Below are 57,671 nucleotides of genomic sequence, written 5' to 3'. Positions count from 1 at the left end.
GCAGCGACATGGAGACAGGTTAACCGAGGAAAAACTGACCATCCCCCATGGTAAATTGCTGACCATGCTGGGCGGTATCTCAAGGCCCGATCTGGTTGCACGGTACTGTGACACCTTTGGTATTGCCGTTGATCAAAAACAGTTCTGCAGTGAATGGCCTGCCTGTGTCCAGGCTGTTGATACCCATGCTGCACTGAATCATGAACTGGATTTTTTCAAGTTACACAAAATCTTCATTGGCGATTATTACCTTCGCTCTGTCCCGACCGCAACCGTGGCGTATTCGGCTGGATACCCGGAACTGATGAAGGATAAGGATTTACGACAACGTTCTATTATTGCTGACAAGTGTCTATCAACCCCCCTGCTGCTGAAAAAAATTCTGGATACCAAAGAGGGGCGAATGACCGTAAATGAGCTGGTAAAAATATTGAGCAATCCTGAAATTATGGCCATCAGTACCGCACACCAGCTAATTGAATCCCTGAAAGGGTTTCCAGCTCGTTTTGATCTTTCTGAACAACACGGTTTGAGTTTGAGTTTGAGAAATCAGATTCACCATTATGCCTATGATCTTGGAACCATAGGAATGGATCCTGAATCCTTCGGTCGTGCACTTGGGTTACCGCTGCACATCATCCAGAAAATTCTCTATAGAATTTGTAAAAAAGAACAGGGCTATCACTATATAACAAAATTACTGCATGCAGCATTCCGTTGTCTGCCCCAACTCACTTCAGAACAGGTTGCGTATGCTTCGTCGGAAGCTGCCAGGTCTAGTAACTGTTGTGAGAAATTAGAGGCGTTGATCGCTGAAAAAAGAAAACGTTACCCTTGGTTTTGTGCCTCCAGTCCTGAAAAGCCTCCCATCGTCAAACCGCTCTTTTGGCAGGATTTGCAGAATGATGGCACAGAACCGGAGATGACCGGTTCGAAACCGCTGACGCTGGATTTTTTGAGGTGTTTGCCATTGAGCCACAACTGGTATTTGATTGGTCTTACCATGGGATTGTCAGGGGATGAACTAAGTCGTATTGGAAAAAAGACCAAAGTAGACTTCAGGGTATCGGCAAATGAACTCAGTCTTGCAGCGTCCAAGTTGTCCAGGATACTGGTTCAATCCGAGAGAGGGCTGGAAACGGGACATCTCTATCAGGCACTGCAATATTTGGATGATCAAGCGACACTGGATTACTTTCCTGAGCATCTGTCTGTCCATCCTGACAAACCATTACCAGAGCACATCGCTGAATCCGTTGAAAATGGAAGATCACTGGCCCATCTTTTGCGCACTTACAAGTCGGAGGAGCTGGAACTTTTTCTGAAGTTGTTCAAAAGTTATGAGGAAATGAAATACCAGCTGCCCGATAAGTACAAGGTATTCCATGGTTGGATAAAAGGTAAATATTACGAACCTTCTAAACCCTATGTGGCCTGGTCTTCAAGAGTAAACGCCAAATAAATCCACGCCCTTCAGAATCAAAAACCCGTTTGAAATGATTAGCCTCCCGATATAAGGAGGCCAATATGTCAAAGAAATTACCCGCAGACAGTGAATGGCTAGCAGCCTGTCGGACTTAAGACTGTCCTACTGCGGTTGCAATAAATTAGTCTAAAAATCTCTGTTTCTTCGTCAAATAGCTCGCTATTCTCCTCAGAAACAGAGATTTTTATCCTCAATTTCTTGCAATCCTCGCTACGGACGCTTAAGTCCGACAGGCTGCTAGAGCGTGTTCAGTCATGGCGGGATTCAGGTTTGACTCAGAGTGCGTGGTGCCAGCAGCATGGTATAAGGGTATCCAAATTCGGATACTGGATGCGTAAACTCGACACAACCCCCAGCGTAAAACCGACCCCGAACAACTCTGGCTTTGCTCAGGTAGCACCCCAACCGGAACCTGGTTCGGCTTCTCGGATAACACCACTCTCCATCACCCTACCCAGTGGTGTAACAGGTCGACATTTTCGATGAGGTGGAGCTGGAAGGCTGCACCGGAGAGCAAGATGAAGCTGAAGGTCAGCCAGAGCAAGAGCCTCCAAAACCACGCAAAAAGAAAACAGGGCGCAAGTCATTTTCAGAGTCTCTGCCCAGAGTGCAGGAACCCTCTGAACTCAGTGAAGAAAAAGCCGAAGCCATTGATTCTGGTCACAGCTGCCTGCATCAAGATAGCTCATATGACGTTGGGTAAATTGCTATTGAACAGAACCCAGAAATGGAAGCGCTCCTGAAGCACCCTTGAAATCCTCCAAATCCGGTCAGATTTCTGGCCGGTTATCCAACAACCTGCGGATTCCTGTTGTACAGAGAGTTAGACATGCGAAAAATTCATGTCTATAAATGACACGAACTCTTTGAAAAATTTAATTATGGAGTCTTGATGATCGTTAGACTTTTGTTGGTGCCTTTCTTGATTTTAATTTCAAACATATGTCCTGCCAGCGTTGAACAAGATCTTGAAGAAATCAAGAAAAACATGAAGATAGCTAATGAAAAAATAGAAGAAACTAAAAATAAATTAAAAACACCTGAGCTTTTAGTGTATGGCCCTTTAGTGGCTTCGGGAGGTGATGAATTCAGAGTGTGTCGTTACTCAAAAAAGAATCCAGAAGCAAATGCCGCATTATCTTCAGCAGTGTCCTATTTGACAGAAGTTTTACAACAAATGAAATTTTTAATAGAAAGCTATCCTGAGTTTGATCAGGCTGAAACGCTATTAAATCTTCACTCCACTTTACAACATCCACTAGAGTACGTTTCATCAGTAAGTCCTGTGCTATTGGCATTGCCACTCGCTGCTGAAATAGAGAGTCAGCTTCAGAAAGTTGAAGACGTTGCAAACAAAATCAACACTGCATTGAACAGAATTTAGAAAAATTTTCAGGGGACTGCGCGCTTGAAATTGGTGATATAATAGCCCTCTCAGCTCAAGACATCGAAGCAACACGTGCACAGACTCAACGACCGACAGGCCGAAGCCGTCAAATACATTGATACCCCTTTGCTGGTTCTGGCCGGTGCGGGCAGTGGCAAAACCAGTGTAATCACCACCAAAATTGCTTACCTGATTCAGGAATGTGGTATCAATGCCCGCAATATCATTGCCGTGACCTTCACCAACAAGGCCGCACGGGAAATGAAAGAGCGTGTCGGCAAACTGGTCAAGGGCAGGGCCTCCTATGGTTTGACGGTTTCAACCTTTCACAATCTCGGGCTCAACCTGATCCGCAAGGAATGCAAGACGCTGGGTTACAAGCCGGGCTTTTCCATTTTTGATGCCCAGGATGCCCACGCTCTGATAGGCGAATTGATGCAGCGGGAAATGGGATCAGACGAAGAGAGCGTTGATGCCGTCCAGCACATGATCTCCAACTGGAAGAATGACCTGATTCTGCCCCCACAGGCCATGGCCAATGCCCGTCAGCCCAACGAGCAACTCGCTGCCCGGGTTTATGAACACTATAACCGCACGTTAAAAGCCTTTAATGCGGTCGATTTTGATGATTTGATTCTGCAACCAGTCATGTTGTTCCGTGAGCATCCGGAAGTTCTGGAGCGCTGGCAGAACAAAACCCACTATGTGCTGGTCGACGAATATCAGGATACCAATGGTGCTCAGTATGAGTTGATCAGTCGACTGGTAGGAGACCGGGGCAAACTCACCGTGGTAGGTGACGATGATCAGTCCATTTACGCCTGGCGTGGTGCCCGTCCTGAAAACCTGGCACTGCTCAAGGACGATTATCCTTCGTTAAGAGTTATCAAGCTCGAGCAGAATTACCGCTCCACCAGCCGTATCCTGAAAGCGGCCAATACCCTGATTGCCAATAATCCCCACGTGTTTGAAAAAACGCTGTGGAGTGAACTGGGCATGGGGGAGACTATTCGGGTTATTCGATGCCGTAATGACGAGATGGAATGTGAACGCATTGCTACCGAAATACTGACCCAGAAACTAAAAAACGGTACCCACTGGAAAGATTACGCGGTGCTGTATCGAGGCAACTTCCAGTCTCGCTTGCTGGAAATGAAGCTTCAGCATCATCAAATTCCTTACCACATCAATGGCGGCACTTCATTCTTCGCCCGCGCTGAAGTCAAAGACATGATGGCTTATCTCCGACTGCTGGTGAATCAGGATGATGACAACGCCTTCCTGCGTGTTGTCAACATCCCCCGTCGGGAGATAGGCCCTGCTACGTTGGAAAAACTGGGCAATTACGCCGGTACTCACAACCTGAGTTTGTACGCTGCTTCGCAGGAAATGGGTCTTCAGGAAGACCTGTCGCCCAAGTATGTCGAGAAGCTACGCAACTTTACCCAGTGGCTGGATTCGGTATCCCGCCGCTGCCAAACCGATGAAGACCCCATTGCCGCCATCCGTGAAATGATTAACGACTGCGACTATGAAAACTGGCTGATGCAGACCACAGCAACGCCTGCAGGTGCAGAGAAACGCATGGGCAATGTCTGGTTCCTGATTGACTCACTGCAACAGACTCTCGAAAGAGGCGACGAAGATGCTACGGTTGAAGATGCCATCGCCCGATTGATTCTCAGAGATATGATGGAACGGCAGGAAGAGGAAGAAGATAACGACAAGGTACAACTGTTAACGCTTCATGCTTCCAAGGGGCTTGAGTACCCCTATGTATTCATGATGGGTATGGAAGAGGACCTTCTGCCCCACCGTACCAGCATTGAAGAAGACAATATTGAAGAAGAACGACGACTGACTTACGTTGGCATCACCCGGGCCAGAAAGACTTTGACCATGACGCTGGCAGGGCAGCGAAAGCAGTACGGTGAAATCATTGATACCACACCCAGTCGTTTCCTCGACGAACTGCCGCAGGAAGACCTGGAATATACAGGATTCGGCGAGAAAGCCAGTAAGGAACAGAATGCCCTGACCGGTAATGCGGCTCTGGCGATGTTACGCAGCCGGTTGAGCGACTGAATAGCAACAGCAGCCCACCTTAAAAACCATTCGGATTTTTCTTCTGCCAGCTTCAAGGCAACTCTGACCCAGTCAATGGGGTGTCTGGAATCTTTCTGCATGATGACGCCCCGTAGTCTATACGTACAGACTCAAGTGGTTGTTATCATTATTCTTATCGCAGTACCCATATGAATAGAAGCCTGACTGTCGGTGAAAGATCGTCTTTGCTATTAGTGTCGCTCGTCGTCTGTTTTCCGGACTGCAGCAGTTGGGCTGACACTGTAGAGCTGAACAATAATAATTTCAATCAATACCTGAATGCTGACCATCCGGTCAAAGGTGACTATCAGTTAACCAGTAATATTGACCTGAGCCAATTTCTCTGGAAACCCATCGGCAATGCGTCCGTTCCGTTTTCTCTCACTCTGAATGGCAACGGCCACGTTATTTCCGGACTCAAGGTTTCAACTTCAACCGATAACACGACCTCAGGCTTTTTCGGGTCACTGCAAAACAGCACCATCAGGCAGATCCTGCTTAAAGAGCCAAAAGTGACCAGTACCGGATTTACAAGCCCGGCAGGTGCCCTTGTGGGAGAGTTGAAAGGCAGCAGGATAGAAGAAGTAGTCAATTATGGCGGAGCCGTCAAAACCATTGGTTCTCTCAGTCATGCCGGAGGTGTAGCGGGCAGTGTTACTGATAGCATTATACACGACAGCGTAAACACCGGAACCGTTATCACAACCGCAGATGCCAGCGCAGGCGGTATCGCCGGATTGGCGGTTCAGGCATCGTCCCTGTCAAATAACCTGAATACCGGAAAAATAGCCTCCAGAAATTTATATGCCTCACCTGCCGGTGGCATTGTCGGAGCTCTGAGAAACAACAGCATTGCTAACAACAATGTCAATACCGGTGAAGTTAATGTTGACTTTAGTCAATATTCCGGGGGGGTTGCAGGAGAAGCACAAGCAGCCAAGGTATTACATAACCTCAACACTGGAAAAATATCTTCAGATTATTCGAGAGCCTACTCCAGATTAGTTGGAAGTGTAAGTGGAAGCAGTGGCGGAATAGTGGGGCATGCTTGCGGGCAAACCCTGGTCAGCAAAAATCTCAATACGGGTAGCATTTCTACAAAGCGTTGGCGTACCTATGGAGGTGGAATAGCAGGAGACGTGATCAACGCGCCTGTTGTTCAAAATGTCAATGTCGGAACTGTCAGGACTCAGGGCAATCAGGCATCTGCCGGAGGAATTACCGGGGAAGCGGTTGGTACAAGCGTTCAGGACAACCTGAATGCCGGAGCAGTCATAACGAAAGGCGTTAATGGCCACGTGGGTGGTATTACCGGGGCTGCGGCCCACTCAGCCTCAGTTTACAATAATGTCAATACGGGGCGAGTTGAGGCACAGGGATCCTGGTGCTATGTCAGTCCTGCAGCCGCAAGAGTGTACCGGGCAGGTCCTATTGAGCATAACCTGGATACTTTCACAAAGTACCAATGGACCAGTGAGACATTCAGTGGACGTAATAAAGGTGTCGTAAGACTATCGAAAAGTGCTCTCAAATCAAACCTGACCGGATTGAACAGCACGCTCTGGAATGCCGGTAATGAATCGCAGCTGCCGATGCTCAGAGGCATTAACATCCCCTACCGTGAACTGGCCCGAATAAGTGGTAAAAAATTCCCAACAGCTCTGAGTGAGTTTGCAGACCCCGGTGGTGTTTCAAATGCCACCTCTTTTAATCCTGATGCCTGGAACAGTCGGGATGGCTATTTACCGTTTCCAAAAGTTTTCTCCGAACCACAAACATCTTTGACCGGGGTTAATTGCACAGAAGGGGTATTTGACTGCAGCGAGGAAAAGCAGCAAAAGACAGCTCACTCGCCCGATCTTTCAGATCACTGCCTGCCACCAGAAGGTATACCTCTCTTTCAAGCCTATGATCCGGAAAAGCAGCAGGTATACGTTGTCATTCAACCTGAACCGTCTTCTGAATGGGCTTCTAAAGGAATTATTCTGGCACGCTATAAGGGCTCTGAGCTGGATAAACAATTTGGTCTGTGTGGCGTTGTGACTTATACAACCTCTACCAACCACGCCACTACACTGACTAGATATCAGTCTCTGTCAGGGCAGATTATCCACGAAACAACAGGCCCTCATCCCGGCTCTTCCCTCAATATTGTTGCAATGACAACGTCAGGAAAAGCGACTCTGTTCGAGTTCCCGTTGAGTGCTACCCAGAGATACCAGGCAGTGTTGGGCGTACGTAACGACTTATTCCCTGGAAATGTTCAGATTAATGATATCACTCACCATCAGGGGATCATGTATTTAACAGGAAAAATCGATAACAGCGTATTTGTTGGCCGTTACCACCAACGACGGCTCTTTTTTCCTGAAATGCATCCTGAAAAAAGTGGCCAGTATGATCAGGAGCAAGGACTTAACCTAAAGCTCTATGCAGATGGCGAACGCCTTTATGTCGCAGGCAAAAGTGATGAAGATGCCTCACATTCTTTGTTTATCAGACAGTACGACAGTAAACGACTAACCCCCACTGCTTCTTTTGCCAACAATGACATAGAGTTAATGGCTATCAATGCCGATGACATGGACAGGGTTAACAGCCAGCAGGACATCCTCGTGCAAAAAGACCAGGTCTATGTTGCAGTTCTCAGCCCTGAGAAAGAGAAACTTTTTATTCGCCGGTTCGCCGCTGACAATGGACAGATGGACAGTGCTTTTATTATTAACGACAGGACTGATTTTTCTTCACGCACACCGGGTTCGTTTGCAACTGTCAGGCTGATGGCAACGGAAGGTTATTTGCACGCCATTATTTACAACAGCGATGGACAAATGTCTGTGTTTACTTATGAAGATCAGGTCAACGTCCATCGTTTTGACACCAGACTTAAACCTGTGGCAGCAGATTCTATGCGCCCGGTATTTGTGGGTAATAAAGCCTATCTGGCCATCGAAAACTCTGATACTGAGGAGGGCGGTCGGCAGGTTCAGATGCAAGAAATCTCTCTGGGTCTTGAAAACTTCAATCGTCAAAAACCCTGTGTCGCATTACGGTCTGCAGAATCGTCTGCGGTGATTTCTGACTGGCGAACTGAGCTTATTGCAGCAGGCGCTGTAGTGGCTACTACGGCGGTTGCAGTCATCCTGATCATTAACAAGTTTAAAAGGTCAGGAATGCGAACACGTAAGTAGCGACCCTGAGAAAACGGGTAAATAACAAGGCCAGTCGGCATGATGATTCTGAATAGTCTACATTAACGTACTTATTATCATTATCTCTATGGTAGTTCTGCAGTCACTGAACCCCGCCCTAAAGGACGGGGCTTGTTAAAGCTCCCAATTTGGGGTTAGAAGTGACCAGACTCAGCAACCGCAAGGTTGCTACGTTAAAGACGAATGTATAGTTACCTTGGGATGCTTCACCAGTCCCAAGCTCTAAGGGTAGTGGTTAAACAGTGTATTGAGGGTTAATCACAGTGCTGCTATCAAGAAACCGTCCATTAACATTGTCTAGGCGACCCCGTCGAGGTGAACTTTACTGGCGCAAGCCTAGAATGGTACGTAAGCACCACATATAAGGACAACGACGTATGAACCGAGTGTTCGTATTGGACAAAGACAAAAAGCCTCTTATGCCTTGCCATCCGGCAAGGGCAAGAAAGCTTCTCGGGAAAGGCAAAGCGGCTGTCTTCAGACGCTACCCTTTCACGATCATACTGAAAGAGAGAGAAGGTGGTGTTGTACAACCGTTGGAACTCAAATTCGACGTTGGAAGCAAAACAACAGGCATCGCCGTTGTTGCTGACTCTGATCGTGGAAAGAAAGTTGTCTTTGCCGCTGAACTCCAGCATAGAGGACAAAGGGTTAAGGATTCTCTTGAGTCTCGACGTGCAACACGTCGAGCCAGAAGGAACCGGAAAACTCGCTACCGTCAAGCCAGATTTGACAACAGGGCTAGACCTAAAGGCTGGCTACCGCCTAGCCTTATGAGTCGAGTTTTCAATACCGAGACTTGGACTAAAAGGTTGTGCCTGAAAGCGCCAATCAGTGATGTGGCTGTTGAGCGTGTCAAGTTCGATATGCAGTTGATGGAGAACCCCGATATCTCGGGGGTCGAGTATCAACGAGGTACTTTGTTTGGTAATGAGTTGAGACAATACCTGTTGTACCGTGATGGGCACAAGTGTTCTTACTGCAAGGGAGTGAGTAACGATCCAATCCTCAACATCGAGCATTTCAAGCCTAAATCTTTAGGTGGTTCAAACCGGATTAGTAACTTGCACATTGCATGTCGTACATGCAATGAAGCAAAGGGTTCAACCCAACCTGAAGCATGGCTAAAAACAATTTCAAAGAAAAAGAACAAGCTAGATACAGCCAGAGTCAGAAATGTGACTAACATCCTGAAAGGAAAGAAGGTCAATTGTCTGAAAGATGCTGCTGCTGTCAGTGCAACAAGGAACGAAACCGCTAGACGTGTTCAGGCTATCGGCCTTCCTACCACCTTTGCTACTGGCGGTAGAACGAAGTTCAACCGCACACAGCAAGGATACAAGAAAGAGCACTGGATAGATGCAGCTTGTGTAGGAGAGTCGGGAACCAGTGTATACATACCAGAGAGCACAAAACCCTTGATCATTAAGGCTATGGGTAGAGGCTCAAGGCAGATGTGTAGAGTGGACAAGTACGGATTCCCTCGTACAAAAGCCAAAGGCTCAAAGCAAGTAAAAGGGTTTCAGACTGGAGATATCGTCAAGGCTATCGTTCCAGCCGGTAAACGGCAAGGAACGTATACAGGACGGGTTGCAGTCAGAACTACAGGCTCATTCAACATCAAAACTGAAACTGACACAATTCAGGGTATTTCATGGAGAAACTGTCAAACTGTTCAGTTAGTGGATGGGTACGGGTACAGCTTGCCCTGACGGGCAAGTCAACATTCCTCCCCGCACTAAAGAGGCTGTCGCAAAACTCTAACAACTCGTTCCCACGCTCTGCGTGGGAATGCATACCTCCCCTGAAAAGCGGACTCTGCAGCGCGAGATGGGTATGGGTTCCCACGCTGGAGCATGGGAACCAGAGTTTTGCGACACCCTCTAAAAGTACGGGGTATCCAGTTGAGGAAAATCGATGAATAAAAGCCTGATAAGAGATCAAAATCGGCAAAGCCTGACTATAAAAAAAAATCCTCTGCACTATTACTGTCACTTGTCGTCTGTTTCTCAAACGGAAACAATTGGGCCAGCTCTATTGAGCTGAACAATAATAATTTCAGAGAACATCTGAATGCCGACCACCCGGTCGAAGGTCGTTATCAGCTAGTGAGTGATATTGACTTGAGCCAATTCACTCCCTGGAAGCCCATCGGCAACACCTCCATTCCGTTTTCTCTCACACTGTATGGCAACGGCCACGTTATTTCCGGACTCAAGGTTTCAACGTCAGCCGATAACACAGCCTCAGGTTTGTTCGGGTCACTGCAGAACAGCACCATCAGGCAGATCCTGTTTAAAGAGCCAAAAGTGAGCACTATCGGATTTACAAGCCCGGCAGGTGCCCTTGTGGGAGAATTGAAAGGCAGCAGGATTGAAGAGGTGGTCAATTATGCCGGAATCGTCAGAGCGAGCGGTCCTGGTAGTCATAGCGGAGGTTTGGCGGGCAGTGTTTCTGATAGCGTTATACACGACAGTGTAAATACTGGCACCGTCCTGACGATCAGAGCTGCCAGCGCAGGTGGTATCGCTGGCTGGGCCGATCAGACATCTTCCATATCTAATAACCTGAATACCGGAAAAATAACCTCCAGAATTTTATATTCCTCCTCGCCTGCCGGTGGCATTGTCGGAACCCTGAAAAACAACAGTACTGCTAACAACAATATAAACACCGGTGAAATTAATGTTGGCTATACCGAATATTCCGGTGGGATAGCAGGACAAGCAGAAGCATCGGAGGTATTACATAACCTGAATACCGGAAAAGTTGCCTCGGATTATTTGCGAAGCTTCTGCTTCTGCTGCGGGGAAGGTGGTAGCAGTGGTGGAATAGTGGGACATGCCTCCGGGCAAACTCTGGTCAGCAAAAATCTCAATACGGGTAGCATTTCTACAAAGTATTGGCGTACCTATGCAGGTGGAATAGCGGGGGATGTGGTCAAGGCTCCTGTTGCTCAAAATGTCAATGCCGGAACTGTCACTACTCGTGGCCCTCAGGCATCTGCCGGGGGTATTACCGGAGAAGCCGAAGGCACAAGTGTAAAGGACAACCTGAATGTCGGAGCAATCACAACAAAAGGTGTTAATGGTCACATAGGTGCCATTTCCGGGGCAGCCACTCTTTCAGCCTCAGTTTGCAACAATGTCAATACAGGTTCGGTTATAGCCCAGCGAAAATTCTGCTACGTAAGCGGGGCCGCGGCAAGAGTTTGGAAGGCAGGTCGTATCGAGCATAATCTGGATACTTTCACAAAGTACCAATGGACCAGTGAGAGAGGCAGTGGACGTAATAAAGGTGTCGTAAGACTATCGAAAAGTGATCTCAAATCAAACCTGACCGGCTTGAATAGCACGCTCTGGAATGCCGGTAATGAATCGCAGCTGCCGATGCTCAGAGGCATTAACATCCCCTACCGTGAACTGGTCCGAATAAGTGGTAACAAATTGCCGACAGTTCTGAGTGAGTTTGCAGACCCCGGTGGTGTTTCAAATGCCACCTCTTTTAATCCTGATGTCTGGAACGCTCGGGATGGTTACTTACCCTTTCTAAACGTTTTCTCCAAATCACAAGCCTTATTAGTCGGGATTGACTGCACACAAGAAGGATTTGACTGCAGCACAGACAATGACATCTCGCCGACTCCAACATCCACACAGCCTTTGCCACCCCATTCGCCCGGCCTCTCAAGTCAATGCCCGCCACCAGAAGGCACACCACTCTTGCAAGCCTATGACCCGGAAAACCAGCATATATACGTTGTGATTAAAGCTGAACCGTCTTCTGAATCGGCTCCTGGAGGTATAATTCTGGCACGCTATAAGGGCCCTGAACTGGATCAACAATTTGGTTTGTGCGGCATTGTGACTTATACAACCTCTAGCCCCCACGCCAGAATACTGAGCTCATACCCGTCTCTGTCAGCAAAGGTTATTCACAAAATCACAGGCTCTTCCCTCAATATTATTGCAACAACAGAGTCAGGAAAAACGACTCTGTTCGAGTTTCCGTTTACGGCTAAGCAGAGATACCGAGCGCAATTCAACCTAAAACTAAATCCCGCTGCTGCTTCTGAAAACGATGATAGAAAGTTGATAACCGCCAGTAACATTGACACGGTCAACTGTCGGCTGGACATCCTGATACAAAAAGACCAGACCTACGTTGTCACATTCTGTCCCGGAGAAGAGAAACTTTCTATTCGTCGGTTTGCCGCTGACAGTGGAGAAATGGATAGTACTTTTATTATTGATGACTGGATTGATTTTTCTTCCCGCTCCCCGGATTCACCTACAACCGTCAGGCTGATGACAACGGAAGATTATCTGCACGCCATTATTTACAACAGCGATGGACAACTGTCTGTATTTACTTATGAAGATCAGGTCAACGTCCATCGTTTTGACACCAGATTTAAACCTGCGGCAGCAGAGTCTATGCGCCTGGTATTTGTAGGCAATAAAGCTTACCTGGCCATTGAAAACCCTGATACTGAGGAGGATGGTCGGCAGGTTCGGATGCAAGAAATCTCTCTGGGTCTTGAAAACTACAATCGTCAAAAACCCTCTGTCGCTTTATGGTCTGCAGAATCGTCTGCGGTGATTTCTGACTGGCGAACTGAGCTTATTGCAGGAAGCGCTGCAGTCGCTACAACGGCGGTTGCAGTCGTCCTGGCCATCAACAAGTTTAGAAGGTCAGGATTGAAAACCCGTAAGTAGCGACCCTGAGGAAACGGGCAAATAACAAGGTCAGTCGGCATGATGACTCTCAATAGTCTATGTAAACGTACTTATTTTCATTATCTCCATGGCAGTGGCGCAATGAATAATAGCTTGGTAAAAGATCAAAATCGGCAAAGCCTGACTATCAAAAAAAAAATCTTTTGTACTACTGCAGTCAATTGTCGTCTGTTTCTCTAACGGAAGCAATTTTGAAAAATACCACCAAAAAAAATCACCAGCCACTTTTTCATTTGGGGACCCGTCTGCGAGATCGTCTGTGGATAGGCTTAGTTTGGGAATTGGACTTATTGCAGCAAGCACTGTGGTGATTGCGACGGCTGTAGTTATCCTGGCCATTTACAGGTTCAAAAAACAACCGACGGTATCAGGAACGGATGCACTCTGAGCTTTTTGGAAAAACCCGGCTCAAAAACCATTCAGATTTTTCTTCTGCCAGCTCCAGGCATCCCTGGCCCTAACATTGAGACGATGCTCTGCCACCCAGCCCAGCTCTTTCCTTGCTTTGCTAACATCGGCATGAACCGTGACTGATGAGCTGAACAGGATTTTATTACGGATCGTCTGGATAACAAAATCTGCTTGCCATGCTTGCTCATGATGACCCCTTATAGTCTATAAATACAAATGAGAATACGAGTAGTTATCATCATTATTTTTATGGTAATGCTTCAATGAGTACCAACCTGATAAAACATCAGAATCGGCATAGCCTGCCTATCAACAAAAAGCCGTCTTTATTATTACTGTCACTTGTCGTCTGTTTTCCAGACTGGAACATTTGGGCCAGCACGATTGAGCTGAACAATAATAATTTCAATCAATATCTGAACGCCGACCACCCGGTCGAAGGTCGCTACAGGTTAATCAGTGATATTGACTTGCGACGATTCGGGCCCTGGGAACCCGTTGGCAATAAATCCATTCCTTTTTCTCTCATTCTGGATGGCAAGGGCCACGTGATTTCCGGCCTCGAAATTTCAACGTCGACAGATAACACCGCCACAGGCTTGTTCGGGTCACTGCAGAATAGCACCATCAGGCAGATCCTCCTTAAACAGCCAAAAGTGACCAGTACTGGAACCAACAGCCCGACAGGTGCACTTGTGGGTGAGTTGAAAAGCAGCAGGATTGAAGAGGTGGTTAATTCTGCTGGAACCATCGGAACGGACGGTTCTCACAGTCATGGCGGAGGTCTGGCGGGCAGTGTTTTTGATAGCACCATACATAATTGCCTGAACAACGGCACTGTCACAACCAGAGGCGCCAGCGCAGGCGGCATTGCCGGATTGGCCGATCAATCATCTTCTGTTTCAAATGACCTGAATACCGGAAGAATCACCTCCAGGTATATAAGCTCCTCGCCTGCCGGTGGCATTGTCGGAACACTAAGAAGTAAAAGCATCGCTAACAATAATATGAATACCGGTGAAGTGCGTGTCAGCCATACCCAACATTCCGGGGGAATTGCAGGAGAAGCAGAATCAGCCAAGGTATTGAATAACCTGAATACGGGTAAAATTGCCTCGGATCTACGGCCCCCCAATAGCGAAGGCGGCAGCAGTGGTGGAATAGTGGGAAAAAGCTCCGGTCACACCGAGATCAAACAGAACCTCAATACAGGTAGCATTTCCTCAGCGTATTCCAAGACACATGCGGGTGGAATAGCAGGTCAAACATCTCGCGTTACTGTTGTTGGCAATGTAAATGTCGGAACTGTCACTACTAATGGTGGATATGCATATGCTGGTGGCATTGCAGGGGTGACTCACGGCGGCAGAATTCATGACAACCTGAATGCTGGAGCAATCAAAGAGAATGGCAATATAGGAGCTGTCGGTGGTATTTCCGGGACTGCCTTCGATTCGGCCTCGGTTTACGACAACGTCAATACGGGTTCAACTGAGGCGCACAAAAGCAGCTATAAAGGCGCTGCAGTCGGAAGACCTTTCAATACAGATCGTTTTAAGAATAACCTGAATACTTTCACGAAGTATAGCTCTCATGAATACAATAAAGGTGCCAAAGAACTATCGAAAATTACTCTCAAATCAGGCTTAAACGGATTGAACAGCACACTCTGGAATGCCGGTGATGTAACGCAGCTGCCAATGCTCAGAGGCGTTAACACCCCCTACCGTGAACTTGTCCGAATACGTACCACTAAACAGACAAACAACCGGTTCCCCAGAGCTTTGAATGAGTTTGCAGACCCTGGTGGTGCCGCCAATGCTACCTCTTTCAATCGCACTGTCTGGAACGGTCAGGATGGCTATTTACCGTTTCTAAAAGCTTTTGCTGAACTACAAATACTCCTGGCCGGAGTTGATTGTACGCAAGGGGGGTTTGACTGCAACAAAAAAACATATCCTCAATTGTTTCATGAAATTGATATAGATCCGAACAGTTTGCCGGAAACAGCGGCTCCAACACCCACGGGCAGAGCTCTGACAAGATATTGTCCGATTCATAGGGTTTTTAGCACTGCATGGACTCTCAACAGTCATCATTTGGCCGTGGGAATAGGTTCCGGCAAAGACAAGCTCGGGTGCCCCTTTTCAGGAGCCATACAAATCTTTGAAATAAATGACTCGGGGGAATCCCTACTCCTGCACACTCTGTCCGATCCGAAAGACTGGGTTGTAAGCGTTGACTACAACCACGACGGTACCGAGCTGGCAATCGGAACTCATGATGATGAGGTCAGGATTTATGACGTGATGAACGGGTACACTCTCAAGAAGATCCTGCCTCATACGACAGGCGTAGGGACCGTTAAATACAACCACGACGGTACTCTTCTGGTAGCCGGAGGAAGTGATGACAAGGTCAGGGTTTACAATGTGACAAATGATTATACCCTCCAGCACGTCCTGTCTGATGCGACAGACGATATACTGAGCATTGCCTTCAATCACGATGGCAGCCTGCTGGTTGCTACTGCGAAAGATGGACAGATCAGGATTTATGTCGTGATGAACTCGTATACCCTCCAGCAAACCCTGCCCTATAGGACAGGCGGGGCACTGAGCATTACCTTCAATCACGACAGCACCCTGCTGGTAGCCGGGGGGAATGGGATCAGGGTTTATCGCGGAATGAGCCCGTACACCCTGATGGACACCCCACCCGGTGAGCATTCACATAGCCTTGCCTTCGACCCCAGTGGCACCAGGCTGGCAGCCGGGAGGGATGATGGACAGGTATGGATTTATAACGGGACGAACCCATTTAACCTACTGAAAATCCTGCCCGGTGCTCACGACAGAGTTTACAGTGTTGCCTACGCTCACAACAACAAATGGCTGGCTGTCGGTTATAGACATCAAAAAGTCAGGATTTATAAGGTCGATACCCCATCGTCATCCGCGCAGCCGTCATCGAGCGAATGGACCACTACTTCTGTAACCCATACTTTTCCCAGTTCAGACTCACTATCAGAAGCTTCAACCGCTGTACCCTTGTCATCCGCACAACCATCAACAAGCGAATTGACCACGGCTTTTGTGCCAGTTAATTTATCCAGTTCTGAGTCATCGTCAGAAGCTTCATCCGCTGTCCCATCGTCATCGGCACAGCCAACAACCAGCGAACTGAACACGGCTCTTGCAGCTCGTACTTCACCAACTTCTGAGTCACCGTCAGAAGCTTCATCCACTGCCCCACCGACAACGGCAGAACCAACAACCGGCAAACTGACCACAGCTTCTGTCGCTCGTACTTCACCTACTTCTGAGTCACCATCAGAAGAAGCTTCGTCCACTGTTCCATCGTCAACAACACAGCCAACAACCGGCGAACTGACCACAGCTTCTGTCGCTCGAACTTCATTCACTTCTGGGTCACCATCAGAAGAAGCTTCATCCACTGTTCCACCGTCAACAACACAGCCAACAACCGGCGAACTGACCACAGCTTCTGTCGCTACTACTTCGCTCACATCTGAGTCACCGTCGGAAGAAGCTTTATCCAGTATTCCATCGTCAACGGCGCAGCCAACAACCGGCGAACTGACCACGGCTTTTGTCGCTCGTACTTTGCCCACATCTGAGTCACCGTCGGAAGAAGCTTCATTTACCGTCCCATCGTCAACGGTACAAACAACAACCGACGAACTAACCACAGCTTCTGTCGCTCGTACTTCGTCCACTTCTGAGTCACCGTCAGAAGAAGCTTCATCGACTGTTCCTTCGTCAACGGCACAACCAACAACTGGCGAATTGACCACAGCTTCTGCCGCTCGTACTTCGTCCACTTCTGAGTCACCATCAGAAGAAGCTTCGTCCACTGTTCCATGGTCAACAGCACAGCCAACAACCAGCGAACTGAGCACTGCTTTTGTAACCCGAGCCTCACCCACTTCTGAGCCACCTTCAGAAGCTTCATCCGCTGTCCCATCGTCATCGGCACAGCCATCAACCAGCGTGGCCAGGACTGTTCAGCTAGACAATAATAATTTCAATCAATATCTAAATGCCGACCATCCGGTCAAAGGTCACTATGAGTTAATCAGTAATATTGACCTGAGCCGATTCACTCACTGGGTGCCCGTTGGCAATAAATCCGTTCCGTTTTCTCTCACTCTGAATGGCAACGGACATGTTATTTCCGGTCTCGAAGTTTCAACGTCAGCAGATAACACTACAGCAGGCTTGTTCGGGTCACTGGAGAACAGCACCATAAGACAGATCCTGCTTAACCAGCCAAAAGTTACCAGCTCCGGAGATGCAAGCCCGACCGGCGCACTGGTGGGAGAGATGAAACAGAGCCGGATTGAAGAAGTGGCCAGTTCTGCCGGAGTCATCAAAACGAGCGGTTCCGGCAGTCATGCCGGTGGGATAGTGGGCAGTGTTTCTGATAACAGCATCATACGCGACAGCCTCAACACCGGAACCGTAATCACAACCGGAATTGCCTGCGCTGGCGGCATCACTGGGCTCGCCGAACAGGCATCCGTCATTTCAAACAACCTGAATACCGGAAAAATAACGCCCAGAAACTTACATGACTCACCTGCCGGCGGCATTGTCGGCAGACTTAAAATCAGTAGCCTTGCTTATAACAATCTGAATATCGGTGAGGTTAATGTCGGCCATACCGAAAACTCCGGAGGCATTGCCGGAGAAGCCGAGGCAGCCAGAGTCGTACAAAACCTGAACACTGGAAAAATTGCTTCCGATTATTTGGACGGCACTTCCCAACGGGGGGGTGGTAATGTTGGCGGAATAGTGGGGGAGGCCTCGAGCCATAGCCTCGTCAGCAACAACCTCAATACAGGGAGTATTTATGGAAAATATGGCTCCCACGTGGGTGGCATAACAGGGCGAGTAGTCAACACAACTGCTGTTCAAAACGTCAATGTCGGGCCTGTCACTACTGAGGGCAAATTTGCCTATGCCGGAGGTATTGCCGGAAAAGCCAGTGGTGAAAGCATTTATGACAACCTAAATGCTGGATCGGTCGTAGGAAGAGGCAGGAGCGGCCCAGTCGCTGGTATTTCAGGAACAGCCCGCGGGGCCAACGTTTACAATAATGTAAACACCGGGTTGATTAAAACATATTATTATGACAACCGAAAAAGTGCGGCAGTAGCAAACATTCGCAAAGCCGGACGTATTGAGAATAACCTGGATACTTTCACAAAGAATCGCAGTGTTCTTACTTTCGTCGAATGGGATGGATATAATACAGGCGTCGTGAGAGTACCGAGAGACGTCCTAAAATCAAACCTGAGTGGTTTGAGCAGCGAGCTCTGGAATTCCGGTGATTCATCACAGCTGCCGATGCTCAAAAACATCAACATCCCCTATCGTGAACTTGCCCGAATAAACGGTACCAAACAGGCAAACAACCAGTTTCCCAGAGCCCTGAATGAGTTTGCAGACCCTGGTGGTAACTCAAATGCCACCTTTTTCAGTCGTACTGTCTGGAACAGTCAGGATGGCTATTTACCTTTCTTAAAAGCTTTTTTCGGAGCACAAACATTATTGGCCGGAATTGATTGCACACCAGGTGGGTTTGACTGCAGCGAGAAAAAGGAGATAACTCCGTCGGCTTCATCATCGTCATCGGAAAAGCCATCAGCCAGCCTGCCGGATAACTGCCCGCTACCGGAAGGCACACCTCTCTTTCAGACCTATGACCGGGAGAACCAGCGCATATACGTTGTCATTCAGCCTGAGTCACATGAGCCTTCCGGGATTATTCTGGCACGCTACCAGGGCACTGAACTGGATAAACAATTTGGTTCATGCGGCACTGTGAAATACACAACCTCTGTCAACCAGGCCAAAATACTGGATTCTTACCAGTCTCTGACAGGGCAGGTTATTCATGAAACCACAGGTCCTCATCTTGACATTGTTGCAACGACAACGTCAGGAAAAGCGACTCTGCTTGAGTTCCCGTTAACTGCGGCCCAGAGAGACCAGGCACGACTCAGAGTCCACAAGAACCTGTTCCCCGACAATGTTCAAATTAATGACAGCGCTTATCATCAGGGTGTGATGTATTTAACAGGAAGCATCGATAACAGCCTGTTTGTTGGCCGCTATCTCCAGCGACGACTCTATTTTCGTGAAAAGTATCCTGAAGATAAGGAAGAAGGACTTCATTTAAGACTCTCCCCAGATGGCAAGCGTCTTTATGTTGCAGGAAAAAGTGATCAGGATGCGTCCTATCCTCTGTTTATCAGCAAATACGACAGTAAACAACTAAACCCCGCTACTTCTTTTGGAAACAATGGCAAAGAGATAATGGTCACCAATGACATGTTCAACAGTCAGTACCTCCTGATACAAAAAGACCAGTCCTACCTTGCCGTATTCAGCCCTGAGGGGGGAAAACTTTCTATCCGTCGGTTCGCCACTGAAAATGGACAGATAGACAGTGCTTTTATCATTGACGACAGGATTGATTTTTCTTCCCGCACAAAGGGTTCGACAACAGCCGTCAGGCTGATAACAAGGGACGATTTATTACATGCCATTATTTACGACAGTGATGGACAAGTGTACGTAGTTACTTATCAAAATCAGGTTAACGTCCATCGTTTCGACACCACATTTGTACCTGCAGCAGCAAAGTCTATGCGCCCGGTTTTTGTGGGTAATAATGTCTATCTGGCTGTTGAAAATGCCGATATTGAGAAGGGTAGTCGGCTTGTGCGTATGCAAGAGATTTCTCTGGAGATAGAAAACTACAACTACCAAGTATCCCCTATCGCTTTCTCGCCTGAGAGATCGACTGAAGGAATGAGTGGCCTGGGAATCGGGTTTATTGCAGCCGGCAGTGTGACTGTTGCAACAATTGCAATCATCCTGGCCATTAAGAAGTTCAAAAGGCAGAGATTTGGATCAGGGACAGAAACTCACGAATTACTATCTTTGGATAAATTTTAGATAACTGACAGACAGGACGACCCCGTAACGAAGATGGCAGAAAACTGATAATGAAAATCCGGTTTTGTAAGCAGAACAGCGAACTGTTTGACAAACAAAAACGGATTTCCACCAATTTGCTGCCACCACACGACTGCATGAACACGGAGCCAGAGCAACGCAGGAGCAGTTGCCGGGTAAGGCATCTATTCCTGGCCAAGCTCCAAATTGCCCTCCTTGTAGACATACTTCCCGGCCAGCTTGATGCCCGCTTTCGCCAGAAGCTGACGGTATTCCAAAGGTTTCAACCAGACAATCCGCTTAAAATCCTCCTCGCCCAGAATCTCATCAAGTGCCTCTTTCATCCGCACAGTCTGACCCAACGGAAACTCTCCTACCATCAACAGAGGCAAATTGGCGCCTTCCTTGTCCTTGCCAATTCCCAGTTCACCCAGCCCGTCTACCACTCTTTTGATGGCTGGAATAAAGGTATCCCTGGCACATCGGGTTAATGCGTTTTGACCGGCATACCAGTCTTTTTCATTGACACCCTCTGGCACTGTATTCTGTTGCAGCACCCAGAAGCCGACATAGCCGGCTTCATTTTTCTTATCTTTCAAGCGAACAAACAGGTGATTAAACTTTCTGGTTGGCAGGGTGGTATTCAATCGCTCCTGTTCCTTTTTGCTATAGCCCAGAACAGGATAGGCCAGATAATCACCTTTAGGTGCCCGTCCATAAACGTCAACGGTTGGCATAGCATTCATGGCTTTCAGAACCGGTACATGTTTCAAATCCAGTGTGTCAAAATCACTGGCTGTGCAGGCTGCTGGCAGCTGATCGAGGAAGAACACCTGGATAGCTACGCCATACTCATAACCCCCACCCTCACTGTCGTAGCTCACCCGATCATAGCGCATAACACCATCCCGAATTTTGTAACCAATGGCGTAGGTGGTCAGTTGAATAAAATCCAGATCCCTTAGCTCTGTCTTTTCACCCACTTTCTGTCTGGCCAGTTTCGCCATCAGACGGGTATCTGAATCCATTTGTAAATGCTTATCGGGGGGCATCTTGAAGTGACGAAGCTTCAGAACTTCTTCCATGTTCTCGCGAATGTACTGCTCTTTCAGAACTAACCTGCCACCGACCACAACGGCTCTTTTGTGATGGTCATTATATCCGGCAATACCGACGTAAACGGCATCAAGCCCGATTTCGTCGTCATCTTTCAGCTCAGGCCAGTGGAAGCGAGCCGATTTCCTGAGATTATCAAGAGCATTAGCGAACAGAACTGTTTCCGAGTCACGGAACGCCAGATTGCCCGGATGACCCATACCGGTGAGTGAAGCCTCATAAAAGTCTTCTTTACCAGATGACTGGCTGTAACTGACATGGACCGGAGAGGCCACAGAGCTGGCCAGTACCTTCTCTGGATTATTTGCCGAAGCCAGCACCATGTTGACCTCGGCATTGCTTTCATAGACCACCAGCACCAGATTGTCTGAATAGGTCTTGGCAAAGGATAATGAAGAGAACAAACTGAGAGAGATCAAGACAACACTGCCTATAAGTCTGAGCTTCATCGGATCAACCCCTTTCTTAGCAAACCTTACAGCAGGGACACTGCTGTATCAGCGAACCGCAGCACTTCTGTGCAAACGTCATTAAAAAAAGCACCTGATCATCAAAATAGCCAATGAAATGAAACCCGGAAGCATAATTGTTTAGACAGAAACGTTATAAAATATTGGTCAGATCCATTTGCAGCAGACTGAGGGCAATGCTGAACATGATCAGACAAATCACCAGATCAATGATTTTCCATGCTTTTGGACGGGCTAACAGGGGTGCCAGCTTCACAGCACCAAACCCAAGACCATAGAACCAGATAAGCGATGCGGTGATAGCTCCCAGTACAAAATAACCACGCTGATCACCGTATTGAGCACCAATACTGCCCAACAAAATGACCGTATCAAGATAAACGTGCGGATTCAGCAGAGTGACCGCCAGAGTCGAAAACACAATACCCCGAATAGACTTTTGCACCTGCCCTTCTGCTTTGAGTTGCCCGGTTTTGAAACTACGCTTCAGTGACATCAGGCCAAATCCAGTCAAATAAGCAACACCCGCCCAGCGGGCTACTTCAAGCAGTGTGTTATTACTTTGGATAAGTGTACCAAGACCCATGACACCGGCCAGTATCAATAAGGCATCGCAGACCGCACAAATTGTGGCAACCAGGATAGGTGACTCTCGACGTAAGCCCTGAGCCAGCAAAAATGCATTCTGACTGCCAATAGCTATGATCAAGCCGCCGCTTAATAGCAACCCATTCAGATAAATTTCCAGCATTGCCTACTTTCTTTTAAAGCGCGTTAAGTACCTAACCAGTTGGTTTCGCATATTCTGGACGGCGGCTTTTTCCATCCTTCTGCGTTCCAACTCTGGTTGCGTAGCTATGGCTACGCGCCCGTCGTTGCGCCTTGAAGGATGAAAAAATCCACTCGCCAGAATATGCGAAACCAACTGGCCAGGTACTTGTACATTCAACAGAGCGACCCACTATGGCCCATTCAAACCCCAATCATAGTGATGATCTAAATCCCCTTTGTACTGCTGAAGCCTGGTGCGCAGATCAGGTTTGGCGTATTTCACCAAGTGGGCGATCAAAGATTGGTCATTCCCACCGAAGTCGACTTTATACCAATGATAGATACTTGAGACGAGCAGTTCGCCATCGTCAAAGGTCACGCCGCGTTCGTGGTTGACGTAATCGGTTGCGGCGGCTTCAAGCAGTGTTTCTGTGTTTTCTGAGGTGAAAGCTTTTGCGGCAATATTCGGGCAACTGTAGCTGGCGCAGTTGACAGCGTAATGGATGCGTGCGTCGCTCCAGATGGGTCTCAGGATATTGTGCTCAATGTTGTTGAGCGTGAGTTTTTTACCTTGAATTTGGGTGATATCGTCGTTCCAGGGGCCAAAGCCGAAGAAACTTTTGCCAAGCTCAGTAATACTATCCACGGGGTAGTTTTCAAGAATCAATTCCACCGTGAGCGCATTGTAGAGGTTCACCCAGTAAGCGAACTGCTCTTGCTTTGAATAGCTGCGGGGGTCAAGCGCGGTCATTTTTTTCAGGTAGTTTTGCAACCGCGATCTGTCGGCTTTGGAGACTTTGCCGTAATTGAACAGGTTCACGCCGGAGGCATGTTTGTTGTCCAGGTATGTGTCGAGGGTATGTTGCCAGTCGCTGTGATCGATGACAGCTTTATTGCTTTCGTCGCTTTTATTCCAGAAAGGAATCAACTCAGATTCAGGGGCCGCATGCACGACACTGACGCTCATGAGCAAGCCAAGAAAGCCGAACAAACTCAGCAAAACGAGCTTGGTAGATTGGGTAAAAAATTTCATTGAGATGCTCCTTTTGCCTCAGCATAACATTTGATTTATCAGGCGGACAAAACCCTCACTCGCGCCATTATAAAGTGGTGAATAACAACTCAGTGTCACGCAGTGCTCCGAAGGTCTGCCCATGGCAATGAAGCCCCTGTCTATCATTCGCTTGCAGTTAACACCTCTTTATGCGAAATTCACCAACGCTTGAAAAAAGCAATTGATGCCCGTAGCGATTAAAATAAGAGTCGCTTTTGATGGCAAATCAATGACTGGCTGGCTTCCCCGTGTTCAAGACGGCCATGAATAATAATTAAAATAAAGTGGAGTTCTGAAGAAAATGGTTAACCCAAAACCCAGTTCAATCAGCCTTTTATTAGCTGTCTTTATCGTCGCCGTGTTAACAACAGCAGCGACTTCGACTCTGATCTGACAAGCTGATGGCGTAGGCCAGGGAGTGGCTTACTGAACTTTCTCACCATATAGCTGCTTTTCTGTTGCAATACTCTTCATTGGAACATCCCAGTCCGCCGCCGGAATTGAACTGACTTTCTGACACTCATGCGCTAACCCCATCAGTATCGGTTTACTGCGGTTTTCCAGAAAGGCAAAAGTCCGGTCGTAATAACCCGCTCCCATGCCAAGACGATTGCCCTGCTCATCAAACCCGGTGAGCGGCATAAGCACCAGATCCAGTGCTTCTGCCTTAACGGTTTTTTCAAGATCCAGTTCCGGTTCGGCAATCCCGTAACGGTTCTCTACCATCCGGGTATTGGGTCTGTAGAGCTGGAAATACATCTTTTCAGGCTGCTCCTGATCCAGAACCGGAAGATAGCAGAACTTATCCTGCTCCCAGATCGCTTCGGCGATAAATCCGGGATCAATTTCACCATCATTAGCCAGATACAGAGCGATATGCTGACTGTGCCGAAAAGCCTCACTGTTACACACGACAGAGGATAATTTCTTTGCCGCAGTAAGTTGCTGTTCAGCCGACAGGGATTGACGATTGCTTCGTAACTGCTTGCGCAGGCTGGCTCGATCCATCTGAGATGACACCCGACATTGTTCTGTTGGAGCAATATTGTCTACTGCTGAAAGGAAATACTCAATGATTGAAATGGATGATGCCTGTCAGACATCGGCGACTGCCTCTCCAGAAAAGGCAAAAGGCCGCTGATTTCAGCGGCCTTTTGCTATGTTCAGTTCCTGACTAGCAGCCTGTCGGACTTAAGCGTCCGTAGCGAGGATTGCAAGAAATTGAGGATAAAAATCTCTGTTTCTGAGGAGAATAGCGAGCTATTTGACGAAGAAACAGAGATTTTTAGACCAATTTATTGCAACCGCACGACTGCATGGATGCAGGAGCTAGAGCAACGCAGGAGCAGTTGCCGCGTAGGACAGTCTTAAGTCCGACAGGCTGCTAGAACGGAATATCATCATCAAAGTCGTCAAAGCCACCTGCTGGCGCAGTCTGAGGCTGTTGCTGAGGTTGCTGCTGCGGAGCAGGACGCTGTTGAGGCTGATGTTGCTGAGGCTGATGCTGATGCTGCGGCTGCTGTGGAGCGGCTGCAGGCGCCTGCTGTTGCATCGGCTGCTGGGGTGCATTGTATTGTTGCTGAGGAGCAGGCTGTTGTGCAGCTCTTGGCTGGAATTCGCCACCACCCGCAGGCATAGCCATTCCGTCCTGACGGCCATCCAGCATTTGCAGCTGGCCACTGAAACCGTCAACAACAACTTCTGTCGTGTACTTATCCTGCCCGGACTGATCCTGCCACTTACGGGTCTGCAGTTTACCTTCAATGTACACCTTGGAACCCTTGCGCAGGTATTGCTGAGCAATTTCAGCCAGCTTGCCGAAAATGACCACCCGGTGCCATTCGGTTTTTTCCTGTGGCTGGCCGGTGTTACGATCTTTCCAGGACTCACTGGTCGCAACACTCAGGTTGGCTACAGCGCTGCCATTCGGGGTAAAGCGGACATCCGGATCATTGCCCAGGTTGCCGATCAGAATGACCTTGTTAACACCTCGTGCCATCAGTTTCTCCAGTAATTTTTAACATGAACCCTTTTCATCCTCACAGGAATGAAAAAAGGCTCCTGGTTGTCGCTTTCTCATTCATTTATGTCAGCACTCACCGTATTGGCGCAGCGCGGTCATATCCACTATTTTTCTGTCCACCTTCAGATAGGCGGTTCTCTCACTGTCCAGGACAGTCACTTCCTCAACCCCGGGAATAATGGCCAGTTCCCTGCCAATAGCACGGGCATCCAGGCTCATGGAGGAGTCGAGGGCCATCACCATACTGCTGACATAAGGAGGTTGTTTCATGGTAACAGACAATAACCACCAGAGTGCAGTAGGGATTGCACAAACCATCATGACACCGGTCGCTCCCCAGTACTGAAAGGCGAGTCCACCAAGGCTTCCACCCAGAGCAGCCCCCAGAAACTGACTGGTTGAATATACGCCCATGGAGGTTCCCCGGGTGCCTGCCGACGATAATTTACTGACCAGAGAAGGTAGTGTAGCTTCCAGAAAATTGAATGCAGCAAAAAACAGGAATATTCCCAGCAAAACACTTTCGGCACGCCACATACCGGCAATGGCTGCCAGCAGGACAGTGACAGCGCCAACAAAGCACTGTTTCAGGCGACGTTTGGCTTCACTGAAAATAATCACCGGTACAATCATCACAAAAGAGACCGAGAGTGCCACCACGTAAATCCAGCCATGATTTTCCCGGGCCATCCCAAGGGTGTCTTCCAGCATCTGCGGCAGGAATACGAACAGGGCCATCAAGGTGAAATGCAGGGTAAAGATACCGGCCATCAACCTGAGCATTTCCCGATTACCTATAACATTGCCCACATCTTTGATACTGACTTTGGTGTTCAGATCAGTCCGGGTCACTACCGGAGTTGGCACCAAGAACAATAGAATCAGAATGCTCAACCCGGCCATTACAGCATTACTGCCAAAAAGCCCCTCCAGCCCCCACCAGTCGGCAAAAAGAGGGCCCAGTAACATGGCGATGCAGAATGAGAATCCGATACTGATACCAAATACCGCCATGGCCCGGGTACGGTACTGCTCACGGGTCAAATCAGCCAGAAGTGCGGTGACAGCCCCGGATACCGCACCAGCACCCTGAAGAATCCGACCGAAAATGACTCCGTGAATAGAGTCGGCCTGAGCGGCAACCAGACTGCCCAGCATAAAGATCATCATACCGGCTATGATAACCGGCTTGCGCCCGAACCGGTCTGACATCCAGCCAAAGGGAATTTGCAGAGCCGCCTGGGTTAATCCATAAGCACCAATCGCAAAGCCGGCCAGGGCTGGAGTGGCCCCCTGCAGGTCTTCGGAATAAAGGACCAGAACAGGCAGTACCATAAACAGGCCAAACATCCTGAATACAAACACCAGTGACAGTGAGACCGTTGATTTCAGTTCCTGCGGAGACATTCCTGACTTCTTATATAACATTGCAAGCGGCTTATTTTATCAGGAAAAACTTTTGAAGAAAGGAGTCGCCGAAAGACAATATGCCCATTGGATTTAAAAATAGAAAAAAAACTTACATTTACCTGCAACTTCCCGAAAATCAGCTATTTTTAATCGTTCCGGTGGAATCATTACAACCATGAACAAGAACAACCATGAACAAGAAGTCTGCCAGACCTGAGGTCGCTTACAGGTAGCCCAAGCAATAAAAAAAGAGGATTGATCAACATGATATACCCTGCCCGACGCTTCGGTCATTTACCACTTTTCATGATGGCGGTAATTGCTTTCACATTGGCAACTCCCAAGCCAGCAGAGGCCGCTAACGACAGAACGCTTCGCTATGCGCTTCTTTCCTCTGGAGTGGTTTTTGTGGGCGGTTTGCTGCTGTTAATTGAGACTTCCTATTCAGGTGGTTCAAACTACTCCGAGGATGTTGAAAATCAGGAGCACTCGTTGCAATTGCCCGTCATCACCTACAAAAAGGAGGCGGCGTTAAAAAACCATCACTCCGTTGATGTCAGGCTTGCCCCTTCGGTAGACCCGAAAGGCGAAATAATCGAATTTAAAGGGACCCTCTTGCAACTGAAGGGCACAAAAAAAGCGGCTGTCTGTAACCCCATCCTGGAAGTCAAAGAGGTGAATAAAAACCTATTAAAAGATATTCACGACCAATGCAACGCCTGGTTCAGCAGAAACAATATGGTATTTCCCCATGAAGTCAGTGGTATTGATCTGGCAGAAGCCTTTAATGTTGCGCTTCCGGAAATGGTATACAGAGCCAACATTCTGACCCTCACTCCCTATCAGGTAGCGCTGAACCCCAATCACAAAGAAGCTACCAAAGAAGATATGAGTTATTTCAGCATAGCGATGAGCGACTTCGAGCCTAACCAGTACTTTAAAACCTGTTATCACTATCCAAGAAACGCCGGCATGAACCCTCCGATGATCGACTCTGCAGGCGAACTGGTTTTCAAACTGCCAAAACAGGGCGTTACTCATCTGCATCATGACGGACACAACGAGTATTTCATAGCGACTCGCCTGTCCAGCAGCCAGGCTAAATTTGCCTATGCCTGGAAGCTTGGCTCTCCCTGGCCACCTATGCCCAGACCAGTCAGATTAACTCCGGCAACCAAAGACATTCTGCCCATTCATGTCCTTGATCACGAGTAACCCGAAAACAAAGTCAGTTCAGGTTAGGAGAATGCACGGTATTGTCATAGACAGTCTTCAGCCCCCGATCATCAAGAAGGTGTCGCAAAAGCCTCATCAATATCGGGGGCTTTTTTATCCCCCTACTGATCACGGTCGATAGCAAATGGAGACCAGGCCTGACGTGTTGGCATCACCTCAACACGGTTGATATTGATGTGTTCCGGCAAGGTTGCGATGTAGAACATTTGCTCGGCAATATCTTCTGCGCTCAAAGGCGTGGTGCCACGGTACAGGTTATCAGATGCCTCCTGGTTTCCCTTGGTACGAACCAGGGTGAATTCGGTCTCTGCAATGCCTGGCGACAGGTCCGTAACACGCACACCTGTCCCCTGCAGATCACACCTCAGGTTATAACTGAACTGCTTAACAAATGCCTTACTTGCACCATAAACATGGCTTCCCGGATAGGGCCATTGACCTGCGATCGAACCTACATTGATGATAGTAGCGCCTGCCCCAGACTTGATTAAGGCAGGCAGCAGTGCATGCGTGACATTGACCAGGCCAGTAACGTTGGTGTCTATCATGGTATGCCAGTCATTAAGATCAACCTCGGGAGCTCCCTGGGGAGCCAGTGCCAGTCCTGCGTTGTTGACCAAAGCCGTTACTGCTGAAAATTCCTCTGGCAACGACGCTACTGCTTTCTTGACGGCTTCTGAATCGCGTACATCCAGCTGCATTACATGCACAGGAACATCCAGTGTCTCCCTGAGGTCCAAAAGTCTCTCTAAACGACGCCCCGAAAGAACCAGCGACCACCCCTCTTTGGCAAATCTGTGTGCAGCAGCTTTACCAAAACCAGAGGTCGCGCCAGTAATAAATGCGATTTTCTTCATCATGTTTTCCTTGTTAAATCATGATTGTGAGCAGTGCCAACATCATCAAAATGGGCGCTACCGTGTTTTTTGGTGATGAATCCGGGTATAAATCAAACAGCTTCTTTCCCAATAAACTGCCCAGCATGGCAACAGGAAAAAGAACCAGGCTGAACTGAACAGACCGGGCCGAGATAGCATCGACATAAAGCAAACCCAACAGTGATGTCGCTGAACTCAGGATAAAAAACAGTATTGCCGTTGCTCTGATTTCACTGGCCTTTAACGACAGGTTTAACAGATACAAAACCAGTGGTGGACCGCCCGCTGAAGCCGTTGTCATGCCAAAACCTGACAATGCACCAGCAAGCATGGCATAGCGATGGTTAAGCCAGGTGAACCGCAGATCAAACATGATCAAAGTACCGGCAATCAATGAGAAGCCTGCAATCATCATCTTCAGTTCATGTGCAGATATGACCGAAATAAACAAAAGCGAGACCGGTATTGCGCCTAGCATGCCCAGTGAAAGCATGGTCAGCAGACGTCGATTAACCTGCTTCCTGGCGCCCGGCAACAGACACAGACTACTGAGCAGATCGAGTGTCAGAGCAATAGCAATGGCATCAAAGGGGGAATAGACAAGACTCAGGCACAGGGCAGCGATAATGGCAAATCCAAAGCCACTGTAACCCCTTACCAACCCGGCAAACAAAACAAATACCGTTGCTAAGCCCATCATCAATTCCGTTAAACATTGCACATTGCTTTTGAAGGCCATCAATGTAATCAGCTCACGACCTATCCTATAGAGCCAGTTTTTCAGATTGTCTGAGTCAGTAGCGCCAACAGCCACCCTGACACAAGGCTTTTTTTAAACTGTCCCTACACCCTCTTTCACGTTTCTCGCCAAGATAACTGCAAATCACAAACGAAGACTCATACCCATCGTGCTTTCTAACTCCCGTGATGAGCATGGAGATTTGAGCCTTAAGACAAGGCGACGATCGCCAACGCAGGGTCAAGGCTCAAATCTTCAGCGCAATAGGGAGTTAGAAAGTTCGATGGCTACAATTCCCCCACTGGAGAATGAAAATGGATGTATTGGGATCAGATGTATCAAATCATCATGTCGTGGAATTGGATAAACACGTATTCCACTCTTGGTCGGTACAAGAGTCAGCAACACCGGTAGCCATTGCCGGTGCACAGGGATCTAGCCTTTGGGATTTCGAAGGAAAGCAGTATCTGGATTTTAGTAGCCAGTTGGTGAACACCAATATTGGGCATCAGCACCCAAAGGTGATCGATGCCATCAAGGCCCAGGCTGAATCCCTGGTGACCATAGCTCCGGCAACAGCAAACCTTGCCCGGGGTGAAGCAGCCAGACGCATCCTGGATAGAGCACCGGCTAACTTCAATAAGGTGTTTTTTACCAACGCTGGTGCTGATGCCAATGAAAATGCGATTCGCATGGCAAGACAATTTACGGGTCGTGACAAGGTACTTTCTGCCTACCGCTCATACCATGGCAATACCGGCTCAGCGATCGCTGCCACAGGTGATTTTCGTCGTGTACCCAATGAGTACAGTCGTGGGCATGTGCACTTTTTTAACCCTTATCTTTATCGCACCGAGTTCAACGCAAAGACGCAGGAACAGGAGTGCGAGCGAGCTCTGCAGCACCTGAAACGAGTGATTGAATGTGAAGGACCAGATGCCATTGCCGCCATTCTTCTGGAGACAATCCCGGGCACAGCAGGCTTTCTTCTTCCACCAGAAGGCTATCTCCAAGGGGTTAGAGATCTGGCCACAGAACATGGTATACAACTGATCTTTGACGAAGTGATGGTGGGATTTGGTCGCACCGGCCGCTGGTTTGCTTATGAGCACTTTAACGTTATTCCGGATCTGATCACCTTTGCCAAAGGGGTTAACTCAGGCTACGTTCCAGCTGGCGGCGTTGTTGTAAGCGAGCCAATATCCGAGTATTTCAAGAGCCACTTCTTTATGGGCGGCCTCACCTATTCTGGCCACCCACTGGCCATGTCCGCCATTGTCGCAACTCTGGATGCAATGGAAGAGGAAGGCATTGTTCGCTATGCCGATGAGGTAGGAAACACGGTTTTGGGACCCGCACTAATCGACCTGATGGAAAAACACAACAGCATTGGCGACATTCGTGGCAAGGGCATGTTCTGGGCTCTGGAGCTGGTCGAAGACAGGACAACACGAGAGCCTTTAAGCAATGAGAAAATGGCCTCCATTAAAGCCAGATTAACCGACAAGGGCCTACTTTCTTTTATAGTGAACAACCGTATTCACGTAGCGCCGCCTCTTATCATTAAACCCAATGAGATTGCCCAGGGTGTGGCCATTATTAGCCAGGTACTCTCGGACTTTGATTAAAGCCTGAACAAAAAACGCCAGGACAATGGTCTTGGCGTTGACACCTCGAAAAGGAAAAAATCTATATAAAGCCTAACCTTCCAGGGCGCTTGCCAGTTGTTCAACCCCGGGGGTAATGAGCGCCTTATCGATGGCATGAAAGCCAAGCCTGAAAAAACTATTGGTTTCAGGGTTAGCTTGTTCCTGCCCCATGAAATGCGAATATCCTGTTTCTATCAGAACCCCCCGTTGAGATGCTCTGGACGCCAGTCGCTGACTGCTTATTCGGTCGGGTGTTTCTAACCACAACGCATTGCAATAGTTACCCTTGGCCAATCGCTTACAATCGGGAAGATAGCGCTGAACCGCTTCATTAATCTCGTGCCAGCGCTGGCGTGTATTGTCTTTGAAACGTCGCAGGAAGCTATCGTAATAACCCTGTGAGATAAAATGCGCCATTTCCATTTGCACCCGGCTTGGCGGGTGGCGATACATTAAACGACGCAGTGTTCGTAACTCATAGATCAACTCTTCCGGAGCAACGATATAACCAAGGCGTAGACCAGGTGCCAATGTTTTGGAAAAACTACTGACATAGACAACACGGTTGTCTTTGTCCAATGCCTTTAGTGCAGGCAAGGGGTTCCATTCGGAGTTGCTGTCTGAGTCGTAATCATCTTCTATAATGATGGCGTCACTCTTTTGCGCTAATTGCAAAAGGTCATGTCGGCGTTGCTTACTCATGGTCACACCCGTTGGAGCCTGATGACTCGGTGTAACGTAGAAATAATCACACTTGGATGACAGCTCGTTAAGCACCAGCCCGCTCTGGTCAACAGTGTGCGGATGAAGCTGTGCCCGGGCCAAACTAAAAATATTGTTAGCTTCTTTATAGCCAGGGTTTTCCACCCCTACTCGAGTGTGTTTATCCATTAACATCCTGGATAGCAAATAGAGCGCGTTCTGTGAGCCAACGGTAATGAGAATCTCATCGCTCCTGGCGTGAATGCCCCGCTGTGGGAGTACCCGGGTCCGGATCTGCTCTACCAATAACTCTACATCCTTATCAACTTTGTCACACAGCCAGCTATGATCTTTCGGGTCTGCTATCACCTTACGAGTGGATTCTCGCCACTGCGCCAGAGGAAAATCTTGAATGCTTGGTTGCCCATAGATAAAGGGATATTGATAACAGCTCCAGTGGGAGGGTTTGACTATACGGGGGAAAGCATCTGTAGAAACCTTGAATCGACGGCTCCAGTTTGCGGCATTGGCAGGGTTGCCTGCCTCAAAATGGTTCAACTCCTGTTCCACCTCTTCAAGTCTTGCGGAGTATTTTTCCGACAGGTAATAACCGCTTCTTGGCTTACTTATCAGGTAACCGTCATCTGACAGTGCTTCGTAGACCAGTGACACAGTATTGCGTGACACCTTCAATTGACTTGAAAGCTTACGGCAGGAAGGCAGCGCCTCATCGGCAGAGAACACACCTTCGAGTATTGCTTTAACAAGATACTCTCTTACCTGCTCCTGCAAACTTCTCTTCGAATCAAACTCAATGAAACAGCTGTAATTTATCCCCATGGAGTCAACCTTTTGGATATTTTTATTCATTGCATTCGATTCACCACAGCAAAAAGCAAGCCAATATACTTAATTAGTCGTATTTATCTTATATTCTAACCACTGTCCCAATCAGCACGGAAAATTGGCTCTAACCCAACTATCTATCTCATCTCTAAAGTGAAGGCGTTCACAAATCACAGCAAGTAACGAATTATGAGACATGGAATAAAACTTAGAAAATGGGTAGCCGTTGCCGCAGCAACGATGACTATAGGCATGTCCAGTATGGTTGTTGCCGATGAGTCGCCTTCTTTTGCCAGCAAGGGAATAAAGGTTGCGACAGAGGATAACTACTCTCCGTTCAACTTTATCGATAAAGGCAAGCCAACCGGGATAAATAAAGATCTTCTGGATGAACTGCGCGACTACTCCGACTTTAAAGTAAAGCAGGAGATTCTGCCCTGGACAGGTCTTCTGGCATCCGTTTCCGCAGGTCAGTATGACCTTGCCCTTACCGGTGCAATCATTACTGACGCTCGCCTCAAAGCATTCGATTTCACCCCACCCATCGCCTCCGCACAGCACTATTTCGTCGCCCGGGCAAAAGACGACAGCGTAAACACGATTGCAGATCTGGATGGAAAAACAGTTGGCTTGCAGGCAGGCAGCGCACTACTGGAAAGGCTTCCCGAATTGAAAACCATGCTTGAAGCCCAGGATAAGAAACTAGGAAAAGTGGTTGAGTATCAATCATACCCTGAAGCCTACGCCGACCTGGCAAATGGTCGCATCGATTACGTGATCAACAGTATCGTCAATATAAATGAGTTGGTAAAAACCAAGCCCAAGGTATTCAAGAAAGGTGAAGCTGTATCTGGACCCGGCTTTGTAAGCTGGCCTGTACCCAAAGACAACCCTGAACTGCTGGCCTATCTGACAGACTTCTTTGCACACTTAAAAGAGACAGGTCGTATGGCTGAGTTGCAGGAAAAATGGTTCGGTGAATCCTTTGATGAACTGCCAACCAACGCCATCGTTTCAGTTGAACAGTACCATAAATTGACTGCAGTCCAGTAAACCACTCCTCATAGTTCAGTAATGACCAGGGCTTAAAAACGACTACTCCTATCGCCCTGGTCTTACTTAAAAAATCAACGTTAACACTGCTGCAGACAGGTAGGTATTTATGGATCACTACGGATGGATGCAATTGCTTCAGGGGGCATGGACCACGGCATGGATATCAATGGTATCCATCGCCCTGGGGGTGGTTTTCGGGCTCGTGATAGCGCTTATTCGCATGGCGAAACTGCCAATTGTCGATCAGATATTAGGTGTCTATGTCAGCTGGGCAAGAGCCACACCACTGGTGACATTAGCCTTGTTCATCTTCCTCTCTTTTCCGTCTTTTGGCATCAATCTCGATAAACACTTCTCAGCCATCTTGTGTTTAACCCTGAATACCTCTGCCTTTAATGCCGAGATCTGGAGAAATGCATTCCTTAACTTCTCCAGTGGGCAGAAAGAGGCCGCTGAAGCTCTGGGTATGCGACGACTGACCTATTTTAGGCGCATCATGTTCCCTCAAATGGTGGTCATGAGCCTGCCCGCACTGGTCAACGAGATGTCTTTCTTAATCAAAGGCAGCCCGGCGATTGCCGTGATTGGCGTTGTTGATCTGACTCGTGTTACCAACCGAATCGCAGCCGTCACCTATGAACCTCTACTTCCTATTCTGTGTGCTGGCATTCTCTACATGTGCATCATAGGTGTGCTAATCAAATTACAACAAATGGCCGAGAAAAAAGCTAACTACCTGGCTGGCTGATAATAAGGAGTAATCATGGCTGAATGGGAAATAATCTGGCAGCAAAGAGACATCTTTATTTCAGGTTTTGGTAATACTTTTATACTGTTTTTTGCCGGATCAATCGCAAGTTTCATCCTGGGTGTGACCCTGCTCTACACCTTGGAAAATGGCTCAAAAGGTGTTAAAGGCAGCGTAATCCTGATCATCAATATGATGCGCACCCTGCCCTTCCTGATTTTGGCTTATCTGTTGTATTACGGGTTGCCAGAGGTCGGAATCCGCATGGATGCCTTTACTGCGGGGCTGATCTCTTTATGCCTTTATCATGGCACCTATTTCTGCGAGATCTTCAGAGGTATTCGCAAAGGACTGGATTCAGGCTTGACGGAAGCGGCCCAGGCTTGTGGCTTCTCCAGATTCAAGACCTTTACCCGCATTATCATGCCCAATGTGTTGTTTCGATCCGTACCGCTCATTGCCAATCAGCTGATCATCTGCCTGAAAGACACCGCCTTTCTGTGCATTATTACCGTTGGTGAGATCACAGCGGCCGCTAACAGTATTCAATCAACCTACTTTATTCCGCTTAACGCATTTATTGTGGCTATCGCCCTGTACTGGATTATCAGTATCGCCATCGAACAGGTCAGCAAAATCACACTTAATAAAGTTCAGGATAGAGGGCTAAGCCATGCTTAATGAAAAGATTCTCACCAAGCCAATTGAAACCCCGAAAACCACTCAGGAAAGCGCACCTGTGGTAGAACTGCCTGTCCAGTACCCAAAAACCGAATCCAATGCCCGGGATATTGTAAGGGTGGTTAACCTGTCCAAACAGTTTGATGGCATCGAGGTTCTGAGAGACATTAACCTCACCATCAAAAAGGGCGACGTTGTCAGTATTCTGGGTTCTTCCGGTTCAGGTAAGTCGACCCTGCTTCGTTGTATGAACTGGCTTGAACAACCGGAACGAGGCAGCATCCATTTGGGTGATGAGCGCATAGGTATCAATCCTGTTACCAGGAAACCCCTCAAATACAAAGAGCTCGCCAGGATTCGCGAGCGTATCGGTATGGTGTTTCAAAGCTTCAATCTCTGGCCTCATCTCACTGTGCTCAAGAATGTCATGGAAGCCCTGTTACATGTTAAGAAAATGCCAAAAGCGGAGGCGGAAAAAATCGCCAGAGTGCAGTTAGAAAAAGTTGGTATGTCCCATAAACTCGACAGCTATCCAAATATGCTATCGGGCGGTCAAAAACAGAGAGTCGCTATCGCCCGTGCACTGGCTATGGAACCAGAGGTTTTGCTGTTTGATGAACCCACCTCAGCCCTTGATCCTGAATTGGTTGATGAGGTTCTGACCGTGATGCAGGCGTTATCGAAAGAGGGTTACACCATGGTGGTGGTCACACACGAAATGGAGTTTGCCAGAAACGTTTCAAGCCAGGTGGTGTTCCTGGAGAAAGGTATTCTGATTGAAAAATGTCCGCCAGAGAAGTTCTTTACCAATCCGGATTCACCTCGGGTAAGACAGTTCTTGAAGCTCGATGGTGCCTGACTCAACTTCAGCACTGAGAACAGAAAGCCCTGGATTGCAGGGCTCTCTGGCTGCTGCAAATCACTGGCTCCCATGTTTTCAGGCCCTTTCCAGGTAGAAGTGAGCTGAATCAGCGCCGGACGTGATCTGTTTGCGCAAGGCTCGTGGTCAGTGACTCTGTTAAGTTAATATTTTTTTCTTCCATTAATGCTTCCAGTAAAGGATAAAGAGCGCCCAGTTGCTTTTCGAGCGTGTCTTTAATGGTGTCGACGATCACCTGCGTACCACGCTCAATTTCAATGTTGACCCAATCATCTGCTTTTTTAGCATTGAATGTTGTGACTCTTCGGGTCTCAGGAATCAGCCAGACTTCAAAACAGTCTTTCTTCTTGTCGACATCGGATAAGGTCAGGCTGCATCCATTAATCGCTATATACCCTTTAGGGAAAATGTATTGCCCCCATTCATTGCTGTATGCAAACCGCATACGGCAGTTTCCCTCGATCTCTTCAACTTCAAGAATCTGAGCCCGAAAGTCGATGTGTCCAGAAAGAGGGTGTCCGCCAATTTCCGCCCCATCCATTGCTGCTCGCTCGACATTCACGGCCTGACCAGTGACATGATCTCCTAATGTCGTTACACGTAAGCTTTGCAAAATAACATCAAATCTGGCCAGAGTCGGACTGATAATTTCTGTTACCGTAAGACAAACGCCGTCCACCGCAACACTGGCCCCTACATTCAGCCCCTGGCAAAAGCCTTCCGGGAACTCAATGTCAAAGGTTCGAATGCCATCGTGGTCATCCACACGGCCAATTTTGGCCATGCCTTGAACAATGCCTGTAAACATTCAAATTGCTCCATTACTTTCGAATTAGTGTCAGGGTATACGTGTGAGGACTGTCAGCAGGATCTTCAACGATGTTTCTTCAGGCGAACAATATAATATCTGCAGCCAAAATATCACACGATTTTAGCTTAAAGTGCTCTGGTTTAAACTCGTAAGGATAGAAAAAGCCACCGTCCAGACAGGTGAAACCAGCTAGCCATTTACTTAACATGGGTTTGCGCAAGCAAAGCCTATATAATTGCTCCTTTGCCTGACAGATGGTACTGAGGGACTGGCTTTGGACACAATCACCGTAAGGGGTGCAAGAACCCATAACCTGAAGAACATCGATCTCGATATGCCCCGGGACAGCCTGATTGTCATTACCGGTCTTTCCGGATCAGGAAAGTCGTCCCTGGCCTTCGATACCCTTTATGCCGAGGGTCAGCGTCGCTATGTGGAATCTCTGTCTGCCTATGCACGACAGTTTCTCTCGATGATGGAAAAGCCGGATGTCGACCACATCGAGGGTTTGTCTCCTGCCATTTCCATTGAGCAGAAGTCCACCAGCCATAACCCTCGTTCGACAGTCGGCACCATTACTGAAATATACGACTATCTTCGTTTGCTTTTTGCCAGAACCGGTACACCCCGCTGCCCTGAGCATCACTTACCCCTGGAAGCCCAGACCGTCAGCCAGATGGTGGATCAGGTACTGGCATTGCCAAAAGGTACCAAACTGATGTTGCTGGCACCTGTGGTCAGGGATCGAAAAGGTGAACACCTCCATGTCTTCAGCGAACTGAGAGCCCAGGGTTTTATTCGAGCCCGCATTGATGGCATTGTCACCGACCTCGATATCCCACCTGAGCTGGACAAAAAGAAGAAGCACACTATCGAAGTGGTGGTTGATCGCTTCAAGGTAAGAGAAGATCTGCAGTTGCGTCTGGCAGAATCTTTCGAAACAGCTCTGGAACTGACCGACGGGCTGGCAGCAGTCAGCTTTATGGACGCGGAGGAGCAGGACATTGTGTATTCAGCCCGCTTTGCCTGCCCATCTTGCGGCTACAGCATCAATGAACTGGAGCCCCGCATGTTCTCGTTCAATAACCCGGCGGGTGCCTGCACCACCTGTGATGGTCTGGGGGTCAAGCAGTTTTTTGATGAAGACCGTATTGTCCAGCACCCGGAATTAACCCTGGCGGAAGGCGCCATTCGTGGTTGGGATCGCCGCAGCGTCTATTACTTTCACCTCTTAAAGTCACTGGCTGTTCACTTCGGCTTTAATATTGATACCGCTTTTGATGATCTTACTGCTGAGCAACAGACGATTATTCTTCATGGCTCCGGCGAAGAGCAGATTGATTTCAGTTACGTCAACGATCGGGGCGATGTTTATAAAAAGCGCCATCGATTTGAAGGTATTATCCCCAACTTTGAACGCCGTTTCCGTGAGACAGAATCCCAGTCTGTGCGTGAAGAGCTTTCCAAGTATTTGAGTACCCAGCACTGCCCAAGCTGTAAAGGCACTCGTCTCCATCAGGAATCAAGACACGTCTTTATCGAAGATGAAACACTGCCCGATCTGGTGAAACTACCGGTAGAACGTGCGCTTGCTTATTTCGAACAACTCAGTCTTCCCGGCCAGAAAGGTGAGATTGCAGAAAAAATTCTGAAAGAGATCTGTGATCGTCTGAGCTTCCTGGTGAACGTGGGCCTTAACTACCTGACACTAGATCGCAGTGCGGATACCCTCTCAGGAGGTGAAGCCCAGCGCATTCGACTGGCCAGTCAGATTGGTGCTGGCCTGGTTGGCGTTATGTATATTCTGGACGAGCCCAGTATTGGTTTGCACCAGCGAGATAACGAACGTCTACTGAATACACTGACCCGTCTCCGCGACCTGGGTAATACAGTGATTGTTGTAGAACATGACGAGGACGCCATTCGCACTGCCGACCACGTGATTGATATCGGTCCGGGTGCCGGAGTTCATGGCGGTGAAATTATTGCCCAGGGCACACCTGCCCAGATTATGGACAACGAAAAATCGGTCACAGGCCAATATTTGACTGGCACTAAAAAAATCGCGATACCTGAACAGCGTACACCAGCGGATAAAAAGAAACGACTTAAACTCACGGGCTGCACCGGCAACAACCTGAAAAATGTCACCCTGGAAATCCCGGTGGGGCTGATGACCTGTGTAACAGGCGTTTCCGGCTCAGGAAAGTCCACCCTCATCAACAGTACTCTTTATCCTATTGCTGCCCAGGTCTTGAATGCTGCCACTACTTTAACGGCATCAAAGCACAGGAAAATCAGTGGTCTGGACCACTTCGATAAATGCATCGACATTGACCAAAGCCCTATTGGTCGGACTCCAAGGTCCAACCCAGCTACCTACACAGGCATTTTTACCGCGATTCGTGAACTGTTTGCCGGAACCCAGGAAGCCCGTTCCCGTGGCTACAAGCCCGGACGTTTCAGCTTTAACGTTAAAGGGGGTCGCTGTGAAGCCTGTCAGGGTGACGGTGTCATAAAGGTAGAGATGCATTTCCTGCCTGACATTTATGTGCCCTGTGACGTCTGTAAGGGCAAACGATACAACCGTGAAACGCTGGACGTTAAATACAAAGGCAAGAATATTCATGAAGTTCTGGAAATGACCGTCGAGGAAGCTCTGGAATACTTTGAACCGATTCCTGCTGTTAAACGTAAACTGCAAACTCTGATGGATGTTGGTTTGTCGTATATTCATCTGGGACAAAATGCTACCACACTCTCCGGCGGTGAGGCACAGCGGGTGAAACTGGCCAAGGAACTTTCCAAAAGGGATACCGGCAAGACCCTGTACATTCTTGATGAGCCAACTACAGGCCTGCACTTTCACGATATTGAACAGTTACTGGCAGTGTTGCACAGGCTAAGAGATCGCGGGAATACCGTGGTAGTGATTGAGCACAATCTCGATGTCATCAAAACAGCAGACTGGATCGTCGATCTGGGACCCGAGGGAGGTGATGGTGGAGGTCAGATCATTGCCGAGGGCACGCCTGAAGTTGTGGCTGACAACGAATTTTCCCATACCGGTCGCTTCCTGAAGCTGATGCTAAAGTCACCTGATCAATAACAGAGAACCAATATCAGCCCTGACGGGCTAATGGAATTCACTCCCGCCGGATTCGACGGGAGCACTCTTTCGGATATCGATAGCGTTTACAGATTGAAGCTGAAGGCGCAATGAAGGATGATTCCCCCCTTAAAGTTTTGCCTTGAAAAAGGGTCTTCCGTTTTCAGTCAGCTGGACGCATACCACTTTTTCTTTCGTTTCGGGCATCTCGGGTTAAGCACTCTAAGGAGTTCACTATGTGGGGCAAGAACAGCTCAGAAAACAGTTTGGTCAGCAGCACCAGAAATGATGACACCATCACTCTGATAGCTGCAGGCACAGAAGTTGAAGGAGACATCCGTTTCCGTGGCATCGTTCATGTTGAAGGTAAGATCAAGGGCAATGTCAGCTCCAACGATGGCAAACTTCAACTGATTGCCGGCAGTCGTGTAGAGGGTAATATTACTGCCGCCCAGATAGTCATTAATGGTCGTGTAACTGGCGACGTTTATGCTACTGAAAAGCTTGAGCTATCAGCCGAGGCCCATGTGGAAGGCAACGTATATTACGATGTGATGGAAATCGCGGCCGGAGCTGCCATAAATGGCAAGATGGAACGTATGCACAAAAGTGGCGAACTGTTGCCCAACCCCTCTGAAGAAGAAAATGAAGTCAAGGTCAAGAAACTTGGATCTACCTGATCCTCCGAGAGGAAGTACGAACCAATTTTTTATGGATAAACACCTACCTGAAAAGCAAAGTATTGATCCAGATCAATTCTATTGTAAGCGTTAATACGTACAGTACGAACCACAGGAGCAAGGGCAAATACACAATAAGAACGATTTCACAATAAGAAAAAATAATACAAGGGACCAAGTATAAAAATCATAACACTTGATATAGCCTGTTAGTATATAAAGCCAAGTTTGAGAGAACCTGGTTTTTTTTATTTTATTAGCTGTGAAACCAGAAATCCTGCCACTACAATCACACCAAAAATCACCACAAAAAAATCGTTCAAAGGCTTGCGATATCGTTTCAGAGCAGCAGACCTGTAGAGCCCTATGACCGGAATAAAGAACAGGATAATCGCCATCATGGGGGCTACTATGGCATCCATGATCATAAGAATACTCCAATCACCAACACCTGCAATCCAGCATCCCAGGGCCACCAGAAAAATACTCAAACGTCTGGGTCTGGCAGAAGGGGTTGTTAACTCACCCGGCCTGAACCGTTCCAGCCCCACACCAATAAAGCCATTAATCACTTCAATAGTGCCGAGAAAAAAACCATAGTAAGAAGTTAAAATCGCCACAAAAGCGATAACAGGTGCCAGACTGGAAAATAAACGATTACCGGGTTGATTAGCCAGGATGGAAAGAATTGGTAGATTTTGAGCTTTCGCAAGCTCAATCTGTTCTGGTGCCAGAGCCAATACGCACGAAAGCACGAAGAACAATGTGATAAGCAGTAAAACCAGAGAGCTTCTGAAGTGAATCTGGTCGGTCTTGGCGATGCACTGATGAAGCTCAGGCATTTGACGCCGGTACGATCGGGCAAAGGATGGACAAACAGCCGCATGGTAGAAAGAAAATACCAGCACGGGTAACGTCAGAAGAAAGGTTTTAACGATATCCACCATGGGCACTTCCTGACGGAGAAAATCCATTCGCCATTGAGGTATCAAATACAGACTTACGCACAGAAGCACCACAGTCAGAGGAAAAACCAGACTGCTGATCAGCTTCAACATTTTCTGCTCTGAGCCACTAAACAGCGCGATCATGCCCGTGACAAGCAAAAAAACAAGCAAAGGTCTGTTTATTAGGCCTTCCCATTTGAGCTGATTTAGCAGAAAACTCTCACTAACATTCGCAATGCCAATGGTATAAAGCAGCAGGACAGGAAACATCGACAAAAAACAGAGCAGCATCAACCACTGACCGACTTTATCACCAAAGTTCTCTCTAACAATACTGCTGATATCCCCATCAGGTTTCCGGGAAGACAAACAGAAACGGGTTAACCCTCTATGGGTGAGAAATATGATGGGACCACTGACCAGGGCCATGAAGAAAAGAGGCCATATACCACCACTGCCGGCGACTATGGGGAGGTAAAGCAACCCTGCACCTATGCCTGTACCTATGTGACTGAACATCCAACCTGTGTCCCTGGCGGTCCATTCTGATTTGGCGTATTTTTCTATGGAACGTTTTGCTTCAATACCCTGATTTGACATAGACCCCCCATTCGCAAAACTGCAATGCCTTTACAATTTAGACAATGAAAAGATGGCCTGGTTCCCCTGTGATTTTCTGCTGAATCGATTCAAAGTTGGCTTGTCATTAGGAGCCTCAAAAAAAACCGGACACAAGGTCCGGTTTTTTTTGAAGGAGTAAAAATCTTACTCTTCAGTAGCTTCCGCTTCAGCAGCTGGACGATCCAGCAGCTCGACGATAGCCATAGGTGCATTGTCACCCTTACGGAATCCGCACTTCAGGATGCGGATATAGCCACCTGGACGCTCTTTGAAGCGAGGGCCCAGTTCGGAGAACAGCTTGCCAACAGTCTCTTTGTTACGGAGACGATCAAACGCCAGACGACGGTTGGCTACGCTGTCTTCCTTAGCCAGGGTTATCAGCGGTTCTGCAACACGGCGCAGCTCTTTAGCCTTAGGCAGTGTTGTTTTGATTACTTCGTGCTCTACCAGGGAAGCAGTCATGTTCTTGAACATCGCCTTGCGATGTGAACTGTTCCGGTTGAGCTTGCGGCCACTCTTACGATGACGCATGGCACAAACTTCCTCATTCTACCATTTGCCTTACACCCACTCTTTTGGAGTGAGTGAAAAAGCCAATGGCTGCTTAAGCAGAAATCTTGTCGTCGCCCTTCAGGCTGGCCGGTGGCCAGTTGTCGAGACGCATACCCAGGCTCAAACCACGAGAGGCCAGAACGTCCTTGATCTCGGTCAGGGACTTCTTACCCAGGTTCGGGGTCTTGAGCAGTTCAACCTCAGTGCGCTGAATCAGGTCACCGATGTAGTAGATGTTTTCTGCCTTCAGACAGTTAGCACTACGAACAGTCAGTTCGAGGTCATCCACAGGGCGCAGCAGGATAGGATCAACTTCATCCTCTTCCTTAACTGGCTCTGGCTCTGGCTCACCTTCCAGATCAACAAATACAGCCAGCTGCTGCTGCAGAATGGTTGCAGCACGACGGATGGCTTCATCCGGGTCCAGAGTACCGTCGGTTTCCAGATCAAGAACCAGCTTGTCCAGATCGGTACGCTGCTCGACACGAGCACTTTCAACGACATAGGAGACGCGGTAAACAGGGCTATAGGTGGCATCCAGTTGCAGACGGCCAATAGCACGGGTCTCATCTTCATCCTGATGACGGCTGTCAGCAGACTCATAACCGCGGCCACGAGCTATCCTCAGCTGCATGTTCAGGTCGCCTTTCTCATTCAGATTGGCGATCACATGATCCGGGTTAACGATTTCAACATCGTGGTCCAACTGGATATCCGCAGCAGTCACAGGGCCAGCACCTTTCTTGGTCAGACTCAGTGTTGCTTCGTCACGGCCGGTCATGCGAATGGCAAGACCTTTGAGGTTCAGCAGGATGTCAATAACATCTTCCTGAACACCTTCAATCGCACTGTATTCATGCTGTACGCCGTCAATCTCAACTTCTGTCACGGCACAGCCGGGCATGGAAGAGAGAAGGATACGACGCAGAGCATTGCCCAAGGTATGTCCAAAACCACGCTCAAGCGGTTCCAGAGTTACCTTAGCGCGCGTCAGGCTAATTTCCTCGACATCAATGTGTCTAGGAGTAAGAAATTCAGTAACCGAATTCTGCATGGATGTTACACCCCACCTAACTGTCTATCCCTTACTTGGAGTACAGCTCGACGATCAAGTTTTCGTTGATGTCAGCTGACAGGTCACTCCGCTCGGGCAGCACCTTGAAGGTACCTTCCTTTTTGCTGGCATCAACCTCAACCCAGGTAGAAAACCCACGCTGAGCGGCCAGTTCAAGGGCTGCGTTGATACGCAGCTGGTTTTTAGCCTTTTCGCGGATGGCGACAACATCGCCAGGCTGAACCTGGTAGGAAGGAATGTTTACAGTCTTTCCATTCACCAGGATGGCTTTGTGGCTTACCAGCTGACGTGCTTCGGCACGGGTGGAACCGAATCCCATGCGGTAAACTACATTATCAAGGCGAGACTCAAGCAGTTGCAAGAGGTTTGCACCCGTTGCACCTTTCTTGCGATCAGCGGCCTTGTAGTAGTTACGGAACTGCTTCTCCAGTACACCGTAGATACGACGAACTTTCTGCTTTTCACGAAGCTGTACACCGTAGTCAGAAAGACGGCCACGACGCTGACCGTGCTGACCTGGAGCAATTTCTGCTTTGCACTTTGACTCGAGTGCACGAACACCACTCTTCAGAAAGAGATCGGTGCCTTCACGACGAGACAGTTTGCACTTTGGACCAATATATCTAGCCATTTATACCGACTCCTGCTTATACACGACGCTTTTTAGGCGGACGACAACCGTTGTGGGGGATCGGAGTAACATCAGTGATGTTAGTGATCTTGTAGCCACAAGCGTTCAGTGCGCGTACAGCGGATTCGCGGCCAGGACCAGGTCCTTTCACGCAGACATCCAGATTCTTCAGACCGTATTCAGCGGCAGCCTGACCTGCACGCTCAGCAGCAACCTGGGCTGCAAACGGCGTGCTCTTACGAGAACCACGAAAACCGGAACCGCCGGCTGTGGCCCAGGCCAGAGCGTTGCCCTGACGATCGGTAATGGTCACGATAGTGTTGTTAAAAGAAGCGTGGATGTGAGCAACACCGTCAACAACCTGCTTTTTAACCTTCTTACGTGAACGAGTACCTGGCTTTGCCATATCAGAATAAATCCTGTTTCATAAGAACGGTATAACCATTCTTAATTGATACTTACTTACGAATAGGCTTGCGAGGACCCTTACGGGTGCGAGCATTCGTCTTGGAACGCTGACCACGAACCGGCAGACTGCGACGGTGGCGGATACCACGGTAGCAACCCAGGTCCATGAGGCGTTTGATGTTCATACTGATTTCACGACGCAGATCACCTTCAACGTCCAGCTTGGCGATTTCGCCACGCAAGGACTCAAGTTGCTCTTCGCTCAGATCAGCGATTTTGGCTTCTGGCTTAACGCCAGTGGTCTCACACAGCTTTTTAGCTGTGGTCTTGCCGATGCCGAATATGTAGGTCAACGAGATAACAGCGTGTTTGTTATCCGGAATGTTGACGCCAGCAATACGGGCCATTCAATCGTCTCCGTTTGTTTTCTCCGTGAGTTCATCCTTGCCTTTACAGACAGGGACATTTTGAGTTCACGGTTATTTTCGCCTGTAGACTTATCAACCAACTTTGCAGCCAGTCATGCGATGTTTATCTACTTCGCCATCTATAGACAGATAACACGGACCGGATCAGCACCTGAAGATACTGTCGGGAATGCTATAAAGCATGCCCTCCCAATCCATTGTTAGATGCTTACACAACTAACAGGTCGAAAAGCGGAAATTTTAATCCCACCAACGACAAAATACAACCGCTCATGATGCTCATGAACGGCTGTATTTATCTGTAGCCTTATGAGGTCAGGCCATAACGGCCTGGGACAACCCGAAAGACCTCATGCACAATCAACCTTGGCGTTGCTTGTGACGTGGCTCAACGCAGATGACACGAACAGTGCCCTTGCGCTTGATAATCTTGCAGTTACGGCAGATTTTCTTAACCGATGCACGTACTTTCATTATTCACTCCACCATTTCAGAGCTAGTGGCATTCGATGCAGAACCGGTGTTAGCGGATCAGGCCACCACCACCATAGCCCTTAAGATTGGATTTCTTCAGCAGTGACTCGTACTGATGTGACATCAGGTGTGACTGCACCTGAGCCATGGTATCCATGACGACCACTACTACGATCAGCAGACTGGTACCACCCAGATAGAAAGGCACGTTAGCCGAAACTACCAGGAACTGTGGCAGCAGACATACTGCTGTCATATAGATAGCGCCAAACATGGTCAAACGAGTCAGGACACCATCAATGTAACGGGCAGACTGCTCACCAGGACGAATACCCGGGATGAATGCCCCTGACTTCTTCAGGTTGTCTGCAACATCCTTCGGATTGAAGACCAGCGCAGTGTAGAAGAAGCAGAAAAAGATGATACCTGCAGAGAACAAGACTATGTTCAACGGCTGACCCGGACCCAGTGCCAGTGCGATATCCTGGAGCCATTCCCAGCCCTCGCCCTGACCAAACCATTGTGCAATGGATGCAGGGAAGAGCAGAAGGCTGGAAGCAAAAATGGCTGGAATAACACCAGCCATATTTACTTTCAGGGGCAAATGGCTGCTCTGTGCCGCAAACACTTTACGACCTTGCTGACGCTTGGCGTAATTGACAGTTATACGGCGCTGACCGCGTTCGATGAATACTACGAATGCAATAATTGCAATGGCCAGCAGAGCAATTGCGAGCAATGCCAGAATATTGATGTCACCCTGACGGGCGGACTCGAATGACCGCCCGATCGCACTGGGAAGGCCAGCGACAATACCTGCAAAGATCAGGATAGAGATGCCGTTACCAATCCCGCGTTCAGTCACCTGCTCACCCAGCCACATCATAAAGACGGCACCGGTTACGAAGGTGACTACAGCTACTACATAAAAGCTGATATCAGGATTGAACGCCACGCCCTGGTTAGCAAGACCTACGGTCATGCCAGTACCCTGGACGAACGCCAGCAACACTGTCAGGTAGCGGGTATACTGACTGATCTTGCGTCGACCCGATTCACCTTCCTTCTTGAGCTGTTCCAACTGGGGGCTGACCACGGTCATCAACTGAATGATGATGGACGCCGAAATGTAGGGCATGATTCCCAGTGCCAGCACCGACATACGCTCCAGTGCACCACCGGAGAACATGTTGAACAGGCCAAGAATGGTCCCTTCATTTTGTTGAAACATCCGAGCCAGGGCATCAGGGTTGATGCCAGGCACAGGAATATGAGCACCGATCCGATATACCAGGATCGCCAGAAATACGAACTTGAGGCGAGAAATTAACTCGCCCAAACCGCTTTGATTCCCAACAGGTAGTGTCTTAGCCATTTAGTCCTCGATCTTACCACCAGCAGCTTCGATCGCGGCGCGAGCGCCTTTGGTAGCTGCCAGACCTTTTAGTGTTACGGCCTTGTTCAGTTCGCCGGACAGTATCACTTTCGCTCGCAGGATGCTACCGTTGATGAGGTCTGCAGCCTTCAGAGCCGCCAGATCGATCACTTCGGATTCAACCTTGGCCAGCTCATGCAGACGAATTTCAGCAGTGAAACGCGCCTTGCGGGAAGTAAAACCATACTTGGGCAGACGGCGTTGCAGTGGCTGCTGGCCGCCTTCAAAACCTGGTCTTACAGAACCACCGGAACGTGACTTCTGACCTTTGTGACCACGACCACCAGTCTTACCCAGACCGGAACCGATACCACGGCCAACGCGCTTGCGCTCTTTACGACTGCCTTCGGCAGGACTCAGAGTATTCAGACGCATGTTATTCTCCTTCGACCTTAACGAGGTAAGATACCTTGTTGATCATGCCGCGAACGGAAGGAGTATCTTCCACTTCAACCGTGTGGTTGATGCGACGCAGACCCAGGCCACGGACGCAAGCCTTGTGGCTTTCGAGGCGACCGTTAGTGCTCTTTACGAGCGTCACTTTGATCTTCTCAGCCATGACTTACCCCAGAATGTCTTCAACAGACTTGCCACGCTTGGCAGCAATGTCATCAGGAGAACGCATGTCGCGCAGACCCTTGAAGGTTGCGTTAACAACGTTCACAGGGTTGGTGGAACCGTAGCACTTGGCCAGTACGTTGTGTACGCCAGCCACTTCCAGAACAGCACGCATTGCACCACCGGCAATAACACCGGTACCTGCAGAAGCAGGCTGCATGTAGACCTTGGAAGCACCGTGACGGGCTTTTACAGGGTACTGCAGGGTATCACCGTTCAGGTCTACCTGGATCATGTTGCGACGGGCAGCTTCCATAGCCTTCTGAATAGCGACAGGCACTTCACGCGCCTTGCCACGACCGAAGCCTACTTTACCTTTACCATCACCAACAACGGTCAGGGCTGTGAAACCGAAGATACGGCCACCTTTCACCACTTTGGCTACACGGTTAACCTGCACCAGTTTTTCGATCAGGCCTTCGTCATTGTTTTGCGGTTTACGCTCATCTTTCGCCATGATGCCTACCCTCAGAATTCCAGACCGGCTTCACGGGCTGCATCGGCGAGAGCCTTAACACGACCGTGATACTTAAAACCGGAGCGGTCGAAAGCGACCTTGGCAACACCAGCAGCTTTAGCTCGCTCAGCAATCAGAGCGCCCACTTTTTTAGCAGCTTCAACGTTACCGGTAGCTTCGCCACGCAGCTCCTTCTCAACGGTGGAGGCAGAGGCCAGCACCTTGTCACCCTCAGGGGCAACCACCTGCGCATAGATATGACGCGGTGTGCGATGAACGCTCAGACGGTTAGCGCCCAATTCACGCATCTTCATCCGTGCACGTCGGGCACGACGCAGGCGAGCAGAATTTTTATCAATCATGATCACCTTACCTTACTTTTTCTTGGCTTCTTTACGACGAACGTGTTCGTCGGCGTAGCGGACACCCTTGCCTTTGTATGGCTCTGGGCGACGGAATTCGCGGATTTCCGCTGCAACCTGTCCAACCAGCTGCTTGTCGATACCCTTGATCAGGATCTCTGTCTGGCTTGGAGTTTCCGCAGTGACGCCTTCCGGCAAACTGTAGTCAACCGGATGAGAGAAGCCAAGGTTCAGATTCAGGCTCTTGCCCTTGGCCTGCGCACGATAACCTACACCCACCAGCTGCAGTTTCTTTTCGAAACCAGCGGTCACACCGGTCACCATGTTGTTAACCAGCGCACGGGTAGTACCAGCCAATGCACGAGAGTGCTTGGCACCGTCACGGGCTTCGAAAGTCAGGACGTTTTCTTCCTGCTTTACTTCAACGTTGGAGTGAATGCTCAGCTCCAGTTGACCTTTACCACCCTTGATGGAGATGTGCTGACCATTCAACTTGATCTCAACACCGGCAGGGACTTCTACAGGGCTTTTTGCTACTCGAGACATCTGACCCCTCCCTTAGAATACGGTGCAAAGAATTTCGCCACCAACACCGGCTGCACGGGCAGCACGATCGGTCATTACACCTTTGTTGGTAGAAACAATGGCAATACCAAGACCGCCTTTCACTTTGGGCAGACCTTCTTTGCCTGCGTAAGAACGAAGACCCGGACGGCTAGCGCGCTTCAGGTTTTCAATAACAGGTTTGCCTTCATAGTATTTCAGGTCGATGATCAGAGTTTTCTGAACTTCGCCTTCTACACGTGCATCGGTTATATAACCTTCTTCCTTCAGTACTTTGGCTACAGCAGCCTTTACCTTGGAAGATGGCATTTCGACAGATGCATGTTCTGCCATTTGGGCATTACGGATACGAGTTAGCATATCTGCTAACGGGTCCTGCATACTCATTATCTATCTCTCCAGAAGATCAATCGCGCTTACCAGCTGGCCTTAACCAGACCTGGAACATCACCACGCATGGCCGCTTCACGCAGCTTGATGCGGCTCAGGCCGAATTTACGCAGGTAGCCGTGAGGCCGACCTGTTACACGACAGCGATTACGCAGACGAGATGAGCTGGCATCACGTGGCTGCTTCTGCAGTGCTACCTGAGCGTCCCACTTCTCATCTTCTGAGCTGTCAGGACTGATGATGATCGCTTTCAGCGCAGCGCGCTTCTCTGCATACTTGGCAACGGTGCGCTGACGCTTCAACTCCCGCTGCTTCATGGATACTTTTGCCATGGGCTCGTACCTTAATCAGTTACGGAACGGGAAGTTGAAGGCTTTCAGCAGTGCACGGCCTTCGTCGTCAGTCTTGGCTGTGGTAGTCAGGGTAATATCCAGACCACGCAGAGCGTCGACTTTATCGTAATCGATTTCCGGGAAAATGATCTGCTCTTTGACACCCATGCTGTAGTTGCCACGGCCGTCGAAAGACTTCGGGCTGATACCACGGAAGTCACGAACACGAGGCAGAGCAATGTCAACCAGACGCTCCAGGAATTCGTACATACGTTCGTCACGCAGGGTCACTTTAACACCGATTGGCCAGCCTTCACGAACCTTGAAGCCTGCAACGGATTTACGTGCCTTGGTAACGACTGCTTTCTGACCGGCGATTTTCTCCATGTCAGCAACAGCGTTTTCGATGACTTTCTTGTCACCGATCGCCTCACCCACACCCATGTTCAGGGTGATTTTAGTGATACGAGGAACTTCGTGAACGTTGCTCACGCCCAGCTCTTCTCTGAGCTTGGGCAGGATCTCTTCACGATATTTAGTCTTGAAGTTTGCCATTATGCCACCCCTTACGCGTCAACCGGTTGACCGGTAGACTTGAACACGCGCTGTTTCTTGCCATCTTCAGAGATAGCAATGCCAACACGGTCAGCCTTGTCGGTTTCTGTGTTCAGGATTGCAACGTTGGAAGCCTGAATTGGAGCTTCTTTTTCAACGATGCCACCAGGGGTGCCCAGTGTGGGGTTAGGCTTCTGATGCTTCTTGATCATGTTGATACCAGAAACAATCAGTTTGCCATCGGCACGAACGGTCTGCACTTTGCCGCGCTTACCTTTGTCCTTGCCAGCAATGACGATTACTTCGTCGTCACGACGGATCTTTTTCATTTCCTGCTCCCTTACAGTACTTCTGGTGCCAGGGAAATGATCTTCATAAACTGCTCACCACGCAGTTCACGAGTCACTGGCCCAAAGATACGGGTACCGATTGGCTGATTGCTTGCGTTCAGCAGAACGGCAGCATTGCCATCGAAGCGGATTACGGAACCGTCTGGACGACGAACGCCTTTTTTGGTACGCACAACAACGGCATTCATCACCTGGCCTTTTTTGACCTTACCGCGTGGAATCGCTTCCTTAACGGTGACTTTGATGATGTCGCCAATGTGGGCGTAGCGGCGGTGGGATCCACCCAACACCTTGATACACTGTACTCGACGAGCGCCGGAGTTATCGGCTACTTCGAGTTGAGATTCTGTCTGGATCATGCTTATTCTCCAAGCCCAAACTGCAGACGGGTACCCGCCGGTCGTTGTACAACTGGCCGACCACAAGGCCAGCCACTTCCACTCAGACCCAGGGCACCGTGGCCTTATATTTGAGTAGCACGCTCATCAATGGAAACCAGTTCAAATGTCTTGGACTTAGACAAAGGACGTGTTTGCTTGATTGTGACAATGTCGCCCATACGGCAATCATTGTTTTCGTCGTGAGCGTGCAACTTGGTGGACCGCTTAACGATCTTACCGTAGAGCGGATGTTTAACACGGCGCTCAATAAGAACGGTGACGGTCTTGTCCATCTTGTCACTCACAACCTTACCGGTCAGAGTACGGACTTTCTTGTCTTCAGCCATTGTTAAATACCTGCCTTCTCATTCAACGCCGTCTTAATACGGGCGATGTCGCGTCGGGTCTGCTTCAGCAGATGAGTCTGACTCAGCTGACCCGTCGCTTTCTGCATGCGGTAGTTAAACTGGTCCCGCAGCAGTGTGACCAGCTCTTCGTTGAGCTGTTCAACCGTTTTTTCACGCAATTCAGCAGCTTTCATCACATCACGCTCCGCTTAACGAAGGCAGTTTCCACTGGCAGCTTGGCTGCAGCCAGGGCAAATGCCTCGCGAGCCAGCTCTTCGGACACACCTTCCATTTCGTACAGGACACGACCCGGCTGGATCTGTGCTACCCAGTACTCGACACTACCCTTACCTTTACCCATACGAACCTCGAGAGGTTTCTTGGAGATCGGCTTGTCAGGGAAGACGCGAATCCAGATTTTACCACCACGCTTGATGTGACGGGTCATGGCACGACGTGCTGCTTCGATCTGACGAGCAGTTATGCGTCCACGGCCTGTTGCTTTCAATGCGTATTCACCGAAGCTAACAGTGGAGCCGCGGTGTGCCAGGCCGCGATTGCGACCCTTTTGCTGCTTACGAAATTTCGTACGCTTTGGCTGTAACATTACCGCGCTCCTTACTTCTTAGCCTGTCTCTTCTTAGGACGTTTGGCTGGCTCTTTAGGCTGCTTTTCAGCTTCAGCTGCCATTCCGCCAATCACTTCGCCTTTGAAGATCCATACTTTAACGCCCAGGATACCGTAGGTAGTCAGGGCTTCATAAGTTGCGTAATCGATGTCTGCACGCAGAGTGTGCAGAGGTACGCGACCCTCACGGTACCATTCGGTACGGGCAATCTCGGCGCCGCCGAGACGACCACTGATTTGCACCTTGATGCCCTTCGCGCCCAGACGCATAGCATTCTGTACAGAACGCTTCATGGCACGACGGAACATTACACGACGCTCCAGCTGACCAGCGATGGACTGTGCAACCAGCATTGCGTCCAGTTCGGGCTTGCGAACTTCTTCAATGTTGATGTGAACAGGTACGCCCATCATATTGGTAACAGCCTGGCGCAGCTTCTCAACGTCTTCGCCTTTTTTACCAATTACGATGCCTGGACGGGCAGTATAGATGGTAACGCGAGCGCTCTGAGCAGGACGCTGGATGTCGATGCGGCTTACGGAAGCATTTTTCAGCTTCTTCTGCAGGAAATCACGAACTTCCAGATCTGTAATCAGCTTGTCAGCGTATTGCTGACCTTCAGCAAACCATACAGATCTGTGGGGCTTTACGATGCCCAGTCGGATCCCATTTGGATGTACTTTCTGACCCATGTGATCGCTCCTTAGACCTCTGCAACCTTAACCGTGATATGGCAAGACCGCTTAAGAATGCGATCAGCACGGCCCTTGGCACGTGGACGAATGCGCTTCATGGTCATACCTTCGTCAACGAAGATAGCAGACACTGTCAGCTCATCGATATCCATGCCTTCGTTGTGCTCTGCGTTAGCAATCGCAGATTCCAACACTTTCTTGACCAGCTCTGCAGCCTTTTTAGGGCTGAATGCCAGCAGGTCCAGGGCTTCACCAACAGCTTTGCCTCGGATCTGGTCAGCAACCAGGCGCGCTTTCTGGGCGGAAATGCGAGCGCCTTTATGTATAGCAGCTACTTCTTTCATTTCTTACCCTCTTAGCGCTTCTTGGCCTTTTTGTCTGCAGCGTGACCGCGGTAGGTGCGGGTAGCAGCAAACTCGCCCAGCTTGAGGCCTACCATGTCTTCGCTAACGAAAACAGGCACATGCTGGCGACCGTTATGAACGGCGATAGTCAGACCCACCATGTTTGGCAGGATCATTGAGCGGCGTGACCAGGTCTTGATCGGACGCTTGTTGCCGCTTTCAACCGCATCTTCGACTTTCTTCAGCAGGTGAAGGTCGATAAATGGGCCTTTCTTCAAAGAACGTGGCACTGTCGTATCCTCTCTCTAGGCTTACTTCGCGCTGCGACGACGTACGATCATCTTATCCGTACGCTTGTTGGAACGAGTCTTACGACCCTTGGTCGGAACACCCCATGGTGTCACTGGGTGACGACCACCGGAGGTACGACCTTCACCACCACCGTGTGGGTGATCAACCGGGTTCATGGCAACACCACGAACGGTCGGACGCACGCCTCTCCAACGCTTGGCACCCGCCTTACCCAGAGAGCGCAGATTGTGCTCGCTGTTAGAGGCTTCACCCAGAGTTGCACGACAGTCAGCCAGTACTTTACGCATTTCACCGGAACGCAGACGCAGGGTTACGTAAGCACCATCACGCGCTACGACCTGAGCGGAAGTACCGGCACTGCGCATCATCTGCGCACCTTTACCTGGCTTGAGCTCAACACAGTGAACTACAGAACCCTGCGGAATATTACGCAGAGGCAGTGTGTTGCCTGGCTTGATAGGAGCATCAACACCAGAGTAAAGCTCGTCACCGGCTTTCACACCTTTAGGTGCGATAATGTAACGACGCTCACCGTCCATGTACTTCAGCAGGGCGATATGAGCGGTACGATTTGGATCGTATTCCAGACGCTCAACGATAGCCGGGATGCCATCCTTGTTGCGACGAAAGTCTACGATACGGTAGTGCTGCTTGTGACCACCACCACGATGACGGGTAGTGATGCGACCAGCGTTGTTACGACCACCAGACTTGCTCTTCTTTTCCACCAGAGGCGCGTGTGGGCGACCCTTGTGAAGGTCAGGGTTTACAACCTTGACAACAAAGCGACGACCCGGAGAAGTCGGCTTGCACTTAATTACGGCCATCCTGTAACTCCTTATTCCGCGTCGGCAAAGTCAATCTCTTGACCCTGCGCCAGACTGACGTACGCTTTTTTCCAGTCTGAGCGCTTGCCCATACCGAAACGAGTACGTTTGGTCTTACCTTTAACAACCACTGTACGAACAGCATCAACGCTGACTTCGAACAGTTGCTCTACCGCTTTTTTGATTTCAAGCTTGGTTGCGTCCTTGGCTACCTTGAAGACGTACTGGCCATGCTCTTCAGCCACCACTGTCGCCTTCTCGGAAATGTGCGGACCAAGCAGAACTTTATAAATACGTTCCTGGTTCATCCCAGCATCTCCTCGAATTTCTTGATGGCTGCTACAGTCATCACGACTTTCTCATGAGCGATCAGGCTGACAGGGTCAACGCCTTGTACGTCACGTGTATCCACATGGGGAATGTTGCGAGTCGCCAGATACAGGTTCTGATCTACTTCATCAGAAACAATCAGCCCCCTCTCGACATTCAGCTCCTTCAGTCTGGCTACCATCAGTTTGGTCTTTGGCGTTTCGGCACCAAGGCTTTCAACTACCACCAGACGTTCCTGACGAACCAGCTCAGACAAGATAGAACGCAGAGCACCACGATACATTTTCTTGTTCAGCTTTTGAGCGTGATCCTGTGGTTTAGCAGCAAAAGATTTACCGCCCCCGCGCCACAGTGGGCTACGGATTGTACCGGCGCGTGCACGGCCAGTACCTTTTTGACGCCAGGGTTTACGTCCACCGCCGCTTACTTCGCTGCGGGTTTTCTGAGCACGGGTACCTTGACGAGCACCGGCCATGAAAGCAACGACAGTCTGGTGAACCAGGCTTTCGTTGAATTCAGTACCGAAGGTCACGTCAGAGACTTGAACCGTACCAGCACCTGTTACATTCAATTCCATCGTCTAATCCCCTCAGGCGCGCGCTTTAACTGCAGCTTTAACGATAACGTCAGCACCAGTAGCACCAGGCACTGCACCCTTTACCAGCAGCAGGTTACGTTCAGCATCAACGCGAACGATTTCCAGGGACTGAACAGTCACTTTCTCAGCACCCATATGCCCAGCCATCTTCTTACCCTTGAAGACACGACCCGGGGTCTGACACTGACCGATGGAACCAGGAGCACGGTGAGACAGAGAGTTACCGTGTGTAGCGTCCTGCATATGGAAGTTCCAACGCTTTACGCCACCCTGGAAGCCCTTACCTTTGGACTGACCAGTTACGTCTACTTTCTGACCCTGCTCGAACAGGTCAACTCCGATCAACTGACCCAGCTCGTAAGAAGCAGAATCGTCAACACGGAATTCCCAAAGACCATGACCAGCCTCTACCTTTGCTTTCGCAAAGTGGCCAGCCTCTGGCTTGCGAACACGGCTGCTTTTTTTAGTACCCGTAGTCACCTGAACTGCGCTGTAACCATCAACATCCAGGCTTTTAACCTGAGTGATGCGGTTAGGGTCAACCTCAATTACAGTGACTGGTACAGAAGCACCGTCTTCTGTGAAGATACGGGTCATACCGCACTTCTTACCGACTAATCCAATAGTCATTTCAACCTCTCTCGTGTACGGGGCTTTCACCCACTATGGCCGCTCATTCCAGAGCGTTACACAAAAGTTTTGTGCACACTGAATGGCTGCCCGTGCCGCTATTAACCGAGACTGATTTGCACTTCAACGCCAGCTGCCAGGTCTAGCTTCATCAGTGCGTCAACGGTCTTTTCGGTGGGCTCAATAATGTCGAGAAGACGTTTATGAGTACGAATCTCATACTGATCACGCGCATCTTTGTTTACGTGTGGAGAGATCAGAACCGTGAAACGTTCTTTTCGGGTTGGCAGAGGGATTGGACCACGCACCTGAGCACCAGTTCGCTTCGCAGTATCAACAATTTCCTGCGTGGACTGGTCAATCAGACGATGATCAAAAGCCTTCAAACGAATGCGAATCTGCTGAGCTTGACTCATCTTGTTGTAACCATCTATCAATAAAGAACTAAGTCCGGTGAACAATGCCACCCAGACAAAAGAGGACGCGGAATTCTACTAAGCACAAAACTTAAAGTCAACACAAGTGCCGGACGAAAAATAATTCGACACTTGTTTCAGCCACCGCACGCGTAGTTAAGACGGCATGATAACCTAATAAAACGAGTAATGAGATAAGGAAAACTGCTAAGGAGTGTTGAGCAAGTTTCCCACCTGGCCTTTACGATCACGCTAAAAATATGTACGACAGCACTAAAGTGCTAAGGCTATATCGGACGTTAGAACTTAACTTGGCTAGCTGTCCAGTTGACCGGCACCTACTATTCTGCTCTCTGGAAGTGTCAGGCTCATATTTTTATTGATTGCTTTGGATCCTCGGTTCAACCCATCAGCGTTTCGGAATCAGGCTAAAACAAAACTGCTTTAGCTTAAGTGCATCCAGTAAAAGAAAACTGGAAAAACGGCGGATAAAAAAAATCACTGCGGTGGTCACAGTGATTTTTGGTTTATGGTTCAGATCACATCAGGTTTATGCCTTTGATGTTGAAGCTTCCCCCTCATAATAGGCCACAACCCTGTCAGCAAGCTTTGACCGTTCAAAGCCATTGTCATTCGTTGCCTCCAGAACCACATTGTAAACCTTTGCGATCACATAGGGGGTAAAGTAGGCTGTCACGCTTAATCCTATGAAAGATCCAACAGCTGAGCCAGCAACGCCCCCAACAAATAGACCTTCTGGCCCTGCTATCGCCCCA

Annotated in this window: 57 protein-coding genes (2 of these 57 running past the window's edge); 17 read left to right on the top strand and 40 right to left on the bottom strand. The window is 49.0% G+C overall.

Annotation, left to right across the window (positions count from 1 at the left end; genetic code table 11):
- From ACOMG9_RS02325 to ACOMG9_RS02285, 9 genes are all read left to right on the top strand, one after another.
- Nucleotides 1-1,462 carry the 3' portion of a hypothetical protein gene (locus tag ACOMG9_RS02325; protein WP_448215603.1) on the top strand. It extends 446 nt beyond the left edge of the window, so only the last 1,462 of its 1,908 coding nucleotides appear in the window; its start codon lies off the left edge, out of view; it ends in the stop codon at nt 1,460-1,462.
- A 222-nt stretch (nt 1,463-1,684) separates the two neighbouring features.
- Entirely contained in the window at nt 1,685-1,972 is a 288-nt protein-coding gene (tnpA, locus tag ACOMG9_RS02320; protein ID WP_448215602.1) for an IS66 family insertion sequence element accessory protein TnpA, read from the top strand.
- Between the two features lies 1 nt (nt 1,973).
- Nucleotides 1,974-2,189, top strand: a complete 216-nt coding sequence (locus tag ACOMG9_RS02315) for an IS66 family transposase (protein WP_487247186.1) — start codon at nt 1,974-1,976, stop codon at nt 2,187-2,189.
- A gap of 189 nt (nt 2,190-2,378) precedes the next feature.
- Nucleotides 2,379-2,870, top strand: a complete 492-nt coding sequence (locus ACOMG9_RS02310) for a hypothetical protein (protein WP_448215601.1) — start codon at nt 2,379-2,381, stop codon at nt 2,868-2,870.
- 75 nt (nt 2,871-2,945) lie between these two features.
- Complete coding sequence (rep, locus tag ACOMG9_RS02305; protein ID WP_448215600.1) at nt 2,946-4,958, top strand: DNA helicase Rep; 2,013 nt, start codon at nt 2,946-2,948, stop codon at nt 4,956-4,958.
- A gap of 170 nt (nt 4,959-5,128) precedes the next feature.
- Nucleotides 5,129-8,170 carry a hypothetical protein gene (locus ACOMG9_RS02300; protein WP_494529704.1) on the top strand — a complete coding sequence of 1,014 codons (3,042 nt, stop codon included), beginning with the start codon at nt 5,129-5,131 and terminating at the stop codon, nt 8,168-8,170.
- A 398-nt stretch (nt 8,171-8,568) separates the two neighbouring features.
- Complete coding sequence (iscB, locus tag ACOMG9_RS02295; RefSeq protein WP_448215598.1) at nt 8,569-9,903, top strand: RNA-guided endonuclease IscB; 1,335 nt, start codon at nt 8,569-8,571, stop codon at nt 9,901-9,903.
- 396 nt (nt 9,904-10,299) lie between these two features.
- Nucleotides 10,300-12,909 (top strand): hypothetical protein, encoded by a 2,610-nt coding sequence (locus tag ACOMG9_RS02290; RefSeq protein WP_448215597.1) that lies wholly within the window; start codon nt 10,300-10,302, stop codon nt 12,907-12,909.
- A 695-nt stretch (nt 12,910-13,604) separates the two neighbouring features.
- Nucleotides 13,605-20,330, top strand: coding sequence for a hypothetical protein (locus ACOMG9_RS02285; RefSeq protein WP_448215596.1), 6,726 nt, complete (start codon nt 13,605-13,607; stop codon nt 20,328-20,330).
- A gap of 185 nt (nt 20,331-20,515) precedes the next feature.
- Here ACOMG9_RS02285 and ACOMG9_RS02280 read toward each other — a convergent pair whose 3' ends face one another.
- From ACOMG9_RS02280 to ACOMG9_RS02255, 6 genes are all read right to left on the bottom strand, one after another.
- Nucleotides 20,516-21,895: a hypothetical protein gene (locus ACOMG9_RS02280; RefSeq protein WP_448215595.1), complete on the bottom strand. Its 1,380-nt coding sequence runs from the start codon at nt 21,893-21,895 to the stop codon at nt 20,516-20,518.
- A 154-nt stretch (nt 21,896-22,049) separates the two neighbouring features.
- Nucleotides 22,050-22,667, bottom strand: a complete 618-nt coding sequence (locus ACOMG9_RS02275; protein WP_422136715.1) for a LysE/ArgO family amino acid transporter — start codon at nt 22,665-22,667, stop codon at nt 22,050-22,052.
- A gap of 210 nt (nt 22,668-22,877) precedes the next feature.
- Nucleotides 22,878-23,720 carry a DUF547 domain-containing protein gene (locus ACOMG9_RS02270; protein WP_448215594.1) on the bottom strand — a complete coding sequence of 281 codons (843 nt, stop codon included), beginning with the start codon at nt 23,718-23,720 and terminating at the stop codon, nt 22,878-22,880.
- 444 nt (nt 23,721-24,164) lie between these two features.
- On the bottom strand, nt 24,165-24,749 hold the full coding sequence (locus ACOMG9_RS02265; protein WP_422136713.1) for a 5-formyltetrahydrofolate cyclo-ligase: 585 nt from the start codon (nt 24,747-24,749) through the stop codon (nt 24,165-24,167).
- Between the two features lie 376 nt (nt 24,750-25,125).
- Nucleotides 25,126-25,740, bottom strand: coding sequence for a single-stranded DNA-binding protein (gene ssb / locus ACOMG9_RS02260; RefSeq protein ID WP_448215593.1), 615 nt, complete (start codon nt 25,738-25,740; stop codon nt 25,126-25,128).
- Between the two features lie 90 nt (nt 25,741-25,830).
- Nucleotides 25,831-27,171, bottom strand: a complete 1,341-nt coding sequence (locus tag ACOMG9_RS02255; RefSeq protein WP_448215592.1) for an MFS transporter — start codon at nt 27,169-27,171, stop codon at nt 25,831-25,833.
- A gap of 267 nt (nt 27,172-27,438) precedes the next feature.
- Here ACOMG9_RS02255 and ACOMG9_RS02250 point away from each other — a divergent pair, with 267 nt between their 5' ends.
- Nucleotides 27,439-28,389 carry a hypothetical protein gene (locus tag ACOMG9_RS02250; RefSeq protein ID WP_448215591.1) on the top strand — a complete coding sequence of 317 codons (951 nt, stop codon included), beginning with the start codon at nt 27,439-27,441 and terminating at the stop codon, nt 28,387-28,389.
- A gap of 122 nt (nt 28,390-28,511) precedes the next feature.
- Here ACOMG9_RS02250 and ACOMG9_RS02245 read toward each other — a convergent pair whose 3' ends face one another.
- Together ACOMG9_RS02245 and ACOMG9_RS02240 are read right to left on the bottom strand one after the other, a co-directional pair.
- Entirely contained in the window at nt 28,512-29,267 is a 756-nt protein-coding gene (locus ACOMG9_RS02245) for an SDR family NAD(P)-dependent oxidoreductase (RefSeq protein WP_422137065.1), read from the bottom strand.
- A gap of 13 nt (nt 29,268-29,280) precedes the next feature.
- The gene (locus ACOMG9_RS02240) at nt 29,281-30,102 is read right to left on the bottom strand and encodes a TSUP family transporter (RefSeq protein WP_448215590.1); all 822 of its coding nucleotides are present in this window, start codon (nt 30,100-30,102) and stop codon (nt 29,281-29,283) included.
- A 239-nt stretch (nt 30,103-30,341) separates the two neighbouring features.
- On the opposite strand from ACOMG9_RS02240, the gene ACOMG9_RS02235 reads away from it, so the two are divergent.
- Entirely contained in the window at nt 30,342-31,655 is a 1,314-nt protein-coding gene (locus ACOMG9_RS02235; protein WP_448215589.1) for an aspartate aminotransferase family protein, read from the top strand.
- 72 nt (nt 31,656-31,727) lie between these two features.
- On the opposite strand, the gene pdxR is transcribed toward ACOMG9_RS02235, so the two are convergent.
- Nucleotides 31,728-33,248, bottom strand: coding sequence for a MocR-like pyridoxine biosynthesis transcription factor PdxR (gene pdxR, locus ACOMG9_RS02230; RefSeq protein WP_448215588.1), 1,521 nt, complete (start codon nt 33,246-33,248; stop codon nt 31,728-31,730).
- 165 nt (nt 33,249-33,413) lie between these two features.
- Between pdxR and ACOMG9_RS02225 the strand changes: the two genes are divergently transcribed.
- The 4 genes from ACOMG9_RS02225 to ACOMG9_RS02210 all read left to right on the top strand — a co-directional run bounded on the left by ACOMG9_RS02225 (nt 33,414) and on the right by ACOMG9_RS02210 (nt 36,568).
- Complete coding sequence (locus ACOMG9_RS02225; RefSeq protein WP_448215587.1) at nt 33,414-34,277, top strand: transporter substrate-binding domain-containing protein; 864 nt, start codon at nt 33,414-33,416, stop codon at nt 34,275-34,277.
- Nucleotides 34,278-34,386: 109 nt separating this feature from the next.
- Nucleotides 34,387-35,028, top strand: coding sequence for an amino acid ABC transporter permease (locus tag ACOMG9_RS02220; protein WP_422473634.1), 642 nt, complete (start codon nt 34,387-34,389; stop codon nt 35,026-35,028).
- A gap of 15 nt (nt 35,029-35,043) precedes the next feature.
- Entirely contained in the window at nt 35,044-35,709 is a 666-nt protein-coding gene (locus ACOMG9_RS02215; protein ID WP_448215586.1) for an amino acid ABC transporter permease, read from the top strand.
- The gene (locus ACOMG9_RS02210) at nt 35,702-36,568 is read left to right on the top strand and encodes an amino acid ABC transporter ATP-binding protein (protein WP_448215585.1); all 867 of its coding nucleotides are present in this window, start codon (nt 35,702-35,704) and stop codon (nt 36,566-36,568) included. The genes ACOMG9_RS02215 and ACOMG9_RS02210 overlap by 8 nt, the downstream gene beginning before the upstream one ends.
- Before the next feature lie 109 nt (nt 36,569-36,677).
- Here the strand turns inward: ACOMG9_RS02210 and ACOMG9_RS02205 are convergent, their stop codons facing one another.
- Nucleotides 36,678-37,397, bottom strand: coding sequence for a riboflavin synthase subunit alpha (locus ACOMG9_RS02205; protein WP_422136702.1), 720 nt, complete (start codon nt 37,395-37,397; stop codon nt 36,678-36,680).
- 277 nt (nt 37,398-37,674) lie between these two features.
- Here ACOMG9_RS02205 and uvrA point away from each other — a divergent pair, with 277 nt between their 5' ends.
- Together uvrA and ACOMG9_RS02195 are read left to right on the top strand one after the other, a co-directional pair.
- Nucleotides 37,675-40,509, top strand: coding sequence for an excinuclease ABC subunit UvrA (uvrA, locus tag ACOMG9_RS02200; RefSeq protein ID WP_448215584.1), 2,835 nt, complete (start codon nt 37,675-37,677; stop codon nt 40,507-40,509).
- Between the two features lie 236 nt (nt 40,510-40,745).
- Entirely contained in the window at nt 40,746-41,189 is a 444-nt protein-coding gene (locus ACOMG9_RS02195) for a bactofilin family protein (protein WP_422136700.1), read from the top strand.
- A gap of 248 nt (nt 41,190-41,437) precedes the next feature.
- Here ACOMG9_RS02195 and ACOMG9_RS02190 read toward each other — a convergent pair whose 3' ends face one another.
- The 30 genes from ACOMG9_RS02190 to ACOMG9_RS02045 all read right to left on the bottom strand — a co-directional run.
- Nucleotides 41,438-42,736 (bottom strand): amino acid permease, encoded by a 1,299-nt coding sequence (locus ACOMG9_RS02190; RefSeq protein WP_448215583.1) that lies wholly within the window; start codon nt 42,734-42,736, stop codon nt 41,438-41,440.
- A gap of 165 nt (nt 42,737-42,901) precedes the next feature.
- Nucleotides 42,902-43,288, bottom strand: coding sequence for a 50S ribosomal protein L17 (gene rplQ / locus ACOMG9_RS02185; protein WP_317143661.1), 387 nt, complete (start codon nt 43,286-43,288; stop codon nt 42,902-42,904).
- 73 nt (nt 43,289-43,361) lie between these two features.
- Complete coding sequence (locus ACOMG9_RS02180; RefSeq protein ID WP_422136694.1) at nt 43,362-44,363, bottom strand: DNA-directed RNA polymerase subunit alpha; 1,002 nt, start codon at nt 44,361-44,363, stop codon at nt 43,362-43,364.
- A 31-nt stretch (nt 44,364-44,394) separates the two neighbouring features.
- A complete protein-coding gene (gene rpsD, locus ACOMG9_RS02175; protein WP_257254923.1) occupies nt 44,395-45,015 on the bottom strand; it encodes a 30S ribosomal protein S4 in 621 nt (206 codons plus the stop codon).
- A gap of 16 nt (nt 45,016-45,031) precedes the next feature.
- Nucleotides 45,032-45,421 carry a 30S ribosomal protein S11 gene (gene rpsK / locus ACOMG9_RS02170; RefSeq protein ID WP_034841784.1) on the bottom strand — a complete coding sequence of 130 codons (390 nt, stop codon included), beginning with the start codon at nt 45,419-45,421 and terminating at the stop codon, nt 45,032-45,034.
- A gap of 52 nt (nt 45,422-45,473) precedes the next feature.
- A complete protein-coding gene (rpsM, locus tag ACOMG9_RS02165) occupies nt 45,474-45,830 on the bottom strand; it encodes a 30S ribosomal protein S13 (RefSeq protein WP_422136693.1) in 357 nt (118 codons plus the stop codon).
- Between the two features lie 381 nt (nt 45,831-46,211).
- Nucleotides 46,212-46,325, bottom strand: coding sequence for a 50S ribosomal protein L36 (gene rpmJ, locus ACOMG9_RS02160; RefSeq protein ID WP_079253874.1), 114 nt, complete (start codon nt 46,323-46,325; stop codon nt 46,212-46,214).
- 49 nt (nt 46,326-46,374) lie between these two features.
- A complete protein-coding gene (gene secY / locus ACOMG9_RS02155) occupies nt 46,375-47,700 on the bottom strand; it encodes a preprotein translocase subunit SecY (protein ID WP_317143664.1) in 1,326 nt (441 codons plus the stop codon).
- Nucleotides 47,701-48,135, bottom strand: a complete 435-nt coding sequence (rplO, locus tag ACOMG9_RS02150; protein WP_317143665.1) for a 50S ribosomal protein L15 — start codon at nt 48,133-48,135, stop codon at nt 47,701-47,703.
- A 1-nt stretch (nt 48,136) separates the two neighbouring features.
- Entirely contained in the window at nt 48,137-48,319 is a 183-nt protein-coding gene (gene rpmD, locus ACOMG9_RS02145; RefSeq protein ID WP_252177315.1) for a 50S ribosomal protein L30, read from the bottom strand.
- 3 nt (nt 48,320-48,322) lie between these two features.
- Nucleotides 48,323-48,835: a 30S ribosomal protein S5 gene (gene rpsE / locus ACOMG9_RS02140; RefSeq protein WP_252177316.1), complete on the bottom strand. Its 513-nt coding sequence runs from the start codon at nt 48,833-48,835 to the stop codon at nt 48,323-48,325.
- A gap of 11 nt (nt 48,836-48,846) precedes the next feature.
- The gene (gene rplR / locus ACOMG9_RS02135) at nt 48,847-49,197 is read right to left on the bottom strand and encodes a 50S ribosomal protein L18 (protein WP_257253596.1); all 351 of its coding nucleotides are present in this window, start codon (nt 49,195-49,197) and stop codon (nt 48,847-48,849) included.
- 12 nt (nt 49,198-49,209) lie between these two features.
- The gene (rplF, locus tag ACOMG9_RS02130; protein ID WP_422136692.1) at nt 49,210-49,743 is read right to left on the bottom strand and encodes a 50S ribosomal protein L6; all 534 of its coding nucleotides are present in this window, start codon (nt 49,741-49,743) and stop codon (nt 49,210-49,212) included.
- 12 nt (nt 49,744-49,755) lie between these two features.
- Nucleotides 49,756-50,148, bottom strand: a complete 393-nt coding sequence (gene rpsH / locus ACOMG9_RS02125) for a 30S ribosomal protein S8 (protein ID WP_422136691.1) — start codon at nt 50,146-50,148, stop codon at nt 49,756-49,758.
- A 29-nt stretch (nt 50,149-50,177) separates the two neighbouring features.
- Nucleotides 50,178-50,483 (bottom strand): 30S ribosomal protein S14, encoded by a 306-nt coding sequence (gene rpsN, locus ACOMG9_RS02120; RefSeq protein WP_422136690.1) that lies wholly within the window; start codon nt 50,481-50,483, stop codon nt 50,178-50,180.
- Between the two features lie 15 nt (nt 50,484-50,498).
- Nucleotides 50,499-51,038 (bottom strand): 50S ribosomal protein L5, encoded by a 540-nt coding sequence (gene rplE / locus ACOMG9_RS02115; protein WP_257253585.1) that lies wholly within the window; start codon nt 51,036-51,038, stop codon nt 50,499-50,501.
- Between the two features lie 11 nt (nt 51,039-51,049).
- Nucleotides 51,050-51,367 (bottom strand): 50S ribosomal protein L24, encoded by a 318-nt coding sequence (gene rplX / locus ACOMG9_RS02110; RefSeq protein ID WP_257253580.1) that lies wholly within the window; start codon nt 51,365-51,367, stop codon nt 51,050-51,052.
- An 11-nt stretch (nt 51,368-51,378) separates the two neighbouring features.
- The gene (rplN, locus tag ACOMG9_RS02105; protein ID WP_062268071.1) at nt 51,379-51,747 is read right to left on the bottom strand and encodes a 50S ribosomal protein L14; all 369 of its coding nucleotides are present in this window, start codon (nt 51,745-51,747) and stop codon (nt 51,379-51,381) included.
- Nucleotides 51,748-51,851: 104 nt separating this feature from the next.
- Nucleotides 51,852-52,115 carry a 30S ribosomal protein S17 gene (gene rpsQ / locus ACOMG9_RS02100; RefSeq protein WP_422136689.1) on the bottom strand — a complete coding sequence of 88 codons (264 nt, stop codon included), beginning with the start codon at nt 52,113-52,115 and terminating at the stop codon, nt 51,852-51,854.
- 2 nt (nt 52,116-52,117) lie between these two features.
- Nucleotides 52,118-52,309, bottom strand: a complete 192-nt coding sequence (rpmC, locus tag ACOMG9_RS02095) for a 50S ribosomal protein L29 (RefSeq protein WP_252177324.1) — start codon at nt 52,307-52,309, stop codon at nt 52,118-52,120.
- The gene (gene rplP, locus ACOMG9_RS02090; RefSeq protein ID WP_034841748.1) at nt 52,309-52,722 is read right to left on the bottom strand and encodes a 50S ribosomal protein L16; all 414 of its coding nucleotides are present in this window, start codon (nt 52,720-52,722) and stop codon (nt 52,309-52,311) included. Before rplP ends, rpmC begins: the two co-directional genes overlap by 1 nt.
- 11 nt (nt 52,723-52,733) lie before the next feature.
- The gene (rpsC, locus tag ACOMG9_RS02085; protein WP_422136688.1) at nt 52,734-53,435 is read right to left on the bottom strand and encodes a 30S ribosomal protein S3; all 702 of its coding nucleotides are present in this window, start codon (nt 53,433-53,435) and stop codon (nt 52,734-52,736) included.
- A gap of 11 nt (nt 53,436-53,446) precedes the next feature.
- Nucleotides 53,447-53,782, bottom strand: a complete 336-nt coding sequence (gene rplV, locus ACOMG9_RS02080; RefSeq protein WP_448215582.1) for a 50S ribosomal protein L22 — start codon at nt 53,780-53,782, stop codon at nt 53,447-53,449.
- 11 nt (nt 53,783-53,793) lie between these two features.
- Complete coding sequence (gene rpsS, locus ACOMG9_RS02075; RefSeq protein WP_252177327.1) at nt 53,794-54,072, bottom strand: 30S ribosomal protein S19; 279 nt, start codon at nt 54,070-54,072, stop codon at nt 53,794-53,796.
- 21 nt (nt 54,073-54,093) lie between these two features.
- Nucleotides 54,094-54,921, bottom strand: a complete 828-nt coding sequence (rplB, locus tag ACOMG9_RS02070) for a 50S ribosomal protein L2 (protein ID WP_252177328.1) — start codon at nt 54,919-54,921, stop codon at nt 54,094-54,096.
- A gap of 11 nt (nt 54,922-54,932) precedes the next feature.
- Nucleotides 54,933-55,229, bottom strand: coding sequence for a 50S ribosomal protein L23 (gene rplW / locus ACOMG9_RS02065; RefSeq protein WP_422136686.1), 297 nt, complete (start codon nt 55,227-55,229; stop codon nt 54,933-54,935).
- Nucleotides 55,226-55,828: a 50S ribosomal protein L4 gene (gene rplD, locus ACOMG9_RS02060; protein WP_252177330.1), complete on the bottom strand. Its 603-nt coding sequence runs from the start codon at nt 55,826-55,828 to the stop codon at nt 55,226-55,228. The genes rplW and rplD overlap by 4 nt, the downstream gene beginning before the upstream one ends.
- A 12-nt stretch (nt 55,829-55,840) precedes the next feature.
- Entirely contained in the window at nt 55,841-56,479 is a 639-nt protein-coding gene (gene rplC / locus ACOMG9_RS02055; protein ID WP_422136685.1) for a 50S ribosomal protein L3, read from the bottom strand.
- A gap of 101 nt (nt 56,480-56,580) precedes the next feature.
- The gene (gene rpsJ, locus ACOMG9_RS02050) at nt 56,581-56,895 is read right to left on the bottom strand and encodes a 30S ribosomal protein S10 (RefSeq protein ID WP_034841731.1); all 315 of its coding nucleotides are present in this window, start codon (nt 56,893-56,895) and stop codon (nt 56,581-56,583) included.
- A 550-nt stretch (nt 56,896-57,445) separates the two neighbouring features.
- Nucleotides 57,446-57,671, bottom strand: partial view of a hypothetical protein gene (locus tag ACOMG9_RS02045; protein ID WP_448215581.1) — the 3' portion only. It continues 311 nt past the right edge of the window; only the last 226 of its 537 coding nucleotides appear in the window; its start codon lies off the right edge, out of view; its stop codon occupies nt 57,446-57,448.

The sequence above is a fragment of the Endozoicomonas sp. PH6C genome (assembly GCF_059322965.1).
The sequence above is the reverse complement of the archived record's forward strand: the minus strand, read 5'-3'. Positions and strand labels throughout refer to the sequence as shown.

Coding starts and splice junctions, on each gene's coding strand:
- ACOMG9_RS02310 (WP_448215601.1), top strand. CDS start 2,379: ATGATCGTTAGACTTTTGTTGGTGCCTTTCTTGATTTTAATTTCAAAC.
- ACOMG9_RS02300 (WP_494529704.1), top strand. CDS start 5,129: ATGAATAGAAGCCTGACTGTCGGTGAAAGATCGTCTTTGCTATTAGTG.
- iscB (WP_448215598.1), top strand. CDS start 8,569: ATGAACCGAGTGTTCGTATTGGACAAAGACAAAAAGCCTCTTATGCCT.
- ACOMG9_RS02285 (WP_448215596.1), top strand. CDS start 13,605: ATGAGTACCAACCTGATAAAACATCAGAATCGGCATAGCCTGCCTATC.
- ACOMG9_RS02280 (WP_448215595.1), bottom strand. CDS start 21,895: ATGAAGCTCAGACTTATAGGCAGTGTTGTCTTGATCTCTCTCAGTTTG.
- ACOMG9_RS02275 (WP_422136715.1), bottom strand. CDS start 22,667: ATGCTGGAAATTTATCTGAATGGGTTGCTATTAAGCGGCGGCTTGATC.
- ACOMG9_RS02270 (WP_448215594.1), bottom strand. CDS start 23,720: ATGAAATTTTTTACCCAATCTACCAAGCTCGTTTTGCTGAGTTTGTTC.
- ACOMG9_RS02265 (WP_422136713.1), bottom strand. CDS start 24,749: ATGGATCGAGCCAGCCTGCGCAAGCAGTTACGAAGCAATCGTCAATCC.
- ssb (WP_448215593.1), bottom strand. CDS start 25,740: ATGGCACGAGGTGTTAACAAGGTCATTCTGATCGGCAACCTGGGCAAT.
- ACOMG9_RS02255 (WP_448215592.1), bottom strand. CDS start 27,171: ATGTCTCCGCAGGAACTGAAATCAACGGTCTCACTGTCACTGGTGTTT.
- ACOMG9_RS02250 (WP_448215591.1), top strand. CDS start 27,439: ATGATATACCCTGCCCGACGCTTCGGTCATTTACCACTTTTCATGATG.
- ACOMG9_RS02245 (WP_422137065.1), bottom strand. CDS start 29,267: ATGAAGAAAATCGCATTTATTACTGGCGCGACCTCTGGTTTTGGTAAA.
- ACOMG9_RS02235 (WP_448215589.1), top strand. CDS start 30,342: ATGGATGTATTGGGATCAGATGTATCAAATCATCATGTCGTGGAATTG.
- pdxR (WP_448215588.1), bottom strand. CDS start 33,248: ATGAATAAAAATATCCAAAAGGTTGACTCCATGGGGATAAATTACAGC.
- ACOMG9_RS02225 (WP_448215587.1), top strand. CDS start 33,414: ATGAGACATGGAATAAAACTTAGAAAATGGGTAGCCGTTGCCGCAGCA.
- ACOMG9_RS02220 (WP_422473634.1), top strand. CDS start 34,387: ATGGATCACTACGGATGGATGCAATTGCTTCAGGGGGCATGGACCACG.
- ACOMG9_RS02215 (WP_448215586.1), top strand. CDS start 35,044: ATGGCTGAATGGGAAATAATCTGGCAGCAAAGAGACATCTTTATTTCA.
- ACOMG9_RS02210 (WP_448215585.1), top strand. CDS start 35,702: ATGCTTAATGAAAAGATTCTCACCAAGCCAATTGAAACCCCGAAAACC.
- ACOMG9_RS02205 (WP_422136702.1), bottom strand. CDS start 37,397: ATGTTTACAGGCATTGTTCAAGGCATGGCCAAAATTGGCCGTGTGGAT.
- ACOMG9_RS02195 (WP_422136700.1), top strand. CDS start 40,746: ATGTGGGGCAAGAACAGCTCAGAAAACAGTTTGGTCAGCAGCACCAGA.
- ACOMG9_RS02190 (WP_448215583.1), bottom strand. CDS start 42,736: ATGTCAAATCAGGGTATTGAAGCAAAACGTTCCATAGAAAAATACGCC.
- rplQ (WP_317143661.1), bottom strand. CDS start 43,288: ATGCGTCATCGTAAGAGTGGCCGCAAGCTCAACCGGAACAGTTCACAT.
- ACOMG9_RS02180 (WP_422136694.1), bottom strand. CDS start 44,363: ATGCAGAATTCGGTTACTGAATTTCTTACTCCTAGACACATTGATGTC.
- rpsD (WP_257254923.1), bottom strand. CDS start 45,015: ATGGCTAGATATATTGGTCCAAAGTGCAAACTGTCTCGTCGTGAAGGC.
- rpsK (WP_034841784.1), bottom strand. CDS start 45,421: ATGGCAAAGCCAGGTACTCGTTCACGTAAGAAGGTTAAAAAGCAGGTT.
- rpsM (WP_422136693.1), bottom strand. CDS start 45,830: ATGGCCCGTATTGCTGGCGTCAACATTCCGGATAACAAACACGCTGTT.
- rpmJ (WP_079253874.1), bottom strand. CDS start 46,325: ATGAAAGTACGTGCATCGGTTAAGAAAATCTGCCGTAACTGCAAGATT.
- secY (WP_317143664.1), bottom strand. CDS start 47,700: ATGGCTAAGACACTACCTGTTGGGAATCAAAGCGGTTTGGGCGAGTTA.
- rplO (WP_317143665.1), bottom strand. CDS start 48,135: ATGCGTCTGAATACTCTGAGTCCTGCCGAAGGCAGTCGTAAAGAGCGC.
- rpmD (WP_252177315.1), bottom strand. CDS start 48,319: ATGGCTGAGAAGATCAAAGTGACGCTCGTAAAGAGCACTAACGGTCGC.
- rpsE (WP_252177316.1), bottom strand. CDS start 48,835: ATGGCGAAAGATGAGCGTAAACCGCAAAACAATGACGAAGGCCTGATC.
- rplR (WP_257253596.1), bottom strand. CDS start 49,197: ATGATTGATAAAAATTCTGCTCGCCTGCGTCGTGCCCGACGTGCACGG.
- rplF (WP_422136692.1), bottom strand. CDS start 49,743: ATGTCTCGAGTAGCAAAAAGCCCTGTAGAAGTCCCTGCCGGTGTTGAG.
- rpsH (WP_422136691.1), bottom strand. CDS start 50,148: ATGAGTATGCAGGACCCGTTAGCAGATATGCTAACTCGTATCCGTAAT.
- rpsN (WP_422136690.1), bottom strand. CDS start 50,483: ATGGCAAAAGTATCCATGAAGCAGCGGGAGTTGAAGCGTCAGCGCACC.
- rplE (WP_257253585.1), bottom strand. CDS start 51,038: ATGGCAAACTTCAAGACTAAATATCGTGAAGAGATCCTGCCCAAGCTC.
- rplX (WP_257253580.1), bottom strand. CDS start 51,367: ATGAAAAAGATCCGTCGTGACGACGAAGTAATCGTCATTGCTGGCAAG.
- rplN (WP_062268071.1), bottom strand. CDS start 51,747: ATGATCCAGACAGAATCTCAACTCGAAGTAGCCGATAACTCCGGCGCT.
- rpsQ (WP_422136689.1), bottom strand. CDS start 52,115: ATGGCTGAAGACAAGAAAGTCCGTACTCTGACCGGTAAGGTTGTGAGT.
- rpmC (WP_252177324.1), bottom strand. CDS start 52,309: ATGAAAGCTGCTGAATTGCGTGAAAAAACGGTTGAACAGCTCAACGAA.
- rplP (WP_034841748.1), bottom strand. CDS start 52,722: ATGTTACAGCCAAAGCGTACGAAATTTCGTAAGCAGCAAAAGGGTCGC.
- rpsC (WP_422136688.1), bottom strand. CDS start 53,435: ATGGGTCAGAAAGTACATCCAAATGGGATCCGACTGGGCATCGTAAAG.
- rplV (WP_448215582.1), bottom strand. CDS start 53,782: ATGAAAGAAGTAGCTGCTATACATAAAGGCGCTCGCATTTCCGCCCAG.
- rplB (WP_252177328.1), bottom strand. CDS start 54,921: ATGGCCGTAATTAAGTGCAAGCCGACTTCTCCGGGTCGTCGCTTTGTT.
- rplW (WP_422136686.1), bottom strand. CDS start 55,229: ATGAACCAGGAACGTATTTATAAAGTTCTGCTTGGTCCGCACATTTCC.
- rplD (WP_252177330.1), bottom strand. CDS start 55,828: ATGGAATTGAATGTAACAGGTGCTGGTACGGTTCAAGTCTCTGACGTG.
- rplC (WP_422136685.1), bottom strand. CDS start 56,479: ATGACTATTGGATTAGTCGGTAAGAAGTGCGGTATGACCCGTATCTTC.
- rpsJ (WP_034841731.1), bottom strand. CDS start 56,895: ATGAGTCAAGCTCAGCAGATTCGCATTCGTTTGAAGGCTTTTGATCAT.